This window comes from Xylophilus sp. Leaf220 (assembly GCF_001421705.1).
Taxonomy (GTDB): Bacteria; Pseudomonadota; Gammaproteobacteria; order Burkholderiales; family Burkholderiaceae_C; genus Xylophilus.
Map to the genome: position 1 here is coordinate 1 of NZ_LMKO01000006.1, position 56,472 is coordinate 56,472.

Below are 56,472 nucleotides of genomic sequence, written 5' to 3' on the forward strand. Positions count from 1 at the left end.
CTCCGCGCCGATGATAGTGCGGGTTCCCGTGTGAAAGTAGGTCATCGTCAGGCTCCTACAGCCCGTAAAGCCCCCGCATCCCTAAGATGCGGGGGCTTTACCTTTTGCGGGCGCAAAACGCTTCATATCCGATAGCTGATAGCTGATAGCTGATAGCGGATGGCGCAAATATCCGCTTCGAATCTCTCGAAAGAGGACAACGGCAGTAGTGCCGCCACCGCTCTAACGCCGATCCGCCGCGCGCGCATGCAGCGCGCCATCGACGAACACTTTCAATTCGCCTTGTCCGAAGGCCGTCCACTCTTCGTTGCTCGTCAACGGTGCGGTCACGATCATCGCCACCCGGTCCTGCGGGGTGGTGCACGAGGCGAAATCGATGCTGAGTTCGTCGTCCTCCAGCTCGGCGGGCATGAACGGATGCCGGCGTTCCAGGTAGTACAGGTTCGTCGAGGCGTGCGCCCACAGCGCTTGGCCGTTCGACAGCAGGAAATTGAAAGTGCCGTGCGACGAGAGTTGCGGCACCAGTTCGCCCAGCGTCAGCGTAAGCTCGTCGACGCTGGGAAGCATCGCATGCGACTTGGCCAGCTCCTGCATCAACCAGCAGAAAGCGGCTTCGCTGTCGGTCGCACCGACTGGCCGGAAGTTGCCGTGCAGCCGCGGTACGAACTGCTTCAGGTCGCCGTTGTGCGCAAAGACCCAGTAACGTCCCCATAGCTCGCGCACGAACGGGTGGCAGTTCTGCAGGTTCACCGCGCCCTGGGTCGCCTTGCGGATGTGGGCGATGACGTTGCGGCTCTTGATCGGATATTTTCGGATCAGGTCGGCGATCGGCGAGTCGATCGCCGGCAGGTGGTCGACGAAATGGCGCAGCCCCAGTTCCTCCTCGAAGAACGCGATGCCCCAGCCGTCCGCATGGTCGCCGGTGCGGCCGCTGCGCTGCGAGAACCCCGAAAAGCTGAAAGCGATGTCGGTGGGGGTATTGCAGTTCATGCCCAGTAGTTGGCACATCGCTTATCGGTTCTCCGGGGCAGGCGTGGAAAGAGGTGCGACCGCGGCCGGCTTGCGCATGCGCAACTGCGACGCGGCCGCCAGTGCCAACAGGCACATCAGCGCCAGCATGACGAACGTCTCGTTGAAGGCGGCCAATCGCGCGGGACTGGTGACGGGATTGGTCAGCGAATCGCCGTGCGCGGCCAGCCGCCATTCCAGCACGATGCCGCAGAGGCTGATGCCCGCAGCTCCGCCTAGCATGCGCACGAAGTTGATCACGCTGGCCCCTTGCGAGATGAGCGCCGGCGCTAGTGGTTGCAGCGACCCGAGGTTGAGCGAGGGCAGGATGAATCCGAGCCCGATGCGCCCGAGGATCGCGAAGGCCACCAGCACCCACAGCGCCGTCTGCAACCCGACCACCACCATCAGCCCGAACGAAGCCGCCAGCAGCGCCAATCCGATCGACACCAGGATGTAGGTCGGGTGCCGATCCGCCAGCCGCCCGACGCCGGCGATGGTGATCGCCAGCACGATGCCCGCCGGCAGCAGGATGGTGCCCACCAGCGAAGCCGACAGTTGCAGCCCCAGCTGCATGTAGACCGGCAGCAGGTAGGTCGAGCCGAACAGCGCGGTGCCGTAGATGAACGACACCACGCTGCCCATCGCGAACTGCCGGTAGCCGAACAGCGCCAGGTTCATCAAAGGTTGCGCGCCGCGCGCCGCGATCCGGCGCTCCCACCAGATGAAGGCGACGAGTGCCGCGACCGCACCGGTCAGCAGCAGGGCCGCCTGGACGGCGCCGTCGCCGTGCAGCGAGACCAGCCCGTTGAGCAGGCACAGCGTGCCCGCCGCGGCCAGCACTAGACCGCGCCAGTCGATGCCCGCGCCCGCGCTGCGCTGGGCCGCGACACCGCCCGGCGCGTTGGTCGGCACGAAGATGCGCGCCAGCCAGAGCGACGCCAGGCAGAACGGCACCACCATGAAGAAGATGGAGCGCCAGCCGAACAGGTCGACCAGCAGCCCGCCGATGCTCGGCCCGATGGCCGGGGCCAGCACCACGCCCATGCCGAAGATGCCGCTGGCACGCCCCTGCTCGTGCGGCGCGAAGGCGCGCAGGATGATGATGGCCGGGATCGGCTGCACCACCCCGGCCGCCAGCCCCTCGGCCACCCGGGCGCCCAGCACCAGGGAGAAGGCGTCGGCGAAACCGCCGACCACGCCGCCGGCCAGCAGCAGCACCATCGCGCCCATGTAGGTGCGGCGGTAGCCGTAGCGGTCGAGCAGCCAGGGCGTGGCCAGCATCGACACCGTCATCGCGACCATGAAGCCCGACGACACCCACTGCGCCCGTTCCTGTCCCAGCGCGAAGTAATGGCTCAGGCCCGGGATCGCCACGTTGACGATGGTCGACGACATGATCGACGCCATCGTGCCGACCATGACGCTGAGCAGCAGCAGCCAGCGGTAGCGCGGGCCGTGCCGCTCCCGCAGCGCGGTGTGGGAGGTGTCGGCGGTGGCGGCCATCGGGGGCGGAAGGTGCGTGCGGGCGGTGCGGCGCGTCAGTCGCGCGGTTCGGACCAGAGCTTGCCGCCGGTGGCCCAGTTGTGGCGCTGGATGTCGGTGATGATCACGTCGACCGAATCGGGCGAGCCGCCCAGGATCTCGACCGACACGCGGGTGATCTCGGCGACCAGCTTCTGTTTCTGCTCGACCGTGCGGCCTTCCATCATTTCGACGTGGTACGTGGGCATCGCGGTATGTTCCTTGGGAGTGGTTAAGGGGAAATCGACGGGCCGATGATAGAAGCCGCGACGGCACACCGCGCGCAAAGGCAGGCACGGCCCCGCAGCGCCGTCGGGATGGCGGCGAGCGCGGCCCGATCGACCGCGCCGGGCGCCATGCACCAGCAGGCGGCGGCATCCGCAGCCTGGCCGCTGGCCGCCATGGCGCAGCCGTTCGGGCCGCCGCAGGCGATGCAGCGCGCGGCGTCGATGTCGGCGGGCCGATCGTTCGCCTGCGCGGTGGAAGAGGGCAGGGTCGCCATGCAGGAAAGTCTAGGTGGGGTGAGGACGACGGTGGGTGGGAATTGGTAACCGTATCGATGCCGGGCCGGCGCCGTTCAAGGGCTGCCAGCTATCGATTGAATAGCAGACAGGCCGACGGTCAGAACCGCCGTTCCAGCTCCACCCCCGCATATACCGCCCGGCGCAGCGCCGGCTCGAAGAAGCGGCCGTTGCCTTCGTTGACAATCACCGAACCGGCATAGCGGCGGTCGGCCAAGTTGTCGATCCGCACGAACTGGCGCAACTTCCAGGCGCCGAATTCCTGCTGGAACCGGGCACCCAGGTTGAAGACGGTGGCCGACGCGGCGAAGTCGGTGTTGCGGTCGTCCACCGACACCTTGCCGGTGTGCCGCATCTCCAGCGTGTAGATGCCGGGCAGGCGGCCCGGCTCCCAGGCCACCTGCGCATAGGCCTGGCGCTGCGGCAGGCCGGGCATGCGGTTGCCCGCCGCGACCGCCTGGCCGCCGGAGCCGAATCCGTCGGCATAGGTGGCGCGCATGAAGGTCAGCGCCGACGAGAGGGTGAAGCGGCCCAGCTGCGCATCCCCCGACAGTTCCAGCCCGCGGCGCTGCGTGGCACCCGCGTTCTGGAAAATCGACCGGCCGCCGGTGTTGGTGGCGACCACGATCTCGTCGCGGGTACGGGTGTCGAAGATCGCCGCCGTCCAGGCGCCCACGCCGTGCCGACCGCGCAGGCCGGCCTCGGCGCTGCGGCTGGTGCTGTCCGTCAGCGACGTGTTCAGGCCGCTCTGGCCCGCGCGGGGATAGGCCACCTCGTTCAGCGTCGGCGTCTCGAATCCGCGGCCGATGCTGGCGAACGCCTGCAGCGACGGCGCCAAGCGCCAGCGCACGCCGCCGACCGGCGAGGTGCCGCTGAAGCGGGTGGCGCCGCTGTCGTTCGGGTTGCCCGGCACGATGTAGCGGTCTTGCGATTCCAGCCGCACCCGCGAGTGGCGCAGGCCCGCGGTCCAGGTCCAGTCGGCGGTTTCCCATTCGGCCTGCACGTACGGATCGACCGTGGTGGCGCGGTTGACCTCGTTGCGGCGCAGCGCGCCCAGCACGCCCAGGGCGGTGGGCGCGGTGGCGCTGCCGGTGAAGTTCTGGAAGCCGCGGCGCAGCTCGCGCTGCGTGTCGGCCGCCAGGCCCGCGGTGACGGTGAAGCGGCGCGCATCGTCGCCGCTGCCGGTGTTGCGGTCGAAGCGCCAGCGGGCGTTCCAGCCGCCGTAGTCGCGGTCGAGGTCGATTACCCCGCCGGGGTGGCTGGCGGGCGCCTGCACCGTGGTCGGAATCGCCTGGAACTGGGTCAGCGCCCGCTGGCCGGCATAGGCGATGAACTCCACCTGGTGCCCACCGCCCAGCCCCTGCTGCCAGGCCAGGCCCAGCTGCGACTGCTCGACGTTCTTGCGGGTGTCGTAGAGCCGGGCGTTGGGCGTGGTGCGGCCCGGGTCGGCATCGAACTCGGCCCGGCTCAGGCCGAGCGGGTCCTGCGCGAAGCTGGTCTGGCGGCTGGCCAGCAGGGTGAGGCGGCCGGCCGTCTCGCCCTCGCCGTGGCGGCGCGACAGCTTCAGGTTGCCGCTCTGCCGGTCGGCGGCCGACTGGGCACGCGGCCCGTCGGTGGCGAAGCGGGAGGCGTCCAGCGCATAGCCCCATTCGCCGACCATGCCCTGCGCCTGGGTCGAGGCGCGCCAGAAGCCGTCGGAGCCGACCGCCAGCCCGCCGCGCACCGTGGTCGGTGCCCGTCCTTCGGCGGTGGTGAGCGCGATCACGCCGCCCGACGACGCGCCGTACAGTGCCGAATACGGCCCGCGGATCACCTCGATCCGCTCGGCATTGCCCAGCGGGAAGTTGGCGGTCTGGCCCTGGCCGTCGGGTGCGCTGGCCGGAATGCCGTCGACGAAGAGCCGCACGCCCCGCACGCCGAAGGTCGAGCGCGCGCCGAAGCCGCGGATCGACAGCTGCAGGTCCTGCGCATAGCTCTGCCGGTTCTGGATCACCAGCCCGGGCACCCGGCCCAGGCTCTCCGACAGGTTGACCTGCAACTGTCCGGCACGGATCTCCTCGCCGTCGATCACGTCGATCGAGGCGGGCGCCGTCCAGCGCTGCCGGTCGGGCGAGGCACCAGTGATCACCATCGGCTGCAGAGTCCCGACCGTGTCGGCGACAGGGCCCGCGGTCTGCGCGGCTGCCAGCAGGGGCGAGCCGCACAGCGCGCCGGCGCAGGCGAGGTGCAGCCGCAGGCGAGGGAAGGGCGGGGCGGAAAAGGTCGGTACAGGCATGGAGCGGTTCGGCAGAAGGGGCCGCCACAAGCAGGAGCCCCGACCGGGGAGTCTGGCACGCCGTATCCGCCGCGGTGTATCGAGTCTTCTTCGCCCTCGCGTCCCGGCCGGAGCGGGCCGCGCAGGTGCGGCCGCGCCATGGGAAACGGCGCCAGAAGGCGCCGCCGTATCGCGATATCCGCCCCCGAAAATTCAGAGGGAAAACATGCCGTAGCCGGTGTTCTGTGCCGGCTGTCTGCTATATAAAATGTAGCATAGGGTCAGATGCCGATCAGCTCGGCAGCAGCACCTTGTCCACGACGTGGATCACGCCGTTCGACTGGTACACGTTGGCGGTGGTGACCATGGCCATGCCGCCCTTCGAGTCGGTGATGATCACGTTCGGGCCGCGCATCATTGCGGTCAGCGTGCCGCCGCTCACGGTGCGCAGCGTGGCGCGTCCGCCGCCGGCAGCGATCTGCTGGGCCAGCGCCGCAGCGTCGATGCGGCCGGGCACCACGTGGTATGTCAGCACCTTGGTCAGCATCGGCTTGTTAGCGGGTTGCAGCAGCGTGTCGACCGTGCCGGCCGGCAGCGCGGCGAAGGCCGCGTTGGTCGGTGCGAACACGGTGAACGGGCCCGGGCCCTTCAGCGTCTCGACCAGGCCGGCGGCCTTCACGGCGGCGACCAGGGTCGTATGGTCCTTCGAGTTGACGGCGTTGTCGATGATGTCGCGCGAGGCGTACATCGGCGCGCCGCCGACCATCACCGGCGCCATGCCCGGTGCGGCCATCCCGGCACCGGCCATCGGAGCGGGTGGCGGAGGTGGTGGCATGCCGTTGACGGCCGGGCCGTTCGGCGTCATCGGGCCGGTGCCGCCGTTGGTGGTGGCGACATTGGTGCGGGCGTCGGAGCCCGACATGCCCGAGCCGGACATGCCGCCTGCACAGGCGGTGAGGAGGGCGGCAACGCCGGCGGCGACGAGGATCTTTTTCATGGGGTTCTCCGGATGTTTGGACAGAGGGGACGAATGGGCGCGGTACCCACCGCGGCCATTAAGCGCCATCGCTTGTTCTGTTTACGCGCCGTGCGGCAGTTCGGTTTCGTAGGACGAGACGCCGAACTGTCCCTGCGCATCCGACCGCTGAATCGGTATGTGCATCCCCAAAGAAAAAGCCGCCCGGAGGACGGGCGGCTTTGTCGCTGCGAGCCAGCAGATGCGCCGGTCAACCCGCCGCCTTCACCTTCAGCCGCCATGCGTGCAGCAGCGGCTCGGTGTACCCGCTCGGCTGCTCGATGCCCTTGAACACCAAGTCTTGCGCGGCCTGGTAGGCGGCGCTGGTGGTGAAGTTGCCGGCCATCTTGCGGTAGAGCGGATCGCCGGCGTTCTGGGTGTCGACCACCGCGGCCATGCGCTCGAAGGTGGCAGTGACCTGCGCTTTGGTCACCACGCCGTGCAGCAGCCAGTTGGCGATGTGCTGGCTGCTGATGCGCAGGGTGGCGCGGTCTTCCATCAGGCCGACGTCGTGGATGTCGGGCACCTTGGAGCAGCCGACGCCCTGGTCGATCCAGCGGACCACGTAGCCCAGGATGCCCTGCACGTTGTTGTCGAGTTCTTTCTGCTTGTCGGCGTCGCTCCAGACGGGGTCGGGCGATACCGGCACCTGCAGCAGGTCGGCCAGGATCGTGTCGCGCACGCTGGCGGCGTCGGTCTGCTCCAGTTCCTTCTGCACCGCGGCCACGTCCACCTGGTGGTAGTGCAGCGCATGCAGGGTGGCGGCGGTGGGCGAGGGCACCCAGGCGGTGTTGGCGCCGGCCTTGGGGTGGGCGATCTTCTGCTCGAGCATCGCGGCCATCAGGTCGGGCATCGCCCACATGCCCTTGCCGATCTGGGCCTTGCCGCGCAGTCCGGCCGACAGGCCCACCAGCACGTTGTTCTTCTCGTAGGCGGCGATCCACTTGGTGGTCTTCATCTCGCCCTTGCGCAGCATCGCGCCGGCCTGCATCGCGGTGTGCATCTCGTCGCCGGTGCGGTCCAGGAAGCCGGTGTTGATGAAGGCGACGCGCGAGGCCGCCTCGGCGATGCAGGCGGCCAGGTTGACGCTGGTGCGGCGCTCCTCGTCCATGATGCCCAGCTTGACGGTGTTGGCGGGCAGGCCCAGCAGCTGCTCGACGCGGCCGAACAGCGCGCTGGCGAAGGCCACTTCGGCCGGCCCGTGCATCTTGGGCTTGACGATGTAGACGCTGCCGGCGCGCGAGTTGACGATGCCGTCCTTCTCCACGCTGCGCTTCAGGTCGTGCAGCGCGATGGTGGTGGTGACCACCGCGTCCAGGATGCCCTCGGGGATCTCCCGGCCGCCGTCCCAGAGGATGGCGGGGTTGGTCATCAGGTGGCCCACGTTGCGCAGGAACATGAGCGAGCGGCCGTGCAGCCGCACCTCGCCGCCGGCGGCGCCGGTGTAGATGCGGTCGGCGCTCAGGCTGCGGGTGATCGTCTTGCCGCCCTTCTCCAGCGACTCGGTCAGCGTGCCCTGCAGGATGCCCAGCCAGTTGGAGTACGCGAGTACCTTGTCGGCCGCATCCACCACCGCCACCGAATCTTCCAGGTCGAGGATGGTGGAGAGCGCGGCCTCCAGCACCACGTCCGACACGCCGGCCGCATCGGTCTTGCCGATGGCGGTGGCGCGGTCGATCTGGATGTCGATGTGCAGGCCGTTGTGCACCAGCAGCACCGCGGTGGGCGCGGCCGCATCGCCCTGGTAGCCCAGGAACTGGGCAGGGTGCTTCAGGCCGGTGGTGCCGGACGCGGTGGCCACGGCCAGCGCGCCGTCCGCGACGGTGTAGCCGGTGGCGTCCGCATGCGAGCCGCTCGCCAGCGGCGCGGCATCGTCCAGGAAGCGGCGGGCGAAGGCGATGACCTTCTCGCCGCGCTTCGGGTTGTAGCCCCGGCCCTTCTCGGCGCCGTCGGCCTCGGGAATCGCGTCGGTGCCGTAGAGCGCGTCGTACAGAGAGCCCCAGCGCGCATTGGCGGCGTTGAGCGCATAGCGGGCGTTCAGGATCGGCACCACCAGCTGCGGGCCGGCCTGCAGCGCCAGCTCGGCATCGACGTTGGCGGTGGTGGCCCGGGTCCGGGCGGGCGCGGGCTGCAGGTAGCCGATCGACTCCAGGAAGGCGCGGTAGGCCGGCATGTCCTGGATCGGGCCGGGGTGGGCCTTGTGCCAGCCGTCCAGTTCCGTCTGCAGCCGGTCGCGCTCGGCCAGCAGGGCGGCGTTCTTCGGCGCCAGGTCGTGCACGATGGCGTCGAAACCCTGCCAGAAGACGCTGGCGGCCACGCCGGTGCCCGGCAGGACCTTGTCCTCGATGAAGCGGTGCAGTTCGGTGGCCACCTGCAGGCGGTGGACGGTGGTGCGGTCGGTCATGGTCGTGGCTCCTGGAATCGAACGAAGAGGGCGTCTGGCGAATGCCATCACCCAACTGTATTCGAGACCGGTGCAGCGATTAATCGCCCCGCGGGGCTTTGAATCATGACAAATCCGCACGAATGGCGGCTACCGGGCTAGCCGTAGTGCAGCACCCATTCGATACCCTGCTTGTGCGCCGCCTCGATGGCGGTGTCCTCCGTCAGGTGCACGCCGCGCTCCACCGCGATCTCGCGCGGGCGGCTGGGCCAGACCAGCTTCGAGATGGTCAGGGCGGGTGCGAACTTGCCGCTCTCCACCGGCTTGGCAGTGCAGATCAGGTCGTAGTCTTGGTGTCGGAACGTCTTCGTGGCGGCCATGATGTCCCTCGTGCGCCGAAAAACCCAGTATGCCCTGTTGGCATGCTTCCATAGAGCCTTCCGGCAGGTCTGCGGCCCAGGTGTTGGCGCCAAGCATCGCCCGACCGGAGAGGGCCCATGGGCGGGTACAAGCAAAGGCCGTACCGGGACCATTTGTACGGTCCGCGGGGCGACATCTACACCCGGCCAATAATCGACATCGCATGGACAAGTTCAAGCAGATCGAATCCTTCGTCGCCGTGGCCCAGCGCGGCAGCCTCACCGCGGCCGCGCTGGCCGAGGGCGTGGCGCCGGCGATCATGGGCCGGCGGCTCGATGCGCTGGAGGCGCGGCTCGGCGTCAAGCTGATGGTGCGCACCACCCGGCGGCTCGCGCTGACGCACGAGGGCACCGCCTTCCTGGAGGACGCGCAGCGGCTGCTGGCCGACTGGGCCGACGCCGAATCCAGCGTCAGCGCCGGCGGGGTGCGGGCCAGCGGCCACCTGCGGATCACCGCGCCGGCGGGCTTCGGCCGGCGGCACGTGGCGCCGCTGCTGCCGCGGTTCCGCAGCGCGCATGCCGACGTCACCCTGTCGCTCAACCTCAGCGACCGGGTGATCGACCTGACCGGCGAAGGCTTCGACTGCGCGGTCCGGGTCGGCGACATGCCCGATTCGTCCCTGGTCAGCCTGCGCCTGGCCGACAACCGGCGGCTCTGCGTGGCCACGCCCGGCTACCTGGCGCGGCACGGCCGGCCGCAGCATCCGTCGGAGCTGGCGCGCTTCGACTGCCTGACCCTGTCGAGCGACGCGTCGCAGACCCGCGGCTGGGCCTTCCGGCCGCACGGCGCCGCGGGCGGGCAGGAGCTGGTGCACCTGAAGCCGGGCGGGCCGCTCGACTGCTCCGACGGCCAGGTGCTGCACGACTGGTGCCTGGCCGGCTACGGCATCGCCTGGCGCAGCACCTGGGAGGTGGAGGACGATATCGCCGCCGGCCGGCTGGAGGCGGTGCTCCAGGACTTCGCCGCGCCGCCCAACGGCATCTACGCGGTGCTGCCGCAGCGCAAGCACCTGCCGCTGCGGGTACGGCTGTGGGTCGATTTCCTGAAGCTTCAATTCGCCCGGGCCGATTTCTGGCAATCGCAGAATCGCTCCTGAATCGATAGCGTGTAGTCGGCGCCCGGAGCCGGCTGCAGCCCTTATTTTCTTGAAAATGCCTCCGACCGCGCAGGCAACAAGACGTAAGTAACCGGCGGCGCTGCATCCGCCGGAGCCTCTCGTGCCTAGAGACTGCGTGCCGCTGCGGAATTTGCCCCGTGCAATTTCCGTCGGCATGCCATTCATCCACCAAGAACGAGGACCGACATGCAGACCACACCGAAGACCCGCTGGGCGCTCGCCCTGATCGCCACCGCCGCCCTGGCAGCCTGCGGTGGAGGCGACGGCGATGGCGGCGGCAGCACCACGCCGGTACCCGGCGCGCAGCTGGGCGACACGATCGCGATCACCGCCGCCGGCCGGGTGGTGTCGTTCAACCGCACCACGCCCGCCGCGCTGGCCACCAGCCTGCCGATCACCGGCCTGGCCGCCAACGAGACGCTGCTGGGCATCGACGTGCGCCCGGCCGACGGCGCCGTCTACACCGTCAGCTCGCTCGGCCGCATCTACACGCTGAACCCCGCCACCGGCGCGGTGACCTTCAAGGCGGCGCTCTCTACCGCGCTGTCGGGCACCCAGTTCGGCTTCGACTTCAACCCGGTGGCCGACCGCCTGCGCCTGGTGAGCGATACCGGCCAGAACCTGCGCATCGACGTGACCTCCGGCACCGCCACGGCCGACGGCCTGATCAACGGCGTGGCCGGTGCGCGCGTCACCGCCTCGGCCTATACCAACTCCTTCGCCGGCACCACCACCACCCAGCTCTACAACCTGGACGCCGCCGGCACCCTGTACCTGCAGGACCCGCCCAACAACGGCACGCTGGCCAGCCCGGTCTCGCTGGGCGTCGCCTTCACCGGCACCAACGGCTTCGACATCGACGCCCGCAACAACCGCGGCTACGCGGCCCTGACCGTCGCCGGCAGCACCAGCCTCTACACCGTCGCCCTGTCGGGCACCGCCGGCGCCACGCTGGTCGGCCCGATCGGCTCGGGCGAGGCGATCGTCGGCCTGACGCTGACCCAGCCCACCGCACCGCGCGCCTACGTGCTGACCGACACCTCGCGCCTCGGCAGCTTCGCGCCGGCCACGCCCAACACGCTGTCGGCCACGGTCGCGGTCGGCGGCCTGGGCGCCAACGAGACGGTGCTGGGCATCGACTTCCGTCCGGCCAACGGCCTGCTGTACGCGCTGACCTCGCTCGGCCGGCTGGTGACGGTCGATCCCGATACCGGCGCGTCCACCTTCGTCTCGGCCCTCGCGGCCGACCCGACCGACACCACGCTGCCGTACGCTGGCCTTGCCGGCGCGCGCTTCTCGGTCGACTTCAACCCGGTGGCCGACCGCCTGCGGGTGATCAGCAACACCGGCCAGAGCCTGCGCATCAATGTCGACACCGGTGCCACCACCACCGACGGCGCGATCAACCGCACCGCGGCGGCCAGCGTGGTGGCCGCGGCCTACACCAACAGCTTCGCCGGCACCACCGCCACCGACCTGCTCGACCTGGACACCAACCAGAACGTGCTGGCCCGCCAGGCACCGCCGAACGACGGCACGCTGGTCAACATCGGCGCGCTCAACGTGGCGCTGAACGGCCAGGGCGCGTTCGACATCGCGGGCGGCGCCAACGGCCTGTCGCTGGCGGCCCTGCGCCCCACCGGCACCGGCCCGTTCAACCTCTACACCATCGCGCTCGCCACCGGCGCGGCCACGCTCTTCGGCAACACGTCCGGCAACGCCGCGCTGTCGCAGATCGGCGGCGCGGGCGGCCCGGTGGTGCGGGACATCGCGATCCGGTACTGATCGGGTTCGGTTCGGTGCGGCGGCTTCGCTTCTTGCGGCGATGCACCCCGCACCTGGGTCGCGCCGGTCACGCCAGCATGCGGTACGCCGCCACCCCCACGAGCAGCCACACCCCGAGGACCAGCAGCACGCCCACCCTGCTGCGCGGTTTCTCGCCGTGGTCGGACATCCAGCCCTCCGCCTGCACCCGGCTAGCCGCGAGGACGTCGGGCGGGAGCAGCCGGATGGTCAGCCAGATCAGGGCCGGCAGCAGGAGCACGTCGTCCAGGTAGCCCAGGACCGGAATGAAATCCGGGATGAGGTCGATGGGGCTGAGCGCATAGGCGACGACGAAGGCGCCGAGCGCCTTCGCATGCCACGGCGTCAGCGGGTTCCGCAGGGCGAACCAGAGGGTGACGCCGTCGCGCTTCAGCCGCCGGGCCCAGGTTTTCAGGCGGGTGCCGAGGGTCATGTCGGGACAGGGGATAGGTCGGACGCGCCGATTGTCGCGGGTGCCGGGGGCGCCTGCGGCGGTGGGCGGCCCCGGCTGCGCGTCCTGCGAAGCCCGCGTCTGCCGGGTCAGCGCCGCGGATGGCCGCTCAACAACCCTTCGACGCCCGGCAGCACGGTGCCGATGGCGATGCCTTCGTCGGTGATCTCGAACCGGCGCAGCTCGTGGCTGTGGGCGCTGTTGCGGACCTTCACCACCGCCAGCACCCGCTCGATCCGGCCGTCCAGCTCCACGTAGCGCTGGACGATGATCGCGTCGGTCAGGAAAGCGGCGCCGTACGGGCTGAAGCGCAGGTCGGTGTAGCGGTCTTCCAGCTCTGAGATCAGCAGCACCGCCACGCCCATGCCGGTGAGCACCGCCACCATCCGGTGCAGCGACTCCCGGAAGTCCTCGCGGAACATCGGTGCCAGCGACAGCTCGAAGCCCGAGAGTGAATCGATCACCACCCGCCGGGCGCCGGTGCGCTCGATCAGGTCGGTCAGCGCGTACAGCGTCTCGTCGGTCGACAGGTCGAGCGCCCGGGTGTCGACGATGCCCACGTCGCCGCTGGCGACGAGCCGGTCGAGCTGCACCTTGTGCGCGCGCCGCGGCGTCTTCTCGAAGGCCGCGATCACGCCGCGCTCGCCAGCCGCCACGCCCGCCGCCAGGAAGGCGACCGCCAGCTGCGACTTGCCCGAGCCCGACGGGCCGGCGACCAGCAGCGAATAGCCGGGCGGCAGGCCGCCGCCCATCATCTCGTCGAGGGCCGGCACGCCCATCGACAGCCGGGAGGCGACGGCCGGCCCGCCATCTGCGGCATCGGCCTGGTTGTCGAACCCGGTCGCGGTATCGGGCAGGATGCGCGGGAACACGCGGATGCCGTCGTCGCCGATGCGGAAGGTGTGCTGCCCCGGGATCGACGCATGGCCGCGCATCTTGGCGATCTGGATCTTGCGCACCATCGAATTGCCGAGCATGTTCTGCGTCATCCACAGGATGCCGTCGGCCACGGTGAAGATCGGGTTGGCCTCGGTCTCCAGCGCCAGGTATTCGCCGATCAGGAACGAGGTCGCCTGCCAGGTGGTCAGGTGCATCCCGAGGCGCTGCACGAAGAGCCTCAGGTCGGTGCCCGGGCCGCCGGCCTGCACCGCCTGCACCACCGAGCGGAACGAATCGACCATCACGAAGGCCGGGTTGCGCAGGCTCATCTCGCTCACGATCCGCGCGAGCACCTTGTCGAAGTCGCCGGTCATGGCCTCGTCGGCCAGGTTCACGAAGTGGATGCAGTCGCCCACCTTGGCGAGGTCGAAGAACTCGTACTGCTGCTGGTAGCGCAGCATCTTGATCGTCGGCTCGCCCAGGATGGTGAAGAACAGGGCCGGCCGCTCGGGCGTGGCCAGGGCGAACATGATCTGGTGCGCCAGGGTGGTCTTGCCGGATCCGGGCACGCCCGCGATCAGGTTGAACGAGAACTCGGCCAGGCCGCCTCCCAGCAGCTCGTCCAGTCCCGGGACGCCCGTTTTCAGCCGCCGTATCTCGACCTTGTTGGTCATTTCGCTTTCTCCTCGATAGGCGCCGTGCCCGCCGGGGGGAGATTCCAGGCAGAGCGCAGCAGGCGGTTTGTCAGTGGCTCGCCTATGAGCGACGTAAGCAAATCGGCAAAAGTGGTCAGCAGCGCGGCCGAGATCGCGCGCGCCTCGGCAAGGTCGAGCCGGCCGAGGTCTTCGCGCAGGCAGGCCAGCTGCTCGCTGCGTGGAGGCGCCACCGGTTGGTATCCTCGCCGCACAGGCCGCCGCCCGCACCGCCGGACCTGTCGCGGCTCCGCTCGCATGTCGCCGCTTCCCGCCCACGACGCCGCCCGAAAGCCGACCCTGGCGCCGTGCCGCCGTCGCCCGAATCGCCTGGAGTTCCATGACCCCCTCCGTCCCGCCGCCGTCCGCCCCGTCCACCGATGTCCTGATCAGCGAGGTCGGCCCGCGCGACGGCCTGCAATCGGTCGCGGCCACGATGCCCACCGCCGACAAGCTCCGCTGGATCGACGCCCTGGTCGCCGCCGGCGTGCGCGAGATCGAGGTCGCCTCCTTCGTCCCCGCCCGGCTGCTGCCGCAGATGGCCGATGCGGCGGCGGTGGTGCGGCATGCGGTGTCCCACCCCGGCGTCACCGTGATGGCGCTGGTGCCCAACCTGCGCGGCGCCGAGGCGGCGCTGGCGGCCGGCGTGCACAAGCTGACGATGCCGGTATCCGCCAGCGCCGCCCATTCGCTGGCCAACGTGAAAAAGACCCGCGAGGAGATGGTCGAAGAGCTGCGTGCCGTCGCCCGGCTGCGCGACGCGGTGGCGCCGGGCGTGCGCCTGGAGGCCGGCCTCTCCACCGCCTTCGGCTGCACCCTGCAGGGCGACGTGCCGGAGGACGAGGTGATCCGCCTGGCCGCGCAGTGCATCGCCGCCGGTGCCGAAGAGGCGGGCCTGTCGGACACGGTGGGCTACGCCAACCCGGCGCAGGTGCGGCGCCTGTTCCGCCGGCTGCGGGCCGAGATCGGCGCCCATGCCGGCGCCGCCCACATGCACAACACCCGCGGCCTGGGCCTGGCCAACTGCCTGGCCGCGTGGGAGGAGGGCGTGCGCACCTTCGACAGCTCGCTCGGCGGCCTGGGCGGCTGCCCCTACGCACCGGGCGCCTCGGGGAACGTGGTGACCGAGGACCTGGTCTTCATGTTCGAGGCGATGGGCGTGCGCACCGGAATCGACCTCGAAAAACTGTTCGCCGCCCGCGCGCCGCTGAGGGCCGGGCTGCCCGGCGAGCCGGTCTACGGCATGGCGCCGGAGGCGGGCCTGCCGCGCGGATTTATCGGCTCACCCCCAGGCTCCGAGCACTCCGTGTCGCTTCGCCAACCCCCTGCCGGGGGCACCACCGGCGGGCCGGCGGAGCCGGACCCGCGGTGGTCGCTCGACGTCGGTGCAAGTGCGTCCGGGGCCGATGCACCCGACAGCCGGCCACTCCCCTACGCCGGCATCCGCGTCGTCGAGTTCACCCACATGGTCATGGGCCCGACCTGCGGCATGCTGCTGGCCGACCTGGGGGCCGAGGTGATCAAGATCGAGCCGATCGGCGGCGACACCACCCGCACCCTGCTCGGCTCGGGCGCGGGCTTCTTCCCGATGTTCAACCGCAACAAGAAGAGCATCGCGCTCGACCTGAAGCAGTCCGAGGGCGTGGCGGCGGCGCTGCGGCTGATCGCGACGGCCGACGTCGTCAGCGAGAACTTCAAGCCCGGCGTGATGGACCGGCTGGGCCTGGGCTACGCGGCGCTGAAGGCGCGCGATCCGCGCATCGTCTACGTCAGCCACAAGGGCTTCCTGCCCGGCCCGTACGAGCACCGCACCGCGCTCGACGAGGTGGTGCAGATGATGGGCGGGCTGGCCTACATGACCGGACGCCCCGGCGATCCGCTGCGCGCCGGCACCAGCGTCAACGACATCATGGGCGGCATGTTCGGCGCCATCGGCGCGATGGCCGCGCTGGCCCAGCGCGAGAAGACCGGCGCCGGCTGCGAGGTGCAGGCGTCGCTCTTCGAGAACAACGTCTTCCTCGTCGGCCAGCACATGATGCAGTTCGCCGCCACCGGCAAGCCGGCAGCGCCGATGCCGAGCCGCATCTCGGCCTGGGCGATCTACGACGTCTTCACCGTGCGGGGCGGCGAGCAGATCTTCCTGGCGGTGGTGAGCGACCGGCAGTGGGCCGTCTTCTGCCGCGCCTTCGGCCTGACCGCGCTGCGGGACGATCCGCGCCTGTCCACCAACAACGACCGGGTGCAGGCCCGCGACTGGCTGATGCCCCAGCTGCGCGCCCACCTGGCCGACCGCGACGCGGCCGACCTGGCGGCGGTGTTCGAGGCCGAGGGCCTGCCGTTCGCGCCGATCACCCGGCCCGAGCAGCTGTTCGACGATCCGCACCTCGCCGCCACCGGCGGCCTGGCGCCGATCCGGATGAACGACGGGCGGATGTCCCGGGTGCCGCTGCTGCCCTTCACCCTCGACGGCGCCCAGCCGCAGATCCACGAGCAGCCGCCCCGGGTGGGCGAGCACACCGACGCGCTGCTGCGGGAGGCGGGCTACGGCGAGGCCGAGATCGCCGCGTTCCGGTCGCGCGCCATCGTGCAGTAGGCGCACCGGCGGCACGGCTGCCGCGGTGCGCCGCGGGAGGGTGTTTCGCAGGCTGTCGCGGCGCCCATTGTTGCGACGGCGGAAACGCTGGGTTGCCCCGCCGCATGCTGCGCCAGCGGGCACCGGCTTCGATAATTCCGAGGGTCCAACACCGAGGAAAAAACATGTCCAACACCGCCTCCGCTTCCGCTTCCGCCGCGCCGTCCCCATCGGCCACGCCCGACGCCGCCGACCTGCTCGACCGCCTGCACTGGCGCTACGCCACCAAGGCGATGGACCCGGCCCGCAAGGTCGCCCCGGAGAAGGTCGACCGGATCGTCGAGGCCGCGCGCCTCGCGCCCACCTCCAGCGGGCTGCAGCCGTTCGAGCTGCTGGTGGTGGCCGACGCCGCGGTCCGCGAGAAGATCAAGGCGATCGCCTGGAACCAGGCGCAGGTGACCGACAGCTCGCACCTGCTGGTCTTCGCGGCCTGGGACGACTACACCGCCGAGCGGATCAACGCGATGTTCGACCTGACCAACGAAGTGCGCGGCATCCGCAACGAGGGCTGGGAGAAATACCGCGCCCAGTTGCTCGCCACCTACCCGCAGCGCGGCGCCGAGGTCAACTACGCCCATGCGGCGCGGCAGGCCTACATCGCGCTCGGCGCCTCGCTGATCGCCGCCGCCTACGAGGAAGTCGACAGCACGCCGATGGAGGGCTTCGACCCCGACGCGCTCGACGCCATCCTGGGCCTGCGCGCCAAGGGCCTGCGCAGCGTCGCGATCCTGCCGCTGGGCTACCGCCTGGCCGACAAGGACTGGCTGGTGCACCTGGAGAAGGTACGCCGCCCGCGCGAACAGTTCGTCTCGCAGGTCTGACCGGGCCGGGCGCGCCGGGCGGGCGGTGCCGCACGGCGAAGGGTCTATTTTTCTCGGGGCCGATTACAGTCGGCCGGCGCAGGCCGCTTTGGCCGCACCCCACGAGAAAAGAACTCCATGGTCCTCGAATCCATCCTCGCCTACCTGCACCTGCTGGCCATCCTGACGATGGTGGTCTTCGTCGCGAGCGAGGCGGCGCTGTGCCGGGCCGACTGGCTCAACGCCAAGGTGGTGGCGCGGCTGGCGAAGATCGACCTGGTCTACGGCATCGCCGCGGTACTGGTGCTGGCGACCGGCGTGGCGCGCATCGTCTGGGGCGTCAAGGGCCCGGCCTACTACGGCGCCAACTGGCTGCTGCACGCCAAGGTGGGCCTGTTCGTGGCGATCGCGCTGGTCTCGATCAAGCCGACGCTCACCTTCCGCCGCTGGGCACGGGTGCAGAAGGCGGGCGGCGCATTGCCCGGTGCCACCGAGATCGCCGCCACCCGCCGGCTGGTGATGGTGCAGGCCCACCTGCTGCCGCTGATCCCGCTCGCCGCGACCTTCCTGGCACGGGGCTTCGGCGTCAAGTAGCGCCGGGCGCTGCGCCGCAAAACGAAACCCCGCACGGCCGGCAGGCGGTGCGGGGTTTCGTGCTTTCAAAATCGATAGCAGCGGGTCGGCGTCCAGCAAGCCCTTTGAGTGCTTTCGTTGTTGAAATGCTTGCTGTTCGCCGGCAATCAGCTATGAATTAGATAGCGTGCCGCACGCGTCGGGCGCTCAGGCGGCCGGCTTGTTCTTCAGGCACTCGCTCATGAAGCTCTTGCGGGCGTCGCCCTTCAGGGCCTGGGTCTTGGCGTCGGCGTTGCAGGTCTTCATCTTGTCCTGCTGGGTCACCTTGGCGGCGCCAAGGCATTCCTTCATGAAGGCCTTGCGCTCGTCGCCCTTCTTGCCGGTGGCCTCGGTGTTGCAGGTCGCCATCTTTTCCTGCTGGGCGGTCTTGGGCTTGGCGGAGGCGGTCGTGGCCGCCGGGGCCGCGGCCGCCGCAGGCGCGTCGGCGGCGTGCACCGCAGAAGCCAGGGAGAGCGCCAGGCCGGCGGCCAGGGTGAGCAGTGTCGTCTTGGTGGTTTTCATGGTTTTCCTGCAACGGTTGGGGGGTCTGCGGGCCTCGGCGAAGCCCGCTGCATAACGCCGTGCCCGCGCGCGGGGATGACGCCGCCGCCAGTGTCCCGCAAAGCCGTCCGCGGGGCGCGGGGGCCGCACCCTAAAATCGCCGGATGCTCTCCGTCAAACACGATCTGCTCGCGGCCCTGGCCGACGCGCTGGAACAACTGCTGCCCGGCGCCGGTGCCCGGGCCGTCTTCGAATCCCCCAAGGTGGCGGCGCACGGCGACCTCGCCACCACCGCGGCCATGCAGCTCGCCAAGCCGCTGGGCCAGAACCCGCGCCAGGTAGGCGAGGCGCTGCGCGCCGCGCTGCTGGCCACGCCCGCCTTCGCCCGCTGGACATCGGCCGTCGAGCTGGCCGGCCCCGGCTTCCTCAACATCCGCCTGACGCCGCAGGCCAAGCAGCAGACGGTGCGCGAGGTGCTCTCGGCCGGCGCCGGCTACGGCGCGCAGCCGGTGCGGCCCGAAGACCGGGTGCTGGTCGAGTTCGTCTCGGCCAACCCCACCGGCCCGCTCCACGTGGGCCACGGCCGCCAGGCGGCCCTCGGCGACGCGATCTGCAACCTGCTGACGACGCAGGGTCGCGCGGTCCACCGCGAGTACTACTACAACGACGCCGGCGTGCAGATCCAGACGCTCGCCCGCAGCACCCAGCTGCGCGCCAAGGGCTTCAAGCCGGGCGACGCCTGCTGGCCCACCGACCCGGCCGATCCGGCCAGCAAGGGCTTCTACAACGGCGAGTACATCCAGGACATCGCCGACGACTTCCTGGCCGGCAAGACGGTGCAGGCCAGCGACCGCGCCACCACCGCCAGCGGCGACGCGGACGACATCGACGCGATCCGCGACTTCGCCGTCGCCTACCTGCGCCACGAGCAGGACAAGGACCTGCAGGCCTTCAACCTGGCCTTCGACGAGTACTACCTGGAATCGAGCCTCTACACCAGCGGCCGGGTGCAGCGCACGGTCGACCGCCTGGTCGCCAACGGCAAGACGTTCGAGCAGGACGGCGCGCTCTGGCTGAAGAGCACCGACTACGGCGACGACAAGGACCGGGTCATGAAGAAGACCGACGGCTCCTTCACCTACTTCGTGCCCGACGTGGCCTACCACATCTCCAAATGGGAGCGCGGCTACCGCACGGTGGTCAACATCCAGGGCACCGACCACCACGGCACCATCGCCCGGGTGCGCGCCGGTCTGCAGGCGGCCGACGTCGGCATCCCGCAGGGCTATCCCGACTACGTGCTGCACACGATGGTGCGGGTGGTCAAGGGCGGCGAAGAGGTCAAGATCAGCAAGCGCGCCGGCAGCTACGTCACCCTGCGCGACCTGATCGAGTGGACCAGCACCGACGCGGTCCGCTTCTTTTTGCTCTCCCGCAAGCCCGATACCGAATACACCTTCGACATCGACCTGGCGGTGGCCCAGAACAACGAGAACCCGGTGTACTACGTGCAGTACGCCCACGCCCGCATCTCGTCGGTGCTCGCCGCCTGGGGCGGCGACCGCGGCTGGCTGCCGCACGCCGACCTGGCGCCGCTCGACACGCCGGCCGCCCAGGCGCTGATGCTGCAGCTGGCCAAGTACCCGGCGATGCTAACCGACGCGGCCACCCACTTCGCGCCGCACGACGTCACCTTCTACCTGCGCGACCTGGCCGCGGCCTACCACAGCTACTACGACGCCGAGCGCATCCTGGTCGACGACGAAGCCACCAAGAACGCCCGCCTGGCGCTGGTCGCCGCGGTGGCGCAGGTGCTGCACAATGGCTTGGCGATCCTCGGCGTGTCGGCGCCGCAGAAGATGTGAAACGGTTCCGACACCCCATGACAAGCAGAGGACAGGCAATGCGGAGCGCACACGGGCAGCGGGCGGAGCGGATGCGGCACCCACAGCGGGGCGGCACCTTCCTCGGCATCATCATCGGCGTCATGCTGGGCCTGGGCGCCGCCCTGGCGGTGGCCGTCTACGTGACCAAGGTGCCGGTGCCCTTCCTGAACCGCAACGCCAACCGCAGCGCCGACATGGACGCGGTCGAGGCGCAGAAGAACCGCGACTGGGACCCCAACTCGGCCCTGGCCAACAAGCGCGGCGTGCGGCCGCCGCCCGGCAGCACCGGCGTGGCCGGCACCGTGGGCGCCGCCGCCCAGGGCGTCACCCCGCCGCAGGCGCCCGGCACCACCGTGGCCCCGGTGGCCGTGCCCGAGCCGCCGCCCGGCCCGGCCGCGCGCGCCGCCGCCGCGGCCAAGCCGGCGTCCTCCGACCCGCTGGGCGACCTGGCCGCGGCCCGCGCCGCCCGCGCGCCGCAGGCCGGCACCGGCCAGGCCGTCGCCTCGGCCGCGCCCGCCGCCGCGGCCACCAGCGGCGCGGCCGCCACCGGTGCCGCCGCCCAGGCCACCGCCGAGCCGTTCGACTACTTCATCCAGGCCGGCGCCTTCCGCAGCAACGACGACGCCGACGCCCAGCGCGCACGCCTGGCGATCATGGGCTGGGAAGCGCGGGTCACCGAGCGCGAGCAGGCCGGCCGCACCGTCTACCGCGTGCGCGTCGGCCCCTTCACCCGCCGCGACGATGCCGACCGCCTGAAAGAGAAGCTCGACACCGCCGGCATGGATTCGACGCTGGTGCGCGTGCAGCGCTGAACTTTTTGCGCTTCCGCGCCCTCAGACCCGTTCAAGGAGAAACCCTGTCCATGTTGATGAATCGCCGCGACCTCACCCTGTCCTCCGCCGCCTCCCTGGCCGCCACCGCGCTGCCGCTCGGCTGGACGACATCCGCCCACGCCCAGGGCAAGCCGCCGCAGGCCGGCAAGGACTACCTCAAGCTCGAGAAGCCCGCCACCGTCGACACGGCACCGGGCAAGATCGAGGTGATCGAGTTCTTCTGGTACAGCTGCCCGCACTGCAACGCCTTCGAGCCGGCCTTCGAGCGCTGGGCCAAGGCCCAGCCCGCCGACGTGGTAGTGCGCCGGGTGCCGATCGCCTTCCGCGACGACTTCGCGCCGCAGCAGAAGCTCTACTACGCGCTCGAAGCCATGGGCAAGATTCCCGAGCTGCACGGCAAGGTCTTCAACGCGATCCACAACGAGCGCCAGAAGATCGCCACCGACGGCCCGATCGCCGACTGGGTCGCCAAGCAGGGCGTAGACAAGGCGAAGTTCGTCGAGACCTACAACTCGTTCTCTGTCGCGGCCAAGGCCAAGCGGGCGGTGCAGCTGCAGGACCAGTACAAGCTCGAAGGCGTGCCGGCCCTGGGTATCGCCGGCAAGTACTACACCGACGGCAGCATGGCCGGCAGCATGGAGCGCGCGCTGACCGTGGCAGACTACCTGATCGCCGACGCCCGCAAGACCCGCTGACGGGCCACCGCCCGCTGCCGCCGTGCCGGCGGCGGCCGGGCACACACCGACAGGCCCGCATCGCGCGGGCCTTCGCGTTTGCGATTCCCCCGTACGATAAACCTGCCCTCCGGGCGTAGGCGCGGGGCCTGCGCGGCATACAATGACTGCAAGATTCGTGCCCTTATGAAACAGCTTTTTGCATCCTTCGCCCTCGGTGTCCTGGCCCTCTGCGCTTCGGGCCTGGCCCAGGCCGAGAAAGCCGACCGCACCAAGCCCGCCAACATCGAGGCCGACGCCCTGCGGCACGACGACCTGAAGCAGACCAGCGTCTTCACCGGCAACGTGGTGATGACCAAGGGCACCATCATCATCCGCGGCGCCCGGCTGGAAGTGCGACAGGACGCCGAGGGCTACCAGTACGGCACCGTCTGGGCCGACGCCGGCAAGCGTGCCTACTTCAAGCAGAAGCGCGACACCGCGGCCGGTGCGCCCGACGAGTTCATCGAGGGCGAGGGCGAGACCATTGAATACGACGGCCGCGCGGACAACGTCAAGTTCATCCGCCGTGCCGAGATGCGGCGCCTGGCCGGCAACACCGTCAACGACGACGTGCGCGGCGACGTGATCGTCTACAACAACATCACCGACGTGTTCACCGTGGACGGCAACAAGCAGAACGACGCCAAGGCCTCGCCCGGCGGCCGGGTGCGCGCGGTACTCTCGCCGCGCGGCGACGGCCCCGGTGCCAAGCCCGCCGCCACGCCGCCCGCCGGCGCCGCGGCCCCCGCGCTGCGCCAGAGCACCACCCTGGACGGGGCCCCCCAATGATCGAGCCGACCCTGGACGCCGGGCCCCGCGCCCCCGGCGGGAGCGGCTCTGCTTCCGCACCGCAGAGCAAGCTGGAGGCGCTGCACCTGCGCAAGGCCTACGGCAGCCGCACGGTGGTCAAGGACGTGTCGCTGTCGGTGCAGAAGGGCGAGGTGGTCGGGCTGCTCGGCCCCAACGGCGCCGGCAAGACCACCTCGTTCTACATGATCGTGGGCCTGGTGCGCTCCGACGGCGGCGACATCCGGATCGACGGCCAGCCGATCGGCCGCCTGCCGATCCACCGCCGTTCGCGGCTCGGCCTGTCGTACCTGCCGCAGGAGGCGTCGATCTTCCGCAAGCTCTCGGTGCAGGACAACGTGCGCGCCGTGCTGGAGCTGCAGGAGGACGAGGACGGCCGCGCGCTGAAGAAGCCCGAGATCGAGCGCCGCCTGGACGCGCTGCTGGCCGACCTGCGGGTCGACCACCTGCGCGATTCGCCCGCGCTGGCCCTCTCGGGCGGCGAGCGCCGCCGGGTCGAGATCGCCCGTGCCCTGGCCACCCAGCCGCGCTTCATCCTGCTGGACGAGCCTTTCGCCGGCATCGACCCGATCGCGGTGATCGAGATCCAGCGGATCATCGGATTCCTGCGCGACCGCGGCATCGGCGTGCTGATCACCGACCACAACGTGCGCGAAACCCTGGGCATCTGCGACCACGCCTTCATCATCAGCGACGGCGAAGTGCTGGCCCAGGGCACGCCTGCCGAGATCGTGGAAAACGCCGACGTGCGCCGCGTCTACCTCGGCGAACACTTCAGGATGTGATGGCCGGCGTTTTTTCTTTCAGGGCCGCCGCGGAACCGGCTTCGCCGGGCCGCTGGCTGCGCCCCCCTGTGGGGGGTAGGCGTAGCACGGAGTGCGCAGCCTGGGGGGCGAAAGGCCTGTGAAACAAGGGCTTTCCCTCCGAGTGTCGCAGCACCTGGCGCTGACGCCGCAGCTGCAGCAGTCGATCCGGCTGCTGCAGCTGTCGACGCTGGAGCTGAGCCAGGAGGTCGAGCAGATGCTCGACGACAACCCGTTCCTGGAAGTCACGCAGGACGAGGCGCCGCGGGAAGAGTTCGGCGTGGCGCAGGCCGACACGCCGGCGCCCGACGAGGGGCCGGTGGCCGCCGAAGATGCTCCTTATTCGATAGCAGACAGTCGGGATTCCACCACGGCTACGGCCACGAATGACGATGCAGCCGCGTCCGACACCGAGCGCAGCATCGGCGAGGACGAGCCCAGCTGGGACGGCGACGGCGGCACCGACACCGCGCCCGACGACGGCGAATGGGGCGGCGATGCGCCGGCCCGCAAGAACAACCTGGGCGACGACGGCGAGGTCGATGCGACCGAGCTGGCGCGCAGCCAGGAATCGCTGCAGTCGCATCTGCACCGGCAGGCGCTGTCGCTGCGCCTGTCGCCGCTCGACAGCGCGGCGCTGCGCTTCCTGATCGAATCCTTGAACGACGACGGCTACCTGGAGGACTCGCTGCCCTCGCTGGCCCTGGGCCTGGCCGGGGCCGGCGAGGAGCATGCCGACGACGTGGACGAGCTGGTCCACCGCTTCACCGTCGCCCTGCGCCTGCTGCAGCACCTGGACCCGACCGGCGTCGGCGCGCGGGATCTGCGCGAATGCCTGACGCTGCAGCTGCAGGCCCTGAAAGACGCCGGCGACGACGACGCGAGCGATCCGGCGGTGCTCGACGCCGCCCTGCGCATCTGCGCCCAGCCGATGGAGCTGCTGGCCCGGCGCGACGTCAAGCGCCTGACCGCGCTCTGCGGCGCCAGCGACGAGACCACCCGTACCGCGATGGCGCTGATCGCCCGGCTGGAGCCCAAGCCCGGCCGCCGCTTCGTCGACGTGGAGCGCAACGTGGTCGTGCCCGACGTGCTGGTGCGCCGCATCGGCCGCGGCACCAACGTGCGCTTCCAGGTGCAGCTCAACGGCGATGTGATGCCCCGGCTGCGGGTGCACGACATCTACGCCAACGCGCTGCGCCAGCACAAGGGCCAGAACAGCCAGGCGCTGCAGCAGCGGCTGCAGGAAGCGCGCTGGTTCATCAAGAACATCCAGCAGCGCTTCGACACCATCCTGCGGGTCTCCAACGCCATCGTCGAGCGGCAGAAGGCCTTCTTCGTGCACGGCGAGCTGGCGATGCGCCCGCTGGTGCTGCGCGAGATCGCCGACGAGCTGGGCCTGCACGAGTCGACCATCAGCCGCGTCACCACCGCCAAGTACATGTCGACGCCCTACGGCACCTTCGAGCTGAAGTACTTCTTCGGCTCGGCGCTGGGCACCGAGACCGGCGGCAACGCGTCGAGCACCGCGGTGCGAGCGCTGATCAAGCAGTTCGTCTCGTCGGAAAGCCCGGCCAAGCCGCTGTCGGACAGCCAGATCTCCGAGATGCTCAAGGAGCAGGGCATCGAATGCGCCCGCCGCACCGTGGCCAAGTACCGCGAGGCGCTGCGCATCGCGCCGGCCAACCTGCGCAAGGCGCTCTAGGGCCCAGGCGGCAGCGGGCCACTCGCCGCCGTCCGCCGCACAGTGCCGCGGGTCAGAACGGGTAGTGCCGCTCGCCCATCTGCAGCGTGATCCAGCGCAGCTCGGTGAACGCCTCGATCCCCGCCTTGCCGCCGAAACGGCCCCAGCCCGAATCCTTCACCCCGCCGAAGGGCATCTGCGCCTCGTCGTGCACCGTGGGGCCGTTGACGTGGCAGATGCCCGACTCGATCCGGCGCGCCACCTGCCAGGCCCGGGCCACGTCGCGGCCGAACACCGCGGCCGACAGGCCGAACGGGTTGTCGTTGGCGCAGGCGATGGCGGCCTCGGTGCCGTCCACCCGCACGATGGGCTTGACCGGGCCGAAGGATTCCTCGTGGTAGATCTCCATCTCGCGGGTGACGTGGTCGAGCACGGTGGCGGGCATCAGCGTGCTGTCGGCCTTGCCGCCGCAGAGCAGGGTGGCGCCCTTGGCCAGCGCGTCGTCGACCATGCGGTTGCAGCGCTCGACCGTCGCCATGTCCACCACCGAGCCCAGCACCACCGGGCCCTGGCGCGGATCGCCCAGCGGCAGGGTGCGGGCCTTGGCGGCGAAGGCTTCGGCGAAGGCGTCGGCCACCTTCGCATCGACCACGATCCGCTCGGTCGACATGCAGATCTGGCCCGAGTTGGCGAAGGAGCCGAAGGCGGCGGCATCCACCGCGGCGGCGATGTCGGCGTCGTCCAGCACCACGAAGGGCGCCTTGCCGCCCAGCTCCAGCACCGCGGGCTTCAGGTACCGGGCGCAGGTCTGCGCGATCAGCCGGCCGACGTGGGTGGAGCCGGTGAAGTTGACCCGCCGCAGCGCGGGGTGGGCCACCATCGCCTCGACCACCGCGGCCGCGTCGGCCGGGGCGTTGGTGACGAAGTTGACCACGCCCGGCGGCAGGCCGGCCTCCTGCAGCGCCTCGACGATCAGGCCGTGGGTCTGCGGGCAGAGTTCGGAGCCCTTCAGCACCACCGTGTTGCCGCAGGCCAGCGGCGTGGCGATGGCGCGCACGCCCAGGATCACCGGTGCGTTCCAGGGCGCGATGCCCAGCACCACGCCTGCCGGCTGGCGCACCGCCAGCGACAGGCTGCCCGGCACGTCCGAAGGGATCTGCTCGCCGCCCACCTGGGTGGTGAGCGCCGCCGCTTCCAGCAGCATGCCCGCGGCCAGGTGCACGTTGAAGCCGGCCCACATGCCGGAGGCACCGGTCTCGGCGGCCATGGCGGCGGCGAACGCCTCGCCCTTGGCCTCCAGCGCGGCCGAGGCCTTGATCAGCAGCGCGCGCCGGGCGCCGGGGCCCAGCGCGGCCCAGGCGGGAAAGGCCTGCGCCGCCGCATCGACCGCGGCGCGGGCGTCGTCGGGCGTGGCCGCCGGGGCGGTGGTCGCCACCTGGCCGTCGAGCGGGTTCTTGCGGGTGAAGGTGGCGCCGTTGCCGGCAGGACGGGGCTGGCCGCCGACGAGCATGGAAATGGTGGACATGGGCCGTGTCTCCTGGGTGGACGGGATCGGGTTGGGGAGCCTCCCATGCTACGCAGCCGCGCCGCTGGCGGCTTGACTGGGAGCGCACGCCGGCATGTCCCACGGCGCAATCCGGCGGGAGGAAACCCGGGTGGCGCCCACGGTGCCGTCCGTGCCGGATCAGAATCCTTCCAGCACCACCTTGCCGCGCGCCGAGCCGCTCTCCAGCAGCGCATGCGCACGCTTCAGGTTGGCGGCGTCGATGGTGCCGAAGTGCTCGGCCAGCGTGGTGCGCACCCGGCCGGCATCGACCAGCGCCGCCACTTCGGCCAGCAGGCGGCCCTGTTCGGCGATGTCGGGCGTGTCGAAGATCGGCCGGGTGAACATCAGCTCCCAGTGCAGCGAGAGCGCCTTGCGCTTGAGCGCGGTGACGTCCAGCGCGTCCATGTCGTCGATCAGGCCCAGCTTGCCCTGCGGCTTCAGGGCCTCGACGATCTGGGCGTAGTGGTGCTGGGTGTGCGTCAGGCTGGCGACCAGGTCCACCGCGGGGATGCCGGCGGCGCGCAGTTCCTCTGCCAGTGGGCGGGTATGGTCGATCACCAGGTGGGCGCCCAGGTCCAGGCACCACTGGCGCGTCTCGGGCCGCGAGGCGGTCGCCACCACCCGCAGCTGCGTCAGGGTGCGGGCCAGCTGGACCAGGATCGAGCCGACGCCGCCCGCCCCGCCGACCACCAGCAGCGTCTGCCCGGCGCCGCCGCCCTTGGGCACGCCCAGACGGTCGAAGAGCAGTTCGTACGCGGTGATGGTCGTCAGCGGCAGTGCGGCGGCCTGCGCGTCGTCGAGCGTGGTGGGCGCCAGCGCGGCGATGCGGGCATCGACAGCGTGCAGCTCGCTGTTGCAGCCGGGCCGGACGATGGAGCCGGCGTAGTACACCCGGTCGCCGGCCTGGAAGCCCTGCACCTCGGCGCCGATGGCCTCGACGATGCCCACCGCGTCCCAGCCGAGCACCTTGGCCGCGCTGCCCTCGTCGGGCGCGGTGCTGCGCCGCACCTTGGTGTCGACCGGGTTGACCGACACCGCCCGCACCCGCACCAGCAGGTCGCGCGGGCCAGGTGTCGGGTCGGGGAGCTGCAGGTCCTCGAGGGCTGCGCGTTCGGTGATCGGGAGGGGATGGCGGTAGCCTACGGCTTTCATGGCGGGTCCTGTGAGGGGGTGATCGATGCAACCATTCTGCGATGCCAGAGCCCGGTTTGATAAGTCCCCCGGCAGCACTATCATTTTCAAATGAAGATTGAAAATCTATCCGACCTGCGGGTGCTGGTGCTCACCGCCCGCGGCGGCACCCTCACCGCCGCGGCCCAGGCCCTGCAGATCACGCCCGCCGCCGCCAGCGCCACACTGAAGCGGCTGGAGGCGCAGCTGGGCGTGCGGCTGTTCGAGCGCTCCACCCGCGTGATGCGGCTCACCCCGCAAGGCCAGGTGATGCTCGACTACGCCAACCGCGCCTTCGACCTGCTGGCCGAGGGCACGGCCCAGGTGGCCGACGACCGGGCCGCGCTGGTCGGCACGCTGCGGGTGGCGGCGCCGTCGGATCTGGCGCGCACCGTGCTGCAGCCGTGGATCGCCGAATTCCTGCAGGACCATCCCGGCGTGCGGCTGGACCTGCGGGTGGGCGACCGGCCGCTGGACGTGCTGCGCGACGAGGTGGACGTGGCGATCCGCTACGGCGCCCTGGCCGATTCGCGGCTGGTGGCGCGGCTGCTGGCGCACGCCAACCCGGTCCTCTGCGCAGCGCCCGCCTATCTGCAGCGCCATCCGGCGCCGGCGGTGCCGGCCGACCTCGCGTGCCACAACTGCATCACCTTCCGCCGCGCCGGTCGCCGCAACCGGGTCTGGCGCTTCGCCCGGGACGGCCACTGGACGGAGGTGCGGGTCGACGGCGACCGCAGCGTGGACGACGCCGGCCTGGCCCGCGAATGGGCCGTCGCCGGCCACGGCGTGGTGCTGAAATCGGCGATCGACGTGCAGGCCGACATCGCGGCCGGTCGCCTGGTGCCGCTGCTGCCCGACTGGCAGACCGAGGCCTACCCGCTGCACGCCCTGTTGCCCAGCGGCCGGTTCGTGCCTGCGCGGGTGCGGGCGCTGGTGGACTTCCTGGCGCGGCGCTTCGCCCCGGCCGACCCTGCCGGGCCCGGGGTTCGACCCCGGATGCAGCGGGCGGGCCGCTCCGCATAATGCACCGAGCCCCCGTCTGCCGCCAATGCCCGCGCCCCACCATTTCTCCACCGACCACGTTGCGCCGCGCGAGCGGGCGCCGCAGTGGTGCGAGTGGATCGGACGGCACTTCGGCGGCCTGCAGACCGACCTGTACGGCGACACCGACTTCGACGGCCGCCTGCAGGCCGCGCAGGCCGGCGAGGTGATCCTGACCCGGCTGGAGGCCGACCGCCACCGGGTGCTGCGCAGCGACGACCAGGCCCGGCGCAGCGAGGCCGGCTACCTGAAGATCATCGCCCCCTGGCAGGGCCGCGCCCAGGTCGAGCAGCACGGCCGCAGCGCCTGCGTGCAGGAAGGCGGCTGGGCGATCTACGACACCACCCGCCACTACGCGGTGGCCAACCCCGACCGCTCCGACCACCTGATCGTGATGCTGCCGCTGCACCGGTTCGCCGGCAGCGCCGCGCAGACGGCCGCGGCCCTGGCCCGCCACGTGGGCGGCGCCGCCGGCATCTCGCGCGTGGCGCTGCAGGCGATGCGCAGCACCTACCAGGAGCTGCCCCACATGGGCGCCGAGGCGGCGCACGGCGCGGGCGAACTGATCCTGCAGCTGGTCCAGCTCTCGCTGCAGGAGGCGGCCGGCCGGCCCGGCCCCGAGGCGCGGCGCGCCGCCCTGCAGGACCGCATCCGCCTGCTGGTGCGCCAGCAGCTGCGCGACCCGGCGCTCAGCCTCGCGCGCATCGCGGGTGCCCTGCAGTGCAGCAAGCGGCAGCTGCACCACGCCTTTTCGGCCGGCGACGACGGCACCCTGGCCGGCTACATCGTCCGCCAGCGCATCGAGGCCTGCATGCGCGACCTGCGGTCGCCCGCCCACGCCCACCGCACCGCCACCGAGATCGCGCTGGGCTGGGGCTTCAACAGCAGCGCCCATTTCAGCCGGGCCTTCCGCCAGCACACCGGCGAGGCGCCCTCGGCCTTCCGGCAGCGGCAGCCGGGCGGCTGACCGGCTCGCCGCATCGCACCGCGCCGTGCCCGGCGCGACTATCCTCGTTCCCTTTTGCCGCGACCGTACCCATGGGCGAATTCGACCTGATCCAGCGCTATTTCAAACGCCCCGCCCGGCGCTCGCCCCTCGGCGTGGGGGACGACTGCGCGCTGCTCGCGCCCTGTCCCGGCATGCAGCTGGCGGTGTCGTCGGACATGCTGGTCGAGGGCCGGCATTTCCTCCCGACGGTCGATCCGGTGCGGCTCGGCCACAAGGCGCTGGCGGTCAACCTGAGCGACCTGGCCGCCTGCGGCGCCGAGCCGCTCGCCTTCACCCTGGCGCTGTCGCTGCCGGCGGTGGACGAGGCCTGGCTGGCCGGCTTCTCGCAGGGCCTGCTGGCGCTGGCCGACGCCCACGGCTGCGACCTGGTCGGCGGCGACACCACCCGCGGCCCGCTCAACATCTGCATCACCGTCTTCGGCGAAGTGCCCGCCGGCCAGGCCCTGCTGCGCAGCGGCGCACGGGCGGGCGACGACCTGTGGGTCAGCGGCACCCTGGGCGACGCCCGGCTGGCGCTGGAAGTGTTTCGCGGCACGCTGGACGTTCCCGCCGAGACCTTCGCCGCCGCCCGCCTGCGGATGGAAGCGCCCACGCCCCGCGTCGCCCTGGGCACCGCGCTGCGCGGCATCGCCACCAGCGCGGTCGACATCAGCGACGGCCTGCTGGGCGACCTGGGCCACGTGCTGCGCGCCAGCGGCGTCGGCGCGACGATCGATACCTCGGTTGCTATTGATTTGATAGCTGGCGGCCGGCGCGGATCGCCGGCTGCAGGCCTTTTTTCTTCGGAAAAGCGGCTGGAGCTGGTGCTGGCGGGCGGTGACGACTACGAGCTGGCCTTCACCGCGCCGGCCGCTGCGGCCGACCGGGTGCGGGCCGCCGGCGCGGCCAGCGGAACGCCGGTCACCCGCATCGGATCGGTCGTGGCTGGCAGCGGCGTGCAGTTGCGGGACGGGGCGGGTGCCGCGGTGGACGGGCGCTTCGCGTCGTTCGACCATTTCGCCTGAGGCGGCGCGGCCGCGGGGCGTGCCGAGCCGCTAACACGGCACGATCGGCGGGTAGCCGCCGTCGCCGTCCGGCCACGGCGTCAGCACTTCGAAGCCGTCGGGCGTCACGGCCACCATGTGCTCCCACTGGGCGGACAGCGACCGGTCCTTCGTCACCACCGTCCAGCCGTCGGCCAGGGTCCTGGTCTCGCGCCGGCCGGCGTTGAGCATCGGCTCGATGGTGAAGACCATGCCCGGCTCCAGCCGCAGCCCCTCGCCGCGGCGGCCGTAGTGCAGCACCTGGGGCTCGTCGTGGTAGGTGGTGCCGATGCCGTGGCCGCAGAACTCGCGCACCACCGAGAAATGCTCCCGGTGCGCGACCGTCTGGATCGCGTGGCCCACGTCGCCCAGGGTGGCGCCGGGACGCACCTGGCGGATGCCGGCGGCCAGCGCCTCCCAGGTGGTGGCGACCAGCCGGCGCGCCAGGGTGCTGGGCTCGCCGACGAAGAACATCCGGCTGGTGTCGCCGAACCAGCCGTCGTGGACGAGCGCCACGTCGAGGTTGACGATGTCGCCCTTCTTCAGGACCTTGTCGGGCGACGGGATGCCGTGGCACACCACCTGGTTGACCGAGGCGAGGATCGTCTTGGGATAGCCCTGGTAGCCGATGTTGGCCGGCGTGGCGCCCAGCACGTCGACGATGTAGCGGTGGCAGATCGCGTCGAGCGCCTCGGTGCTGACGCCCGGCCGCACATGCGGCGCCACCATCGCCAGCACCCCGGCCGCCAGCCGGCCGGCAGCGCGGGCCTGGGCGATCTCGGCGGGCGTGCGGATCGGGACGCCGTGGCCCCTCATGCCGCGCGCTTCACCGCGGGGGCGATGGCCGGCACGGTGGGCGGCAGCAGGCCGTCCAGGTCGAACCCGCCCGCCTGCTCCGCCCGGATCAGCATTTGGCTGATGTCCCGGTGGTTCAGGTCGGGGTGGAGTTCCGACAGCATGCCGACCCGCATCCAGTGCTCGGCCTGCGCATTGATCGAGCGGCTCAGCGCGTTGCCCGCCACCCGCAGGTCGGCGTGCATGCGGTCGGAAATTTTGACGATACCCATGGGTCGGCATTATACGAAACGTATACGAATCGTAGTTTTTCGGGTTTCGCGATGGGCACCCGGCCCAGGGCGGCGTCGCGGGCTATGCCGCGTCGACGGTTCCCAGGAAGTCGCCCACCGCATCCAACACCCCCTCGGCCGCTTCCTTGTGCGGCACATGCCCGGCCCCGTCGAAGGTGCGTACCGTCACCACGCCGGCGGCATGCGCGGCGATCCGCCCGGCATGCGCGGCCGAGCCGAACGCGTCCTCGCTGCCGCGCAGCACCAGGGTCGGCTGCCGCAGGCGGCGCAGTTCGGCATCGAGGTTCCAGCCGGCGAATGCCGGCGCGAGCCAAGTCTCGGTCCAGGCGGCCAGTACCCAGGCCGCCTTGTCGCCGTGGTAGCGGGCCAGCCGCTCGACCTGGCCGGGTTCCGCGAACGAGGCCTGGGCCGCGCGCACGCCGTCCAGCGTCATCGCCTCGGCGAAGGCCTGGGCCGATTCGACGACCACCGCCCGGCACCGTGCGGGGTAGGCGGCGCCGATGCACAGCGCCATGCCGCCGCCCACGCTGTGCCCGAAGGCCACGAACCGGTCGATCCCGAAATGCGCCAGCACCGCCGCGAAGTCGCCCTGCGCCTCCTGCTGCACGAAGTCGAGCGCCAGCCGGCCCGGGTGCGGGTCGGACCGGCCGAAGCCGAGGCGGTCGTAGGCCACCACATCCCGCCCGCTGCGTTCTGCCAGCGCCTGCGGAAACGACCGCCACAGGTCGACGCTGCCGAGCGAGTCGTGCAGCAGCACGATCGGCGGCTGCGGGCGGCGGGCGCCGTGCGCGGGCCACCGGCAGGCGTGCAGCCGGCCGGCCGGGGTGGCGATGAAGGCTTCTTCCGCGGCGGGTTCGGCAGGGGTCATGGCGGGGGGTATCCAGGTGGGACGGCGCACGGCTGCGTTTCGGTGCCGGTCTCCACGTGCCACCACGGCGGCAGCAGCGCGCGCACCTTCTTCCGGGCGAACCGGTCGTCCATCAACCATACCGTGCCCCGGTCCTCGGCCGAGCGGATCACCCGGCCGGCGGCCTGGGTGACCTTCTGCAGGCCGGGGTAGAGGTAGGTGTAGTCGTAGCCCCGGCCCGCGCCGATGCGGGCGTCGAGCGCCTGGCGCAGCCGCTCGTTGACCGGGTTCACCTGCGGCAGCCCCAGCGTCGCGACGAAGGCGCCGATCAGCCGGTCGCCGGCCAAGTCGATGCCTTCGCCGAACACGCCGCCCAGCACCGCGAAGCCGACGCCGCGGCCGCCGGGGGCGAAGCGGGCCAGGAAGGCGTCGCGCTCCGGCTCGGCCATGCTGCGCGACTGTTCCCAGGTGGGGATCGCCGGGTGCCGCGCGTGCAGCCGGTCGGCGGCGCGGCGCAGGTAGTCGAAGCTGCTGAAGAAGGCCAGGTAGTTGCCCGGCGCCGCGGCGTACTGCGCCGCGACCAGGTCGCCCACCGCATCCAGGCTGGCCTCGCGGTGCTGCCAGCGGGTCGAGATGTGCGGCGCGACCCGCACCCGCAGCTGCCCCGCGGTGTAGGGCGAGGGGATGTCGACCGCCACCGTGTCCGCGGGCAGGCCGAGCATCTCGCGGTGGTAGTCGGCCGGCCGCAGCGTGGCGGAGAACAGGGTGGTGGCGTGCGCCGCCGCGAACCGCGGCGCGAGGAACCCGGCCGGCACCAGGTTGCGGATGTGCAGACGCAGGCCCTTGCCGTCGGACCGGCACACCGCGTCGAACATCGAGTGGCCGCCGGGGAAGCTGTCGGCCCGCTTGCCGAAGTCGAGCAGTTCGAACCAGAAGCGCTGCAGCGTGTCGCCGGGGCCGGTGGTGGGCTGCGCGACCAGCGTCTCGCCCACCGCGGCGGCGCAGTCCTGCAGGGCGCGCAGGAAGGCGGGTGGAATGCCATCCGGGAAATCGCGGCGGGCCTCCGGCGCCGGCACGGCGGGTGCCAGCGCCTTCCAGGCACGGCGCAGCCGCTCCAGCGGCGTCTTCAGCGACACGGGCGCCGCGCGCCGGGCCTCGGCGAACAGCAGCGGATCGAGCGCGGCCGAGTACATGCCGCGCGCCCGCTCGACCAGGTTGTGCGCCTCGTCGACCAGCACGCCGCTGCGCCAGCCGGCCTCGGTGGAGAGGGCGAACAGCATCGCGCTGCCGTCGAACCAGTGGTTGACGTCGCCCACCACCACGTCGCACCAGCGGGCCATCTCCTGGCCCAGGTAGTAGGGGCAGACATCGTGCGCCAGGGCGACGCTGCGCAGCGCGGTGCGGCCCAGCGGACCTGCGGCCTGCGCGGCCGCGGCACGCGCGGCCGGCAGCCGGTCGTAGAAGCCGCGGGCCAGCGGGCAGGATTCGCCGTTGCAGGCGCGGTCGGGGTACTCGCAGGCCTTGTCGCGCGCCACCAGTTCCAGCACCCGCAGCGGCAGCGGGGCGGCGGGTGCGGCAGCGGCGGCCAGCCGCGCCAGCGCATCGAGCGCCACCTGGCGGCCCGAGGTGCGCGCGGTCAGGAAGAACACCCGGTCGAGGCCCGGCCGGGCATCGCCCTGCGGCACGCAGGCCTTGAGCGCCGGGAACAGGGTCGCGACGGTCTTGCCGATGCCGGTGGGCGCCTGGGCCAGCAGGTGGCGCCCGCCGCGCTGGCTGCGGTAGACGGCTTCGGCCAGCGGGCGCTGGCCCGGCCGGAAGTCGGCGAACGGGAACGGCAGCGCCGCCAGCGCCGCGTCGCGGGCCGCGCGGTGGGCGATCTCCTGGCGCGCCCACGCGACGAAGGCGGCGCAGCGCGCCTCGAACCGCGCCCGCAGGGTGGCCGCATCGTGGTGCTGTGCCAGCACCGTCTCGGCGCCGGAGCCGATGTCGTAGTAGACGAGCGCCAGTTCGATCTCGGGCAGCCCGCGCGCCTCGCACAGCAGCCAGCCGTACACCTCGGCCTGCGCCCAGTGCAGCAGCCGCTGGTGGGCCGGCTGGCGCGCCAGGTCGCCGCGGTGGGTCTTGATCTCTTCGAGGCGGTTTGCGGCCGGGTCGTAGCCGTCGGCCCGGCCCCGCACCCGCAACGGCCCCCAGGTGCCCGCCAGCGACACCTCGCGCTCGTAGCCTGCCGGCCGCCGCGCGGTCACCGCCGTGTGGCCGGCGATGCCCTCCTGCGCAGAGGGCGACGGGTTGAACCGCTGGTCGAGGTCGCCGGCCCGGGCGGTGAAGTCGCAGAGCATGCGCACCGCCACGGCGAACGACGCGGGCGGTGCGGGGGTGTCGTCGGCGGCGTCCATCGGAGGGCATCGTAGCGGCGGGCGCGCGCCGGCACCGGCGTCCGGGCATTCGGCGGCACCGGCGTCCGGCCCCGTCGCGGCAGGGTCCGGCACCGCGGGTCTGCGCGCTTTCCCTGTCACCGAACCTACATGCGCCGTTCACACAATGGCGGCTCCACCCTCAGGAGACAAGCACCATGCCCGCTCGCACGCCGCCCCTGCGCCTTCTCGTCTCCGCCGCCGCCGCCGGCCTGCTGGCCACCGCCTGCGGGGGCGGCGACGGCGGATCGACCCTGCCCACCCTCGACGGCGCCATGCCGCTGGTGATCGGCCACCGCGGCCTGCCGGGCCTGTTCCCCGAGGAAACCCGGCTCGCCTACGAGGCCGCGGCCGATGCCGGCGCCGATTCGCTCGAGCTCGACCTGCACCTGACCCGCGACTGCGTGCTGGTGGCCCGCCACAACCCCTGGCTCTCTGACAACACCAACGTCGCCGACGTCGCCAAGACCAACGCATCGGTCGCGGCCCGCAAGCGCACCGTGCCCGGCCGGCTGGTCAACGTGCCCTACGACGCCAAGGTCTTCGGCGGCCCGGCCCAGTACCTGACCGACCTGACCAACCCGGCCGATCCGAAGTCGGTGCTGAAATCCCTGGTGGTCGACGGCGAGGACCATACCGGCGACTGGTCGATCACCGACTTCACCATGGCCGAGTTTCGCACCCTGATCGCCGGTACCACCTACGACGCCCGCACCGAGCGCCCCACCGAGCTCAACGGCAAGCTGCCGATCGTCAGCTTCCAGGAGGTGATCGATGTGGCCCGCGCCAGGAGCGCCGCCACCGGCCGCACGATCTCGGTCTACCCCGAGACCAAGAACCCGATCTGGAACAACGCGCAGGCGATCGCCAACGGCTGCGGCCGGGCCGGCAGCCGGCCGCTGGAAGACGCGCTGCTGAAGTCGCTCAACGACAACGGCCTCAACAACCGCGGCGCCGCGGTGTTCGTGCAGAGCTTCGACCCGGCCAGCCTGAAGTACCTGCGCAGCGCCGGCCTGCAGGCCAGGGCGGTGCAGCTGGTGGACGGCAACGCGGTCGACTACCGCACCGGCGCGCTCATCTACGAAGCCAGCAACTCCGACCACTTCGTCTCGGCCCGTCCCTACAGCTGGATGCTGGCCGGCGACACCCGGTATTTCGGCGCAATGCTCACCCCCGCGGGCCTGGCCGAGATCAAGACCTACGCCGACGGCATCGGCCCGTGGAAGCCGCAGGTCATGGCGTGGAAGGTCTCGCCCTTCAAGGACCGCAACGCCGACGGCACGCCCTACACCGGCGCGCTCGCCGACGTGAACAGCGTCACCCCCACCGCCCTGATCGGCGACGCCCACCGCGCCGGCCTGATCGTGCACACCTTCACCTTCCGCAACGAGCGCCGCTACCTGCCGGGCCTCTACAACGGCGACCCGGCGGCCGAGTACAAGGACTTCTTCCGCGCGGGCATCGACGGCGTGTTCAGCGACTTCGCCGGTACCGCGGTGGCGGCCCGGACGGACTGGCTGCGCGAAACCGGGCGCTGAGACGGCCGGGCGCCGGCAAAGCCGCCCGAGTGCGCCGCCGCGGCTCTTTCGACCCGTGCACCGCGGGCGAGGGCCGAGCCGGCAGAATCGGGGCGTGCGTGCGGCCCTTCGGCCGCCGCGTTTCCTGCGCCCCCGCGGCGTCGCCCATGTCGCTCACCGAATTCTCCGTTTCCGCGCCTGCGCCCGGCCCCGCCGCCGCCCCGGCGCCCGTCCGCCCGGTCAAGGCCAACGCCCGCTTCATGCGGGCCCATCCGGCGCACTGGATCGCGCTGGGGTTCGGCTCGGGGCTGAGCCCCGTCGCGCCGGGCACGGCGGGCACGCTCTGGGCCTGGGTGGCTTTCCTGGTGCTGCAGATCTGGTGCACGCCGGCCCAGATCGGCTGGCTGATCGCGGCGTCGCTGCCGGTGGGCTGGTGGGCCTGCACCGTGACCTCGCGCCATCTGGGCACGGCGGATTCGGGCAACATCGTCTGGGACGAGATCGTCGCGTTCTGGGCGGTGCTGTGGCTGGCGATGCCCATGGGGCTGGCGGGGCAGGCGATCGCCTTCGGGCTGTTCCGGTATTTCGACGCCGCCAAGCCCGGGCCGGTGGGCTGGGCCGACAAGGTGTTTCACGGCAGCGGCGCGCGGGGCGCCTTCGGCATCCTGTTCGACGACCTGGTGGCCGCGGGCTGCACCCTGCTGGTGATCACCGGCTGGCGGTACTACCAGTGGTGAGCGCCGCCACCCCTTCCGCCGGCTGGCCGGCAGTCGCCGCACGGCTGCAGGCCCGGGGCTGGATGCTGGCGACGGCCGAGAGCTGCACCGGCGGCCTGATCGCCGCGGCCTGCACCGAGCTGGCCGGCTCCAGCGCCTGGTTCGAGCGCGGCTTCGTCACCTATTCCAACGCCGCCAAGACCGAGTTGCTGGGCGTGCCCGCCGACCTGGTCACCACCCACGGCGCGGTCAGCGAGCCGGTGGCCCGCGCGATGGCCGCCGGTGCGCTGCGGCATGCCCGGGCCCAGCTGGCGGTCGCGGTGACCGGCGTGGCCGGGCCGGGCGGCGGCAGCGCCGAGAAGCCAGTCGGTACCGTGTGGTTCGGCTTCGCCCTGGCGGGCGGCGCGGTGCACGCCGAATGCCGGCGCTTCGACGGCGACCGCGCAGCGGTACGCGCCGCGACGGTCGTCCATGCGCAAGAGCGGCTGCTGGAACTGCTCGGCTGAAGGGATCGCCCCCGCGGTCCGCCGCATGCGGACGACCGTACACGTGTTCACAGAGAAAAGGGGCAGTCGCCGGCGTGATCCGCCGGCTGCTAGCTATCAGATTCATAGCAATACGCTGCCAGGCCGCGTGACGGCGGGCGGCGCATCGGAGACGGCTCGACCGCCGGCCCCGTTCAGACGTGCTTGCCCGTCGGCCCGTCCAGCACCATCCGCACCCGGCGGGCCAGGTCGGCCAGGCGGTAGGGTTTCTTGAGTATTTCGAACTCGACGCCCTCGTCGGTGTTCTTGCCGTCGGAGGAGCCGGCGTAGCCGGTGGTCAGCAGGATGCGGATCTGCGGTACCCGGCGCCGCAGCTCGCGGGCCAGGCCGAAGCCGTTCATGCCGCCGGGCATGATCAGGTCGGAGAAGAGCAGGTCGGGCGTCCATTCGTGCTGGTGGGCCTTGACCATCTCGAGCGCCTCGCGCGCGCTCGAGGCCATGTGGACGGTGTAGCCCAGGTCCTGCAGCATGTCGCGCGACAGGCTGGCCACCTCGATCCGGTCGTCCACTACCAGGATCGTCTCGTTGCCGCCGCGGTCCGCGGCGCGCGGGGTGAGCACGTTGCCGCCCCGCACGATGGTCTCGGACACAGGGAAATACATCCGCACCGTGGTGCCGACGCCGATCTCGGAATAGATGTCGACCGAGCCGCCCGACTGCTTGGCGAAGCCGTAGACCATCGACAGGCCGAGGCCGGTGCCCTTGCCCTCTTCCTTGGTGGTGAAGAACGGGTCCATCACCCGGGCGATGATCTCGGGCGGGATGCCGGTGCCGGTGTCGGTGATCGACAGGCTGACGTAGTGGCCGGGGCGCAGGCCGGCGAAGGCGCTGACGTCCTCCGCGTCGACCTGGATGTTCTTGGTCTTGAGGATGACGGTGCCGCCGTCGGGCATCGCGTCGCGGGCGTTGACCAGCACGTTGAGCACCGCCACCTCGAGCTGGGTCGGGTCGAGCTGGCAGTTGCCCAGGTCGGCCGCCAGTTCGGTCCTGACGGTCACGCCGTTGCCGAGGGTTTCCTTGACCAGTTCGGTGATGCCGCCGGCGATCTGGTTCAGGTTGACCGCCCGGCCCTCCAGCCGCTGCTTGCGCGAGAAGGCGAGCAGCTGCTGGGTGAGCGTCGAAGCCTTGGTGACCGCGCTGCGGATGCTCTCGACGGTGCGGCCGATCGACACGTCGTCGGCGCGGCCGGCCTTGCGGCGCGCGTCGAGCAGGTCCAGGTGGCCGGCCATGACCTGCAGCAGGTTGTTGAAATCGTGCGAGATGCCGCCGGTCAGCTGGCCCAGCGCCTCCATCTTCTGGGCCTGGCCCAGCGCCTCTTCCGCGTCGCGGCGCCGGCTCACGTCGAGCTGCGAGGCGAAGAAGTAGACCAGTTCCTTGTTCTGGTTGTAGACCGGCGAGACGTAGAGCGCATTCCAGAAACTGGTGCCGTCCTTGCGGTAGTTGAGGATCTCGGTGTTGATCTCGCGCCGGTCCTCGATCGCCTCGCGGATCGCGGCGACGGTGGCGGCGTCGGTGTCGGGTCCCTGCAGGAAGCGGCAGTTGTGGCCCACGATCTCCTCGCTGCTGTAGCCGCTCATCGAGATGAAGGCCCGGTTGGCGAAGACGATCGGATTGTCGTGCTGCCGCGGGTCGGTCACCAGCATCGGCATGCGGGTGGTCTCGATCGCGGCGAAGAAGATGTCGTCGCGGTGCTCGGCGATCGCGTTGGCGCCCGATTCCAGGACGCCCACTTCGGGGGGCAGCGAATTGCGGATCCGGGGCTTTTCTGACTGGGACATCGAGGGAAGCGACTGCTCCGGGCGCCGCGGCAAAAAGGGGTGGGGGAGGGACGGCCGCGTCGAACGGCGAAGGCGGATTGTAGTAAAGCAGTACGCGCATGCGGTGTGACCGGATGCAGCCGTGGCCGGCGGTGCCGCAGGGCTTGCGGGATGCGCGCGCCGCATGCGCGGGGGTCGGGCGAGGTCCGGGAGAACGCCCAAAATTCAAAAGAAAAAGTACCGCTGGCCCGCGTGGAAGGCCGGCCTCCAGCTATGGTTTCGATAGCGTACGTGCGCAGGCGTTTCGCCGGCCCGCTGCGGCGCGGCGGGCGTCAGGGCGCCGCGCCGCGAAAGCGCCTGGCCGCCTGTCGGGTCACCTCGGCCAGCAGCTGCTCCTGGTGCTGGCGCTCGCGCAGCCAGCGGGCGTCGTTCTGCCCGGCGCTCACGTCGCCGCGCAGCAGGTGCAGCGCGGCGGCGGCGCCCTGCGATTCGGCATGGCGCTGCACCTGGTGCATCGTCAGCAGGATGTGGTCGCGCAGCGGCATGTGGCTGCCTGTGGCGGCGTCGACGTAGTTGGCCTCCAGCCCGAAGCGGCAGGCCTGGAAGCGGTTGGTGGTGTAGGCGAGGTAGTCGTCCTCGTCGGGCATGAAGGGCTGCTCGGCCAGGAACCAGGCGGCGAGCGACTGCACGTAGCCGGCCAGCGCCGCGGCCCGCTCGACCGTCAGCGGCGTGTCGAACACCCGGATCTCCACCGTGCCGTACTCGGGCTTGGGCCGGATGTCCCAGTAGAAATCCTTCATGTTCTTGACCACGCCGGTGCGGGTCATCTTGGCGTAGTAGGCCTCGAACTCCGACCAGTCGAGGGTGAACGGCGCCCGGCCCGACAGCGGGAAGGCGAAGACCGAGTTGAGCCGCGCCGAGTCGAACTGCGTGTCCTGCCCCTGCACGTACGGGCTGGAGGCCGAAAGCGCGATGAAGTGCGGGATGTAGCGCGACATGCGGTGCAGCATCAGCAGGGCGCTGTCGGCGTCGGGGCAGCCGATGTGCACATGCTGGCCGAAGATGGTGAACTGCTTGGAGAGGTAGCCGTAGCGCTCCGACAGCTCCCGGAAGCGCGGCCGGTCGTAGATGCGCTGCTCGTGCCACTGCTGGAACGGGTGGGTGCCGCCGCCGACCACCGCGATGTTGAGCTTGTCGGCCGAGCGCACCAGCGCGTCGCGGATGGTGGAGAGCTGGCCCAGCACCTCCGAGGCCGAATGGCAGACGCCGGTCGACATCTCGATCATGCTCGAGGTCATCTCGGGCACCACCGCGCCCGGCAGCGGCAGGCCCTCCATCACCCGCAGCATGTCCTCGGCATAGGGCGCCAGGTCGTAGTCGTGGGTGTTGACGAGCTGCAGCTCCAGCTCGACGCCCAGCGACAGGGCGCGCGACGGCACGAAGGCCTCAAGCGTCATGCGCGCCTCCTTCGGCCTGCCGCCGCAGGGCACCGCGCCGGCCGCCGAACAGCGACGGCAGCCAGGGCCGCGACGCCTCGCCCGCCCGGTGCAGCGCCACGGTGGCGACCACCGCGCCCAGCAGCTCCATCACCAGGATCGCCGGCAGGGCGACCTGCGCCACCGCGCGGCCGGCGGACCCCTGCGACAGCGCGAACTGCGAGGCGATCAGCAGCGCGATGGAGGACATCGGCGACATCGCGCAGCCCACCCACAGCGCCTGCCGCCAGCTGGCGCCGCTGCCCGCATTGCCCAGCGCCACGCCCACGATCTTGGCCAGCGCCCGGGCGGCGATCAGGACCAGCACCAGGAGCGCGGTCCTGGTCGTCCAGCCGACCTGGGCGGCCACCACCGAGACCAGCACGAACATCATCATGGTGAGCAGCGAGGCCGCGGTGCCCAGCTGCCGCGGCCAGGCCCAGGGCCGCGGATGCAGCTGTTTCAGCAGCATGCCGCCCAGCAGCGCGGCGATCGGCGCCGAGCCGCCCAGGTGCGAGGCGATGCCGGTGGCCGCCACCACCAGGGCCAGCAGCAGCACCGAAGTGTTCTCGCTGGCCGGGCTCATCAGCTTGAGCGCCAGCCGCAGCGCCAGCGCCAGGGCGCCGCCCACCAGCACCGAGATGGCGGCCACCAGCGCCACCGGGTAGAGGCTGGCCAGCAGGTGCAGCTGCTGGCGCTGCTCCAGCTCCGCCTGCGCGGTGCCGAAGGAGAGGGCGTAGAGCGTGCTGAGCGTGGCCAGCACCATCGCCCGGTCGGTCACCGGGCCGGCGGCGCGCATGTCCAGCGCCACCCGGCCCAGCACCGCGGGCGATGCGGCCATCGCCACCAGCGCCAGCGCCTGGGCCACCCGCGCCGGCATCCCGAGCCACTGCAGCGCGTAGGCCACCGCGCAATAGGTCAGCGCCGATTCGGCGACGCTCTGCACCAGCACCATCGGGTTGTGGCGGAACCAGCGCAGCGGGATGCGGCCGCCGGCCTCGAACAGCACGGTGGCGATCGCCAGCTCCAGCAGGAACAGGCCGGTGCCCTGCAGCGGCCACACCGCGCCGCTGAAACCGGCGAAGCCCGCCATGCCGCCCACCAGCGAGTAGCCCACCACCTTGGGCAGGCCGGCGTGGCGGTGGAACAGGTAGCCGGCCAGCGCGGCCAGCGCCAGCAGCAGCGACCACTGCACGGTCGCGAGGCTGGCCGAAGGACGCAGCCAGTCGGCCCAGATCGTCACGATTTCGGTCATCGGTTCATGGTCTCCGAGTGCCGGCGCGGTCGCACCGGCCGGCAGAGGGGCCGGGGCCCGCGGTGGTCAGGTCCCCGCGTTCGACGTGGGCGATCCGCGCGGCACGAAGAACGAGAGCGGCGCATGCCGCAGGCGGGCCCAGATGGCCGAGCGGATGCGGGCGCGCTGGAGGCTGCCGACATTGTGCGCGCGCAGCGCCAGCCGGAACGCCATGGTGAAGCTGACGATCAGGTTGAGCGCGCCGATCACCGGAATCGCCGCCAGGCACCACCAGAACGCCGCCATGTGCAGCACCGCAGGGCCGTAGGCCGCGGCCGCGGCCGCGATCTGGCCGGTGGAGAGCGTGACGTGGCGCGCCTCCAGCCCGATGCCGACGAAGGCCATCAGCGGCGGGATCATGCCCAGCATGAAGCCCAGCGACACGTTGGAGGCGAAGCCCGAGACGTTCTGCCGCATGAAGTGCGCCAGCCGCGCCGCGCGCGGCGTGCCCAGCCAGCGGGTGATGCGCGGGTTGAAGCGCATCGCCGAATCCAGCCGGTGCAGCACGAACCAGTTCTCGGCCCAGCCCGCGACGATGCTGGCCGAGAACAGCAGCACCCCGGTGAAGGCGGCGAAGAAGGCGGTCGGCCCCAGCAGGGTGAGCGCTTCCAGCGTGTGCTGCGCCTCGCGCGGCGAGATCATCGGATGGCCCATGACCACCTGCAGCAGGGCGCCCGCGGCCAGCACCACCGGAAATGCGGTGAATACGTTGCCGAGCACCGCGGCCACCTGGGAGCGGACCAGGTGGGTCACCTCGTCGACGAAGGAATCCATCGACGCGCCGGGGCCCATCTCCTTCAGCTTGGCGGCCATGGCGGGCGCGGTCATCGCCGGCTGCTTGGTGGCCAGGGTGCAGTGCAGCAGCTGGATCAGCACGAAGCTGCCGGCGTACAGCAGGCTCGACCAGATGCCGGTCCAGAAGGCCGACAGGCCCACCGCGGTGATCGCGAACTTGCCGAGCACCGTGCCCGCGGTCAGCACGCCGCCGCCGGCCGCCTGGCGCAGCATGCGGCCGTAGGCGGCGCTGTCGCGGGTGATGTAGTGCTCGCCGGTCTCGGCGCTGCGCTCGGCCACCTTGGCGGCCAGCAGGGAGGAGTTGGCCGAGATGAGGGCGCGCACGCTGCGCCGCTCGTGGCCCAGCAGCACCAGCCGCGACAGCAGCCGGGCGGCGGCCGCCGGTGCGTCGGCCGAGAGCGCGCAGTCGAGCAGTTCGCGGATCCGCAGCAGCCGCTCGCGCAATTGCCGCAGCCGGAACACCAGGCCGACCGAGACGCCGTTCTCTTCCAGGTGGGTGTAGACGGTGGCGGCGGCGAAGCGGCAGGCGTCGAGCCGGGCGCGCAGCTGCCGGGCGGCCCGCTCGAGCGCGGCGTCGTCGCGCGGCAGGCGCTGCGCCTCGACCCGCAGCGCCTCGACGTCGCGGATCAGCGCATGGAACGGCTGGGCCTCGCGCGCGGCGGCGTTCATCCGCAGCCGCAGTTCGGGCGCGAATCCGGTGGAGAGCACCTGTCCGGCGCAGTACATGAGTGCGTCGAGCAGGGCCTGCTGCCAGGGGTCGGGCAGGGGCGCTTCGGTGGTGGCTGTGGCTGCGGGAGGGGCTATGGCTGCGGCAGGCGCGCCGAACAGGTCCGGCGTCCGGGCGGTGGCCGTGGCCTCACCGGGCGGGGCGGGCGCCACGGCGGCCGTGCCGTCCGCCGGCTGCGGCGTGTCGGGCGCGGCCAGCAGGTCGGCGATGCGGCGGCGCTGCCGGCCGTCGAGCAGCGAGATCCACTGCGCGTCGAAGCCGTGGGGCAGCGCCAGCAGGAACAGCTCGGAGGCATCGATCGTCTCGGGGCTGGCCGGCAGGATCTTGCGGCGGATCCGCTCCGACGCCTCGCTGACGAAGGCGCTGCGCGGCGCGAAGCCGAAGTCGGCCAGCAGAGTGGTGATGTCGACCGTGTGCAGCAGCCGCGACCACCAGGCGCGCAGCCGCAGCCGCACCTCGGGCCGCGACTCGACCGCGTCGAGCAGCAGCTGCACCCGGCTGACGGCGGCCTGCGGCGTCGCGCCCTTGCCGCGGATCCAGTCGGTCAGCTCGATCAGCCAGAGGTGGCGCACGGCCAGGGGCGCGGCCGGGTCCAGCCGCTCCAGGATGCCGTTGAGATCGCGCTTGCTGCGCATCAGTGCAGGACCCGGGGCGTGCCGTCTCCGGGCATGGGGCTGGCGTAGGCTTCGAGCACGAAGAGCGGGATCTCGGCGTCGAAGCGGGTGGCGTCCTCGCCCACGCAGAAATAGCTGCCCTGCATCGTGCCGTTGGGGGTGCGCAGCCGGCAGCCGCTGGTGTAGCGGAAGGATTCGCCGGGCTTGAGCAGCGGCTGCTGGCCCACCACGCCCAGGCCCTTGACCTCCTCCACATGGCCCCGCGCGTCGCGGATGATCCAGTGGCGGGCGATCAACTGCGCCGCGACGTCGCCGACGTTGACGACGGTGATCGTGTAGGAGAAGCCGTAGAGGTGCTGCTCGGGCTGCGACTGCGCGGGCAGGTACTGGGGCTCGACCGTGATCTGGAACTGGTGCTTCGGCATGGCGGCGATGTTACTAGGCCCCCTGCGGTCGCGCTGTCGGCTGAGGTGCCGCGACCGTACGGCGTCGCACGGGGCGGGGCGGTCCGGCCTGCGACAATTCCGCCATGAGCCCTGCCGCCCCCCGCCACCGCATCGCCCCCTCCATCCTTTCGGCCGACTTCGCCCGCCTGGGCGAGGAGGTGCGCGACGTCATCGCCGCCGGCGCCGACTGGATCCATTTCGACGTGATGGACAACCACTACGTCCCCAACCTGACCTTCGGCCCGATGGTCTGCCAGGCGCTGAAGCCCCATGCGAAGAAGGCCGACGGCAGCCCGGTGCCGGTGGATGTGCACCTGATGGTCCAGCCGGTCGATGCGCTGGCCGCCGCCTTCGCCGACGCCGGTGCCGACCTGATCAGCTTCCACCCCGAGGCGGCCGCCCATCCGCACCGCAGCATCCAGGCGATCCGGGCCAAGGGCCTGAAGGCCGGGCTGGTGTTCAACCCGGCCACCCCGCTCGACATCCTGGACTGGACGATCGACGACCTCGACCTGGTGCTGGTCATGAGCGTCAACCCCGGCTTCGGCGGCCAGAGCTTCATCGATTCGGCCCTGCGCAAGATCGAACAGGTGCGCAAGCGCATCGACGCCAGCGGCAAGGACATCCGGCTCGAGGTGGACGGCGGCATCAAGACCGACAACATCGCCCGCGTGGCCGCCGCCGGTGCCGACACCTTCGTGGCGGGCAGCGCGATCTTCGGCAAGCCCGACTACCGCGCGGTGATCGACGGCATGCGGGCCGCACTGGCCGGCTGAAAAAGCCCAGGGCGGTCGCCCCGCCGCCGGCGTAGGACCGTGCCGACATTTCCGCGGGGAATGTCCCACAGGTGCCGCTTGCATCCGGCTACGGACATTACGTATTCGCCCATTTACCCTGATGGTTATCCACCAAGCGCCGATGCAACCGGCGCCGTGGCGCAAACCAACCGTCAGAAGGAGCGGACCATGGAATGGCTTATCTGGTGCGTGGCAGGGGTGGCAGGTGCTTTCGCATTGACCGCGCTGGTCCGTGCGCTCGAGCGTTGCTACGACTACTGAGGGTTGTTTGCGCCCGGGCACGGCGACCGCACGCGGTGGCCGTGCCAGCATTCCCGCCCGGCCGTAGCGGCCGGCACCCCATAACGACAAGGTAGACCATCTCATGGCCAGTACCAGGACCGGCGCACGGGCCACCACCAAGGCCCGGGCGGCAGACGGCTCTGCGGACAAGCTGCAGCAGCTCCAGGCCTATACCGTCGACACGGCAGCGACCCTCACCACCAACCAGGCGCTGCAGATACCGGACAACCACAACTCGCTCAAGGCGGGCGCGCGCGGCCCGACGCTGATGGAGGACTTCATCCTCCGCGAGAAGCTCAGCCATTTCTCGCACGAGCGCATCCCGGAACGCGTCGTCTACGCCCGCGGAGCCGGTGCCCACGGCACCTTCCACGTCTACAAGGCGCTGTCGGAATACACCACCGCGCATTTCCTGAACGACACCGAGGCCCGCACGCCGGTCTTCGTGCGCTTCTCCACCGCCACCGGCTCGCGCGGTTCGGCAGACACGGTGCGCGACACGCGCGGCTTCGCCGTCAAGTTCTACACCCAGGAAGGCAACTACGACCTGGTCGGCAGCAACATGCCGGTGTACTACATCCAGGACGCGATCAAGTTCCCCGACCTGGTCCACGCGATGAAGCCCGAGCCGCACCACGAGATGCCGCAGGCGGCCAGTGCGCACGACACCTTCTGGGACTTCGCGTCGCTGATGCCCGAGACCACCCACATGCTGATGTGGGCCATGAGCGACCGCGCACTGCCGCGCAGCCTGCGCATGATGGAGGGCTTCGGCGTGCACACCTTCCGCATGGTCAACGGCCGCGGCGAGACGCACTTCGTCAAGTTCCACTGGAAGCCCCGCCTGGGCCTGCACGGCATGGCCTTCGACGAGGCGCAGAAGCTCGCCGGCAAGGACCCCGATTTCCACCGGCGCGACCTGTGGGAGGCGATCGACCAGGGCCATTTCCCCGAGTGGGAGCTGGGCCTGCAGGTGGTGTCGGAAGACAAGGCCGAGTCGCTCGGCGTGGACCTGCTCGACCCGACCAAGCTGATCCCCGAGGAACTGGTGCCGGTGCAGCTGGTGGGCCGTCTGGTGCTCAACCGCAATCCCGACAACTTCTTCGCCGAGACCGAGCAGGCGGCTTTCCACCCCGCGCACCTGGTGCCGGGCATCGACTTCAGCAACGACCCGTTGCTGCAGGGCCGGCTGTTCGCCTATACCGACAGCCAGCTGGCGCGCCTGGGCGGCCCCAACTTCCACGAACTGCCGATCAACCGCAGCGTGGTGCCTTTCCACAATTTCCAGCGCGACGGCCGGCACCGCCAGACGATCAACCGCAACGCGGTCGCCTACGAGCCCAACTCGCTCGGCAGCCCCACCGGTGCGGCGTTCCGGGTCGACGGCGCGTCGGCCGGCTTCAAGAGCTACGCCGACGACACGGTCGCGCCGCCCAAGCAGCGCCGCCGCAGCCCCACCTTCGACGACCACTACAGCCAGGCGACGCTGTTCTGGAACAGCATGGCGCCGGCCGAGAAGGAACACATCGTCGCGGCCTTCCGCTATGAGCTGGGCAAGGTCGGCGTGCCGGTGATCCGCCAGCGCATGGTCGATACGCTGGCGCATGTCGACCCGCGGCTGGCCAAGAAGGTGGCGGCGACGCTCGGCACCGATGCGCCCGATACCAAGGCCGCAGCGGGCCAAGCCGGCTTCCGCGAGGCCCGGACCGAGCTGCCGCTGGAAGAGGCGCCGTCGCTCAGCATGCAGGCGCGGCCCGACAAGGGCGGCATCCACACGCGGCGGGTCGCGGTGGTCGCGGCCGACGGGGTGGACGTGGTGTCGCTGCGCATCGTGCAGCATGCGCTGACCGATGCCGGGGCGGTCTGCACCGTCGTGGCGCCGCGCCTGGGCGCAGTGGCCACCGCCGGTGGACGCCGGCTCGACGTGGGCGGCACCTTCGCCGGCAGTCCGTCGGTGATGTTCGACGCGGTGCTGGTCGCCGGCGGCAAGGACAGCGCGGACACGCTCTCCCAGCTGGGCGAGGCGGTGCATTTCGTGCTGGAGGCCTACAAGCACTGCAAGCCGATCTGCGTGATGGGCGAGGGCATCGCCATGCTGCGTCTGCTGGGCGTCGAAGCCGGCACGCGTAGTGCCGACGCGTTGGCGGGCCATCCGGGTGTCGCGCTGGGCGTCGGCGATGCCGAGGCGCTGCAACTGACGGCGCAGGAGTTCATCAGGATGATCGCCGCCCACCGCTTCTGGGACCGACCGAACCTCGACGCGATTCCCGCATAAAGAAAAAGCCGCTTGAAGCGGCTTTTCTTATTTCGGGTTCCGGTTGTTCGGGTCGCCCGCCCCGGGCTTGACGCCCTCGCGGTAGACCTTGTCCATCACCGGACCCTTGTCGGTGTCCTGCTGGGGGCCGGTGGCATCGGCATGGGCCTGGTCGCCCATCTTCTTATTGGACGATTCCTGCAACTGCTGGTTGTCGGCCGATTCGTCGCGCTCGTGCGGCATGCGCGCCGAACCGGATTGCTTCGCATGTGTGTCGCCGCGCTCGTCGTCCGTCTTGCGGGTATCGGCCGGAACGCCATCGGGGTCTACCACCGGTTCGCGCTCCGACTTCGTGGTCATGGTGTCTTTCATGGCGGTCCTCGTCGTTCTTGTGATGATGGGCTTTCGCTGGACGGGCGAAGCACTTGAAGTGCCACCGCCCACTGGCGATCAGCGCTTGCCGTCGTAGTAGCCTTCCGACGGGTAGACACGCTCGGCGCGTTCCCATGCGGCCCGGGTGGCTGGCCGGGCCTCGTCCCAGGTCAGGCGCGAACCGCCGCGGCGGCTGTCCCAGGTGCTGGCCAGTTCGGCGTCGTAGTCGTCGAACGAGCCCTGGCGGGTGCTGCGCTCTTCGTAGCCCGCGCGATAGGCGGGGCTGTAGTCGTCGAAGCTGCGGTCTTCCGCGTAGTAGGGCTCGCGGGTGTAGGCATCGCGCCAGTAGGCGTCCTCCGCCGTGGGGTTGACGGCTTCGGCGGCGCCCTTGCCGGCCAGGCCACCCACCACCGCGCCGATCACCGTGCCGACCGCGATGCCGATCGGTCCGCCGGCGATGCCGAGGGCCGCGCCGGTCACCGCACCGCCGCTCGCGCCGATGCCGGTGCCGATCGGGTGGGCGCCCGGCTCGTCTGTGATCGGGTCGCGGTTCAGGTCGTTGTCTTGGTTCATGGTGGGCTCCTTTGCTGATGGGGAAAGGGTCGATGCCATGCATCTGCACCCGGTGAGAAAACATATTGGTCTTCAACCCCATCGAAACCCGGTAGGACGCCGGGGTTCGGAACTGTAGGAGCCCTGCCCTGACGCATGGCCCGCACCCGGCCGGAACGGCTACCTGGCGAACAGGGAGTCGAGGTTCGCGAAGGCCTTGATCTCCACCGCGTTGTTCGACGGGTCGCGGAAGAACATCGTCGCCTGCTCGCCGACCTCGCCCTTGAAGCGGATGTAGGGCTCGATCACGAAGGTGGTGCCCGCCGCGGTGAGCTTGTCGGCCAGCGCCTGCCACTGGTCCATCGACAGCACCGCGCCGAAATGGCGCACCGGCACGCCGTGGCCATCGACCGCGCTCACCTGGCTGAACCCGCATTCGGCCGGTGCGAGGTGGGCCACGATCTGGTGGCCGTAGAAGTTGAAGTCGATCCAGTCGGGCGAACTCCGTCCTTCGGGGCAGCCCAGCAGTCCGCCGTAGAAGCGCCGGGCGGCGGCCAGGTCGTGAACAGGGAAGGCCAGGTGGAACGGCGGCATCGTGGCGGGGGCGGTGGTGGTCATCGTGGTCGGGTCGAGTGCTGAGGAAAGGCGACAGTCTAGAAACCACGAGCCATCCTGAAAAGCGATCTTTTTTTGTATGCTTGATCGATTTTCTCGATGGACGGACGGCACCCGATGCTCAAGGAACTGCGCACCCTTCTTGCCGTGGGCCGGTACGGCAGCTTCTCCCGCGCCGGCACCGGAGTCGGGTTGACGCAGTCGGCCGTCAGCGCGCAGATCCAGCGCCTGGAGGAGAGCCTGGGCTTCGCGCTGTTTGACCGGATCGGCCGGCGCGCGCAGCTCAACGCCGCAGGCCAGGAGATGCTGGTGCGGGCGCAGGAACTGGTGGCGCTGTTCGACGGGCTGCACCGGCCGCTTCGAACCGCACTGCCGTCGGTACTGCGGGTGGGTGCCATCGCGTCGGTCCAGGCGCATCCGCTGCCCGACGCCCTGGTGGCGGTGCGCGCCGGCTATCCGCTGCTGCGGGCCAGGATCGTGCCGGGCGTCTCGCTGGGCTTCCTGGGCCAGGTCGATGCCGGCGAGCTGGATGCGGCGGTGATGGTGCGGCCTCACTTCGCGCTTCCGCCGGAACTGGTCTGGCGGCCGCTGTGGAGCGAACCCTTCGTGCTGGCGGTGCCGCGCCACGTCCGCGGCAGCGACTGGCGAGCGCTGCTCGGCCGCGAGCCCTTCCTGCGCTACGACCGCGGCTCCTTCGGCGGGCGCCGGGTGGCCCAGTTCCTCGAAGCCGAGGCCATCGCGGTGGACGACGCGGTCGAGATGGACGAGATCGCCGGCCTGATCCGGCTGGTCGCCTGCGGCGCCGGCGTGGCGCTGGTCCCCCGGTGCAAGGCCTACTTCCCGCTGCCCCGCGAGGTGCGGGCCATCGGCCTCCAGCGGAGCGGACTGGAGCGCGAGATCGGCCTTGTGGAGCGCAAGCGCCACGCCCGCATGCCGCAGATCGACGCGCTGCACAAGGCCTTGCGGGCGGCCCACCGCCAGGCAGGGGCGACGCGGTAGCGCGCGGCACGGTCTTCTGCGCGCCGCGCGACAGGCGGTTTGCGCGCTATTCTCGGCGCCGGTTCGCGTGCTCCACTTATCCAGGCCCTGCTGTGTCCTCTTCCATCCTTTCCTCCTCCCGGCCGCTGGCCATCGACGCCGCCATCGTCGACCTCGACGGCACCCTGGTGGACACGCTGGGCGATTTCGAGGCTGCGCTGGCCCGCATGCTCGGCGAGCGCGGACGTCCGCCGATCGGCCGTGCGGCGCTGTCGCTGATGGTGGGCAAGGGCTCCGAGCACCTGGTGCAGCTGGCCCTCGCCCATGCGGGCTTGCCGTCCACCGACGCATCCGATGCGCTGGCCCGCTACCTGCACCACTATGCGGACGTCAACGGCCGCCATTCCGCGCTGTTTCCCGGTGTGCGGGAAGGGCTGGAGGCTCTGCGGGCGCGGGGCCTGCCGCTGCTCTGCCTGACTAACAAGCCCGCCAGCTTTGCGCGCGACCTGCTGGAGACGCTGGACCTGGCCCGCTATTTCGGCACCGTCTTCGGCGGCGACAGCTTCGCGCGCAAGAAGCCCGATCCGCTGCCGGTGCTGGAGAGCTGCCGCGCGCTGGGCACCGCGCCCGGCCGCACCCTGATGCTGGGCGACTCCAGCAACGACGCGCAGGCCGCCCGTGCCGCCGGCTGCCCGGTGGTGCTGGTGACCTACGGCTACAACCACGGCGAACCGGTGCGGCAAGTCGACGCCGACGGTTTCGTCGATGCGCTGGAGGAGGTCGCGGCCCTGCTGGCACCCCGCGCCTGAGCCCCCAAAAACCGGGCCCGGCCGCCGCGAACCCGCTGCTACACTGGCGCGCATGTTCGTTCACCGCACTTTCCTTCTAGGTCTCAGCGACCGGGGAGCCTGGCCCTGGCGCAAGCCATCCACACTGCGCACCTGAACCGCGCGGCCCGCGTTCCCCACGCCGGCGCCGTGCCCCCGTGGCCCCGACGCGGGCCGATCGATTGAACGCGGCATCCCCCTGCTTTCCCAGTCTGCGGCGCACCGCGCGCACCGGATGTCCGCCTGCCGGAGAACCTTCCCCGTGATCACAGAACTCGAATTCAAGAGCCTGAGCGCCCAGGGCTACAACCGCATTCCGCTGATGGCCGAGGCCTTCGCCGACCTGGAAACGCCGCTGTCGCTCTACCTCAAGCTGGCCCATGCGAAAGACGGCGGCAAGTACAGCTTCCTGCTCGAATCCGTCGTGGGCGGCGAGCGCTTCGGGCGCTACAGCTTCATCGGCCTGCCGGCGCGCACCCTGCTGCGCGCCACCGGCTTCGGCGCGGACGCCAAGACCGAGGTGGTGCGCGACGGCGTGGTGGTGGAGACCGACCGCGGCAATCCGCTGGACTTCATCGCCGCCTACCAGCGCCGCTTCAAGGCCGCGATCCGGCCCGGCCTGCCGCGCTTCTGCGGCGGGCTGGCCGGCTACTTCGGCTACGACACGGTGCGCCACATCGAGAAGAAGCTCGAGGCCTCCTGCCCGCCCGACACGCTGGGCTGCCCCGACATCGTGCTGCTGCACTGCGAAGAGCTGGCGGTGATCGACAACCTCTCGGGCAAGCTCTACCTGATCGTGTACGCCGACCCGGCCCAGCCCGAGGCCTACGGCAACGCCAAGAAGCGGCTGCGCGAACTGAAGGAGCAGCTGAAGTATTCGGTGAGCGCCCCGGTGGTCAAGCCCACCCAGAGCCACCCGACCGAGCGCGAGTTCGCCAAGGCCGACTACATCGCCGCGGTGGAGCGCGCCAAGGAGCTGATCGCCGCCGGCGATTTCATGCAGGTGCAGGTGGGCCAGCGGATCAAGAAGCGCTATACCGAGGCTCCGCTGTCGCTGTACCGGGCCCTGCGGTCGCTCAACCCGTCGCCCTACATGTACTACTACAACTTCGGCGACGACATGCACGTGGTGGGCGCATCGCCCGAGATCCTGGTGCGCCAGGAGACGGCCGTCGACGGCCAGAAGATCACCATCCGCCCGCTGGCCGGCACCCGCCCGCGCGGCACCACGCCCGATGCCGACAAGGCCGCCGAGACCGAACTGGTCAACGACCCGAAGGAGCGTGCCGAGCATGTGATGCTGATCGACCTGGCCCGCAACGACATCGGCCGCATCGCCAAGACCGGCAGCGTGAAGGTGACCGAGGCCTTCGCGGTGGAGCGCTACAGCCACGTGATGCACATCGTGAGCAACGTCGAGGGCATCCTCAACGACGGCATGAGCGCGATCGACGTGCTGCGCGCCACCTTCCCCGCCGGCACCCTGACCGGCGCGCCCAAGGTCCATGCGATGGAGCTGATCGACCAGCTGGAGCCGAGCAAGCGCGGCCTCTACGGCGGCGCCTGCGGCTACATCAGCTATGCCGGCGACATGGACGTGGCCATCGCGATCCGCACCGGCCTGATCCAGGGCCAGACCCTCTACGTGCAGGCCGCCGCCGGCGTGGTTGCCGATTCGGTGCCCGAGCTGGAGTGGAAGGAAACCGAAGCCAAGGCACGGGCGGTACTGCGCGCCGCGGAGCTGGTCGAGGAAGGGCTGGAGTAGGGCGGGTTTTGGCCTTCGGACTGCTGTTTGCGGGTCGAAAGTGCCTGTGGCCGGCGGCGTATTCCGGCTTCTAGCTATTGAATTTGTAGCGGTGGGGCTGGGGCTGGGGCTGGGCGCTTGGTCCGGGCTCGCGCCGACGGCGTACTCTGCTCCGCGAATGTCCCCCGCGACGGGCTGCGCCCGCCGCTCCTCCTTTATTTCGCTGCGCAGAGCAACGATCCCTCGCGGATGCTTGATCGACGGTGGGGGGCGGTCGGCTGGATGCGCTCGGCGGCCTTCGCAGGCGTTGATACAGACACAGCGCCAGCACCTGCAACCTGTCGCCTGATCCGACCCGCACGACGCGACGCTTCCCGGGCCGGGAGTGTCGGGTGCCCCCCGCAGCGAAATAAAGGAGGAGGCCGCAGGCCGGGGGACATTCGCGGAGGGGGGCACCCGGCGATCCCGGCCCCCGCACCCGCCAAGCCCCGTCCAAGCCCCGTCCAAGCCCCGGCCGCTACAAATTAAATAGCAGTAAGCCGGCATCCATAGCCGGCCAAAGCCCCATTCCATTCAAAATCTTCACGTGAACGCACCGGGCGGAGGAAGAGAAGCCCCCAACCGCGCCGACACCTCCGCCGCACACGCCCGCAACCCCCGCGCCACCGGCCCGTCCCACGCCGCGTCGAACGTGCCCACCGCGCCGATCGAGGTGATCGCCAGCACCAGCTCGCCCGACGCATCGAAGACCGGGGCCGACATCGCGTTCACGCCGCGCACCACCTCGCCCTCAGAGCGGCTGATGCCGTGGCGGCGCACCTCGGCCAGCTGGCGCTCGAACTGCTCCCAGGTGGGCAGCGGGTCGCGCGGCGGGGTGCCGGGGCTGTCGACCGGCGGGCGCTCGGCCACCAGCCGGCGCTCGGCCTCCAGCGTGGCGCGGGCCAGCGACGGCTCCAGGTAGGCGCCGAAGAGACGGCCCGAGGCGGTGCCGGTAAGCGAGAAGACCGTGCCGTGCCGCATGCTCACGAACACCGTCTCGGCCGATTCCTCGACCCGCACGATGGTCGGGCCGCGGTTGCCCCAGACGGCGATCGCCACCGTCTGGCCGATGGCGCGCGACAGCGGCGCCAGCAGCGGCGTCGCCAGCGTCACCGGGCTCGACTGCTGCAGGCTGATCAGTCCCAGCTGCAGGGCCAGCGGCCCCAGCGCGTAGCGGCCGCTGGTCGGGTCCTGCTCCACCAGGCCCAGCCGACCGAAGCTCACCAGATAAGGATGCGCCTTGGCCGGCGACATGCCGGCGCCGCGGGCCAGGTCCTTCAGCGCCATCGGCGTGCCCTCGTGCGCCAGGGCGCGCAGCAGCTGGCCGCCCACCTCCACGCTCTGGATGCCGCGGCGGCCCCGCTCGCCGTCGTTGTCGTCGCTCTCGTCTTGCTGCATGCGCGTTTCCTCTTGCTGCGGATGGTAGCCGCGGAGGCGAATTCATTAGACATGGGCGAATCTTGGCGGTAGCATCGCAAAGTTCGTTCCCTGCGAACGATTTCGTCTAAAACTAATATGCCGGACCGCCGACGGCGCACGGAGACACACCCGATGAGCACCAAGACCTTCGCCAGCCATGCCGACCTCGAGGAAAAGAAGGTCAGCTTCGTCCAGCTGACCGAGAACGCCTGGGCCTACACCGCCGAGGGCGACCCCAACACCGGCGTCTTCATCGGCGACGACGCGGTGATGGTGGTCGACACCCAGGCCACGCCGGCCATGGCGCAGGACCTGATCCGCCGCATCCGCGAAGTGACCGACAAGCCGATCAAGTACGTGCTGCTGTCGCACTACCACGCGGTGCGGGTGCTGGGCGCATCCGCGTACTTCAAGGAAGGCGCGCAGCAGGTCATCGCCAGCCGCGATACCTACGATCTGATCGTCGAGCGCGGCGAGCAGGACAAGGCCAGCGAGATCGGCCGGTTCCCGCGGCTCTTCCGCGCAGTCGAGTCGGTGCCCGACGGCCTGACCTGGCCCACCATGACCTTCACCGGCCAGATGAGCGTCTGGCTCGGCAAGGTCGAGGTGAAGATCGCGCAGATCGGCCGCGGCCATACCAAGGGCGACACCATCGCCTGGATCGAGGACCAGAAGGTCTGCTTCGCCGGCGATCTGGTGGAATACGAAAGCACCGCCTACGCCGGCGACTGCTACTTCAAGGACTGGCCCGCCACGCTCGACCGGCTCTCGGCCTACCGCTTCGAGAAGCTGGTGCCCGGCCGCGGCGACGCGCTGCAGACGCCCGAGAAGGTGGCCGAGGCCATCGCCTACACCCGCGCTTTCGTCTCCGACGTCTACACCACCGTCAACAACGGCGTGGCCCGCGGGCTCGACCTGAAGAGCATCTACCGCGAGACCTACGACGCGTTGAAGCCCCGCTACGGCCACTGGGTGATCTTCGACCACTGCATGCCCTTCGACGTGACCCGTGCCTACGACGAGGCCACCGGCCATGCCGACCCGCGCATCTGGACCGCCGAGCGCGATACCGAGATGTGGAACACCCTGGAGGGGTAGGACAACCCCCGAGCGGGGATGCCCGAGGCCACTGCCGGAGGCAGCGACCGTTCGGGCCGTCCATGCCTGCACATGCAGGCATGGAGCCGCGGCCCTCACCCCCCCCTTCTCTCGCTGCGCGGGAAGGGGGGCGA

General features: G+C 70.9%; 50 protein-coding genes and 1 pseudogene. 24 read left to right on the forward strand and 27 right to left on the reverse strand.

Annotation, left to right across the window (positions count from 1 at the left end; translation table 11 throughout):
- Window positions 1-222 precede the first annotated feature (222 nt).
- The 8 genes from ASE76_RS07245 to ASE76_RS07280 all read right to left on the reverse strand — a co-directional run bounded on the left by ASE76_RS07245 (window position 223) and on the right by ASE76_RS07280 (window position 9,085).
- Entirely contained in the window at window positions 223-1,008 is a 786-nt protein-coding gene (locus ASE76_RS07245) for a class II glutamine amidotransferase (protein WP_055837019.1), read from the reverse strand.
- Between the two features lie 3 nt (window positions 1,009-1,011).
- Complete coding sequence (locus tag ASE76_RS07250; RefSeq protein WP_055837022.1) at window positions 1,012-2,514, reverse strand: DHA2 family efflux MFS transporter permease subunit; 1,503 nt, start codon at window positions 2,512-2,514, stop codon at window positions 1,012-1,014.
- Window positions 2,515-2,549: 35 nt separating this feature from the next.
- Window positions 2,550-2,741 (reverse strand): 4-oxalocrotonate tautomerase, encoded by a 192-nt coding sequence (locus tag ASE76_RS07255; RefSeq protein ID WP_055837025.1) that lies wholly within the window; start codon window positions 2,739-2,741, stop codon window positions 2,550-2,552.
- Window positions 2,742-2,764: 23 nt separating this feature from the next.
- Window positions 2,765-3,034, reverse strand: a complete 270-nt coding sequence (locus tag ASE76_RS19945; protein ID WP_082448145.1) for a cysteine-rich CWC family protein — start codon at window positions 3,032-3,034, stop codon at window positions 2,765-2,767.
- Between the two features lie 119 nt (window positions 3,035-3,153).
- Window positions 3,154-5,328: a TonB-dependent receptor gene (locus ASE76_RS07265; protein ID WP_082448151.1), complete on the reverse strand. Its 2,175-nt coding sequence runs from the start codon at window positions 5,326-5,328 to the stop codon at window positions 3,154-3,156.
- A 271-nt stretch (window positions 5,329-5,599) separates the two neighbouring features.
- On the reverse strand, window positions 5,600-6,115 hold the full coding sequence (locus ASE76_RS07270) for a fasciclin domain-containing protein (protein ID WP_236698375.1): 516 nt from the start codon (window positions 6,113-6,115) through the stop codon (window positions 5,600-5,602).
- Window positions 6,116-6,533: 418 nt separating this feature from the next.
- The gene (locus ASE76_RS07275) at window positions 6,534-8,726 is read right to left on the reverse strand and encodes a malate synthase G (protein ID WP_055837035.1); all 2,193 of its coding nucleotides are present in this window, start codon (window positions 8,724-8,726) and stop codon (window positions 6,534-6,536) included.
- A 137-nt stretch (window positions 8,727-8,863) separates the two neighbouring features.
- On the reverse strand, window positions 8,864-9,085 hold the full coding sequence (locus tag ASE76_RS07280; protein WP_055837038.1) for a hypothetical protein: 222 nt from the start codon (window positions 9,083-9,085) through the stop codon (window positions 8,864-8,866).
- 203 nt (window positions 9,086-9,288) lie between these two features.
- Between ASE76_RS07280 and ASE76_RS07285 the strand changes: the two genes are divergently transcribed.
- Both ASE76_RS07285 and ASE76_RS07290 read left to right on the forward strand, forming a co-directional pair.
- A complete protein-coding gene (locus ASE76_RS07285) occupies window positions 9,289-10,221 on the forward strand; it encodes a LysR family transcriptional regulator (RefSeq protein ID WP_055837042.1) in 933 nt (310 codons plus the stop codon).
- Between the two features lie 207 nt (window positions 10,222-10,428).
- On the forward strand, window positions 10,429-12,027 hold the full coding sequence (locus ASE76_RS07290; RefSeq protein WP_055837045.1) for a DUF4394 domain-containing protein: 1,599 nt from the start codon (window positions 10,429-10,431) through the stop codon (window positions 12,025-12,027).
- Between the two features lie 67 nt (window positions 12,028-12,094).
- Here the strand turns inward: ASE76_RS07290 and ASE76_RS07295 are convergent, their stop codons facing one another.
- From ASE76_RS07295 to ASE76_RS07305, 3 genes are all read right to left on the reverse strand, one after another.
- Window positions 12,095-12,478, reverse strand: a complete 384-nt coding sequence (locus tag ASE76_RS07295; RefSeq protein ID WP_055837048.1) for a YkvA family protein — start codon at window positions 12,476-12,478, stop codon at window positions 12,095-12,097.
- Between the two features lie 107 nt (window positions 12,479-12,585).
- Entirely contained in the window at window positions 12,586-14,049 is a 1,464-nt protein-coding gene (locus ASE76_RS07300) for an ATPase domain-containing protein (RefSeq protein ID WP_055837051.1), read from the reverse strand.
- Window positions 14,046-14,261 (reverse strand): hypothetical protein, encoded by a 216-nt coding sequence (locus tag ASE76_RS07305; RefSeq protein WP_055837053.1) that lies wholly within the window; start codon window positions 14,259-14,261, stop codon window positions 14,046-14,048. The genes ASE76_RS07300 and ASE76_RS07305 overlap by 4 nt, the downstream gene beginning before the upstream one ends.
- A 242-nt stretch (window positions 14,262-14,503) precedes the next feature.
- Between ASE76_RS07305 and ASE76_RS21140 the strand changes: the two are divergent.
- The 4 genes and pseudogenes from ASE76_RS21140 to ASE76_RS07320 all read left to right on the forward strand — a co-directional run.
- Window positions 14,504-15,211: pseudogene (locus ASE76_RS21140) on the forward strand (hydroxymethylglutaryl-CoA lyase); the annotation flags it as partial.
- Between the two features lie 297 nt (window positions 15,212-15,508).
- Complete coding sequence (locus ASE76_RS21145) at window positions 15,509-16,660, forward strand: CaiB/BaiF CoA-transferase family protein (protein WP_255357271.1); 1,152 nt, start codon at window positions 15,509-15,511, stop codon at window positions 16,658-16,660.
- A 164-nt stretch (window positions 16,661-16,824) separates the two neighbouring features.
- The gene (locus ASE76_RS07315; RefSeq protein ID WP_082448155.1) at window positions 16,825-17,520 is read left to right on the forward strand and encodes an NAD(P)H-dependent oxidoreductase; all 696 of its coding nucleotides are present in this window, start codon (window positions 16,825-16,827) and stop codon (window positions 17,518-17,520) included.
- 117 nt (window positions 17,521-17,637) lie between these two features.
- Window positions 17,638-18,093, forward strand: coding sequence for a DUF2214 family protein (locus ASE76_RS07320; protein WP_055837055.1), 456 nt, complete (start codon window positions 17,638-17,640; stop codon window positions 18,091-18,093).
- A gap of 186 nt (window positions 18,094-18,279) precedes the next feature.
- Here ASE76_RS07320 and ASE76_RS07325 read toward each other — a convergent pair whose 3' ends face one another.
- Window positions 18,280-18,633 (reverse strand): PsiF family protein, encoded by a 354-nt coding sequence (locus tag ASE76_RS07325; protein ID WP_055837058.1) that lies wholly within the window; start codon window positions 18,631-18,633, stop codon window positions 18,280-18,282.
- Between the two features lie 143 nt (window positions 18,634-18,776).
- Here ASE76_RS07325 and argS point away from each other — a divergent pair, with 143 nt between their 5' ends.
- From argS to ASE76_RS07355, 6 genes are all read left to right on the forward strand, one after another.
- Complete coding sequence (gene argS, locus ASE76_RS07330; RefSeq protein WP_055837061.1) at window positions 18,777-20,477, forward strand: arginine--tRNA ligase; 1,701 nt, start codon at window positions 18,777-18,779, stop codon at window positions 20,475-20,477.
- A gap of 38 nt (window positions 20,478-20,515) precedes the next feature.
- The gene (locus tag ASE76_RS07335) at window positions 20,516-21,310 is read left to right on the forward strand and encodes an SPOR domain-containing protein (RefSeq protein WP_236698373.1); all 795 of its coding nucleotides are present in this window, start codon (window positions 20,516-20,518) and stop codon (window positions 21,308-21,310) included.
- Window positions 21,311-21,366: 56 nt separating this feature from the next.
- Window positions 21,367-22,026, forward strand: a complete 660-nt coding sequence (locus ASE76_RS07340; RefSeq protein WP_055837067.1) for a thiol:disulfide interchange protein DsbA/DsbL — start codon at window positions 21,367-21,369, stop codon at window positions 22,024-22,026.
- Window positions 22,027-22,191: 165 nt separating this feature from the next.
- Complete coding sequence (lptA, locus tag ASE76_RS07345) at window positions 22,192-22,836, forward strand: lipopolysaccharide transport periplasmic protein LptA (protein WP_055837071.1); 645 nt, start codon at window positions 22,192-22,194, stop codon at window positions 22,834-22,836.
- Window positions 22,833-23,639, forward strand: a complete 807-nt coding sequence (gene lptB / locus ASE76_RS07350) for an LPS export ABC transporter ATP-binding protein (protein ID WP_082448157.1) — start codon at window positions 22,833-22,835, stop codon at window positions 23,637-23,639. Before lptA ends, lptB begins: the two co-directional genes overlap by 4 nt.
- Before the next feature lie 118 nt (window positions 23,640-23,757).
- Window positions 23,758-25,359, forward strand: coding sequence for an RNA polymerase factor sigma-54 (locus ASE76_RS07355; RefSeq protein ID WP_055837074.1), 1,602 nt, complete (start codon window positions 23,758-23,760; stop codon window positions 25,357-25,359).
- A 52-nt stretch (window positions 25,360-25,411) separates the two neighbouring features.
- On the opposite strand, the gene ASE76_RS07360 is transcribed toward ASE76_RS07355, so the two are convergent.
- Window positions 25,412-26,863 carry an aldehyde dehydrogenase family protein gene (locus tag ASE76_RS07360; RefSeq protein ID WP_055837077.1) on the reverse strand — a complete coding sequence of 484 codons (1,452 nt, stop codon included), beginning with the start codon at window positions 26,861-26,863 and terminating at the stop codon, window positions 25,412-25,414.
- Between the two features lie 159 nt (window positions 26,864-27,022).
- A complete protein-coding gene (locus ASE76_RS07365) occupies window positions 27,023-28,036 on the reverse strand; it encodes a zinc-binding alcohol dehydrogenase family protein (RefSeq protein ID WP_055837079.1) in 1,014 nt (337 codons plus the stop codon).
- Window positions 28,037-28,126: 90 nt separating this feature from the next.
- Between ASE76_RS07365 and ASE76_RS07370 the strand changes: the two genes are divergently transcribed.
- The 3 genes from ASE76_RS07370 (at window position 28,127) to thiL (ending at window position 31,108) form a co-directional block, all read left to right on the forward strand.
- Window positions 28,127-29,077 (forward strand): LysR family transcriptional regulator, encoded by a 951-nt coding sequence (locus tag ASE76_RS07370; protein ID WP_055837082.1) that lies wholly within the window; start codon window positions 28,127-28,129, stop codon window positions 29,075-29,077.
- Between the two features lie 25 nt (window positions 29,078-29,102).
- Complete coding sequence (locus tag ASE76_RS07375; protein WP_055837085.1) at window positions 29,103-30,062, forward strand: helix-turn-helix domain-containing protein; 960 nt, start codon at window positions 29,103-29,105, stop codon at window positions 30,060-30,062.
- Between the two features lie 71 nt (window positions 30,063-30,133).
- Window positions 30,134-31,108 carry a thiamine-phosphate kinase gene (thiL, locus tag ASE76_RS07380; protein ID WP_055837088.1) on the forward strand — a complete coding sequence of 325 codons (975 nt, stop codon included), beginning with the start codon at window positions 30,134-30,136 and terminating at the stop codon, window positions 31,106-31,108.
- Between the two features lie 30 nt (window positions 31,109-31,138).
- On the opposite strand, the gene map is transcribed toward thiL, so the two are convergent.
- From map to ASE76_RS07400, 4 genes are all read right to left on the reverse strand, one after another.
- Window positions 31,139-31,942: a type I methionyl aminopeptidase gene (map, locus tag ASE76_RS07385; RefSeq protein ID WP_055837091.1), complete on the reverse strand. Its 804-nt coding sequence runs from the start codon at window positions 31,940-31,942 to the stop codon at window positions 31,139-31,141.
- The gene (locus tag ASE76_RS07390; RefSeq protein ID WP_055837094.1) at window positions 31,939-32,193 is read right to left on the reverse strand and encodes a ParD-like family protein; all 255 of its coding nucleotides are present in this window, start codon (window positions 32,191-32,193) and stop codon (window positions 31,939-31,941) included. The genes map and ASE76_RS07390 overlap by 4 nt, the downstream gene beginning before the upstream one ends.
- Window positions 32,194-32,275: 82 nt before the next feature.
- Window positions 32,276-33,082, reverse strand: a complete 807-nt coding sequence (locus ASE76_RS07395) for an alpha/beta fold hydrolase (protein ID WP_055837097.1) — start codon at window positions 33,080-33,082, stop codon at window positions 32,276-32,278.
- A complete protein-coding gene (locus tag ASE76_RS07400) occupies window positions 33,079-35,457 on the reverse strand; it encodes an ATP-dependent DNA helicase (RefSeq protein ID WP_055837100.1) in 2,379 nt (792 codons plus the stop codon). Before ASE76_RS07400 ends, ASE76_RS07395 begins: the two co-directional genes overlap by 4 nt.
- A 176-nt stretch (window positions 35,458-35,633) precedes the next feature.
- Between ASE76_RS07400 and ASE76_RS07405 the strand changes: the two genes are divergently transcribed.
- The 3 genes from ASE76_RS07405 to ASE76_RS07415 all read left to right on the forward strand — a co-directional run bounded on the left by ASE76_RS07405 (window position 35,634) and on the right by ASE76_RS07415 (window position 38,214).
- Complete coding sequence (locus ASE76_RS07405) at window positions 35,634-37,013, forward strand: glycerophosphodiester phosphodiesterase family protein (RefSeq protein ID WP_055837103.1); 1,380 nt, start codon at window positions 35,634-35,636, stop codon at window positions 37,011-37,013.
- A 146-nt stretch (window positions 37,014-37,159) separates the two neighbouring features.
- Window positions 37,160-37,729: a phosphatidylglycerophosphatase A gene (locus ASE76_RS07410; protein ID WP_055837105.1), complete on the forward strand. Its 570-nt coding sequence runs from the start codon at window positions 37,160-37,162 to the stop codon at window positions 37,727-37,729.
- Window positions 37,726-38,214, forward strand: a complete 489-nt coding sequence (locus ASE76_RS07415) for a CinA family protein (RefSeq protein ID WP_255357270.1) — start codon at window positions 37,726-37,728, stop codon at window positions 38,212-38,214. Before ASE76_RS07410 ends, ASE76_RS07415 begins: the two co-directional genes overlap by 4 nt.
- Window positions 38,215-38,387: 173 nt before the next feature.
- Here the strand turns inward: ASE76_RS07415 and ASE76_RS07420 are convergent, their stop codons facing one another.
- From ASE76_RS07420 to apaG, 5 genes are all read right to left on the reverse strand, one after another.
- Window positions 38,388-40,031 (reverse strand): hybrid sensor histidine kinase/response regulator, encoded by a 1,644-nt coding sequence (locus tag ASE76_RS07420; protein ID WP_055837108.1) that lies wholly within the window; start codon window positions 40,029-40,031, stop codon window positions 38,388-38,390.
- Window positions 40,032-40,342: 311 nt separating this feature from the next.
- Window positions 40,343-41,467 (reverse strand): YbdK family carboxylate-amine ligase, encoded by a 1,125-nt coding sequence (locus ASE76_RS07425; RefSeq protein ID WP_055837197.1) that lies wholly within the window; start codon window positions 41,465-41,467, stop codon window positions 40,343-40,345.
- A complete protein-coding gene (locus ASE76_RS07430) occupies window positions 41,457-42,740 on the reverse strand; it encodes a cation:proton antiporter (protein WP_055837111.1) in 1,284 nt (427 codons plus the stop codon). Before ASE76_RS07430 ends, ASE76_RS07425 begins: the two co-directional genes overlap by 11 nt.
- Before the next feature lie 66 nt (window positions 42,741-42,806).
- A complete protein-coding gene (locus tag ASE76_RS07435; protein ID WP_055837114.1) occupies window positions 42,807-44,936 on the reverse strand; it encodes a site-specific recombinase in 2,130 nt (709 codons plus the stop codon).
- Window positions 44,936-45,340 carry a Co2+/Mg2+ efflux protein ApaG gene (gene apaG / locus ASE76_RS07440; protein WP_055837116.1) on the reverse strand — a complete coding sequence of 135 codons (405 nt, stop codon included), beginning with the start codon at window positions 45,338-45,340 and terminating at the stop codon, window positions 44,936-44,938. The genes ASE76_RS07435 and apaG overlap by 1 nt, the downstream gene beginning before the upstream one ends.
- Window positions 45,341-45,444: 104 nt before the next feature.
- Between apaG and rpe the strand changes: the two genes are divergently transcribed.
- Complete coding sequence (rpe, locus tag ASE76_RS07445) at window positions 45,445-46,137, forward strand: ribulose-phosphate 3-epimerase (RefSeq protein ID WP_055837119.1); 693 nt, start codon at window positions 45,445-45,447, stop codon at window positions 46,135-46,137.
- Between the two features lie 385 nt (window positions 46,138-46,522).
- Complete coding sequence (locus tag ASE76_RS07450) at window positions 46,523-48,715, forward strand: catalase (protein ID WP_055837122.1); 2,193 nt, start codon at window positions 46,523-46,525, stop codon at window positions 48,713-48,715.
- Between the two features lie 27 nt (window positions 48,716-48,742).
- Here ASE76_RS07450 and ASE76_RS07455 read toward each other — a convergent pair whose 3' ends face one another.
- The 3 genes from ASE76_RS07455 to ASE76_RS07465 all read right to left on the reverse strand — a co-directional run bounded on the left by ASE76_RS07455 (window position 48,743) and on the right by ASE76_RS07465 (window position 50,236).
- Complete coding sequence (locus ASE76_RS07455) at window positions 48,743-49,066, reverse strand: hypothetical protein (RefSeq protein WP_055837123.1); 324 nt, start codon at window positions 49,064-49,066, stop codon at window positions 48,743-48,745.
- A 78-nt stretch (window positions 49,067-49,144) separates the two neighbouring features.
- Entirely contained in the window at window positions 49,145-49,639 is a 495-nt protein-coding gene (locus ASE76_RS07460) for a hypothetical protein (protein WP_055837124.1), read from the reverse strand.
- Between the two features lie 159 nt (window positions 49,640-49,798).
- Entirely contained in the window at window positions 49,799-50,236 is a 438-nt protein-coding gene (locus ASE76_RS07465; protein WP_055837125.1) for a VOC family protein, read from the reverse strand.
- Window positions 50,237-50,350: 114 nt separating this feature from the next.
- On the opposite strand from ASE76_RS07465, the gene ASE76_RS07470 reads away from it, so the two are divergent.
- The 3 genes from ASE76_RS07470 to trpE all read left to right on the forward strand — a co-directional run bounded on the left by ASE76_RS07470 (window position 50,351) and on the right by trpE (window position 53,803).
- On the forward strand, window positions 50,351-51,232 hold the full coding sequence (locus ASE76_RS07470) for a LysR family transcriptional regulator (RefSeq protein ID WP_055837131.1): 882 nt from the start codon (window positions 50,351-50,353) through the stop codon (window positions 51,230-51,232).
- 92 nt (window positions 51,233-51,324) lie between these two features.
- Window positions 51,325-52,020: a phosphoglycolate phosphatase gene (gene gph / locus ASE76_RS07475; RefSeq protein ID WP_236698374.1), complete on the forward strand. Its 696-nt coding sequence runs from the start codon at window positions 51,325-51,327 to the stop codon at window positions 52,018-52,020.
- 280 nt (window positions 52,021-52,300) lie between these two features.
- On the forward strand, window positions 52,301-53,803 hold the full coding sequence (trpE, locus tag ASE76_RS07480; RefSeq protein ID WP_055837133.1) for an anthranilate synthase component I: 1,503 nt from the start codon (window positions 52,301-52,303) through the stop codon (window positions 53,801-53,803).
- 561 nt (window positions 53,804-54,364) lie between these two features.
- On the opposite strand, the gene ASE76_RS07485 is transcribed toward trpE, so the two are convergent.
- On the reverse strand, window positions 54,365-55,219 hold the full coding sequence (locus ASE76_RS07485; protein WP_055837134.1) for an IclR family transcriptional regulator: 855 nt from the start codon (window positions 55,217-55,219) through the stop codon (window positions 54,365-54,367).
- 153 nt (window positions 55,220-55,372) lie between these two features.
- Between ASE76_RS07485 and ASE76_RS07490 the strand changes: the two genes are divergently transcribed.
- Window positions 55,373-56,338, forward strand: coding sequence for an MBL fold metallo-hydrolase (locus tag ASE76_RS07490; RefSeq protein WP_055837136.1), 966 nt, complete (start codon window positions 55,373-55,375; stop codon window positions 56,336-56,338).
- Window positions 56,339-56,472: the final 134 nt, after the last annotated feature.

Coding starts and splice junctions, on each gene's coding strand:
- ASE76_RS07245 (WP_055837019.1), bottom strand. CDS start 1,008: ATGTGCCAACTACTGGGCATGAACTGCAATACCCCCACCGACATCGCT.
- ASE76_RS07250 (WP_055837022.1), bottom strand. CDS start 2,514: ATGGCCGCCACCGCCGACACCTCCCACACCGCGCTGCGGGAGCGGCAC.
- ASE76_RS07255 (WP_055837025.1), bottom strand. CDS start 2,741: ATGCCCACGTACCACGTCGAAATGATGGAAGGCCGCACGGTCGAGCAG.
- ASE76_RS19945 (WP_082448145.1), bottom strand. CDS start 3,034: ATGGCGACCCTGCCCTCTTCCACCGCGCAGGCGAACGATCGGCCCGCC.
- ASE76_RS07265 (WP_082448151.1), bottom strand. CDS start 5,328: ATGCCTGTACCGACCTTTTCCGCCCCGCCCTTCCCTCGCCTGCGGCTG.
- ASE76_RS07270 (WP_236698375.1), bottom strand. CDS start 6,115: ATGGCCGGTGCCGGGATGGCCGCACCGGGCATGGCGCCGGTGATGGTC.
- ASE76_RS07275 (WP_055837035.1), bottom strand. CDS start 8,726: ATGACCGACCGCACCACCGTCCACCGCCTGCAGGTGGCCACCGAACTG.
- ASE76_RS07280 (WP_055837038.1), bottom strand. CDS start 9,085: ATGGCCGCCACGAAGACGTTCCGACACCAAGACTACGACCTGATCTGC.
- ASE76_RS07285 (WP_055837042.1), top strand. CDS start 9,289: ATGGACAAGTTCAAGCAGATCGAATCCTTCGTCGCCGTGGCCCAGCGC.
- ASE76_RS07290 (WP_055837045.1), top strand. CDS start 10,429: ATGCAGACCACACCGAAGACCCGCTGGGCGCTCGCCCTGATCGCCACC.
- ASE76_RS07295 (WP_055837048.1), bottom strand. CDS start 12,478: ATGACCCTCGGCACCCGCCTGAAAACCTGGGCCCGGCGGCTGAAGCGC.
- ASE76_RS07300 (WP_055837051.1), bottom strand. CDS start 14,049: ATGACCAACAAGGTCGAGATACGGCGGCTGAAAACGGGCGTCCCGGGA.
- ASE76_RS07315 (WP_082448155.1), top strand. CDS start 16,825: ATGTCCAACACCGCCTCCGCTTCCGCTTCCGCCGCGCCGTCCCCATCG.
- ASE76_RS07320 (WP_055837055.1), top strand. CDS start 17,638: ATGGTCCTCGAATCCATCCTCGCCTACCTGCACCTGCTGGCCATCCTG.
- ASE76_RS07325 (WP_055837058.1), bottom strand. CDS start 18,633: ATGAAAACCACCAAGACGACACTGCTCACCCTGGCCGCCGGCCTGGCG.
- argS (WP_055837061.1), top strand. CDS start 18,777: ATGCTCTCCGTCAAACACGATCTGCTCGCGGCCCTGGCCGACGCGCTG.
- ASE76_RS07335 (WP_236698373.1), top strand. CDS start 20,516: ATGCGGAGCGCACACGGGCAGCGGGCGGAGCGGATGCGGCACCCACAG.
- ASE76_RS07340 (WP_055837067.1), top strand. CDS start 21,367: ATGAATCGCCGCGACCTCACCCTGTCCTCCGCCGCCTCCCTGGCCGCC.
- lptA (WP_055837071.1), top strand. CDS start 22,192: ATGAAACAGCTTTTTGCATCCTTCGCCCTCGGTGTCCTGGCCCTCTGC.
- lptB (WP_082448157.1), top strand. CDS start 22,833: ATGATCGAGCCGACCCTGGACGCCGGGCCCCGCGCCCCCGGCGGGAGC.
- ASE76_RS07360 (WP_055837077.1), bottom strand. CDS start 26,863: ATGTCCACCATTTCCATGCTCGTCGGCGGCCAGCCCCGTCCTGCCGGC.
- ASE76_RS07365 (WP_055837079.1), bottom strand. CDS start 28,036: ATGAAAGCCGTAGGCTACCGCCATCCCCTCCCGATCACCGAACGCGCA.
- ASE76_RS07370 (WP_055837082.1), top strand. CDS start 28,127: ATGAAGATTGAAAATCTATCCGACCTGCGGGTGCTGGTGCTCACCGCC.
- ASE76_RS07375 (WP_055837085.1), top strand. CDS start 29,103: ATGCCCGCGCCCCACCATTTCTCCACCGACCACGTTGCGCCGCGCGAG.
- thiL (WP_055837088.1), top strand. CDS start 30,134: ATGGGCGAATTCGACCTGATCCAGCGCTATTTCAAACGCCCCGCCCGG.
- map (WP_055837091.1), bottom strand. CDS start 31,942: ATGAGGGGCCACGGCGTCCCGATCCGCACGCCCGCCGAGATCGCCCAG.
- ASE76_RS07390 (WP_055837094.1), bottom strand. CDS start 32,193: ATGGGTATCGTCAAAATTTCCGACCGCATGCACGCCGACCTGCGGGTG.
- ASE76_RS07395 (WP_055837097.1), bottom strand. CDS start 33,082: ATGACCCCTGCCGAACCCGCCGCGGAAGAAGCCTTCATCGCCACCCCG.
- ASE76_RS07400 (WP_055837100.1), bottom strand. CDS start 35,457: ATGGACGCCGCCGACGACACCCCCGCACCGCCCGCGTCGTTCGCCGTG.
- ASE76_RS07405 (WP_055837103.1), top strand. CDS start 35,634: ATGCCCGCTCGCACGCCGCCCCTGCGCCTTCTCGTCTCCGCCGCCGCC.
- ASE76_RS07410 (WP_055837105.1), top strand. CDS start 37,160: ATGTCGCTCACCGAATTCTCCGTTTCCGCGCCTGCGCCCGGCCCCGCC.
- ASE76_RS07420 (WP_055837108.1), bottom strand. CDS start 40,031: ATGTCCCAGTCAGAAAAGCCCCGGATCCGCAATTCGCTGCCCCCCGAA.
- ASE76_RS07425 (WP_055837197.1), bottom strand. CDS start 41,467: ATGACGCTTGAGGCCTTCGTGCCGTCGCGCGCCCTGTCGCTGGGCGTC.
- ASE76_RS07430 (WP_055837111.1), bottom strand. CDS start 42,740: ATGACCGAAATCGTGACGATCTGGGCCGACTGGCTGCGTCCTTCGGCC.
- ASE76_RS07435 (WP_055837114.1), bottom strand. CDS start 44,936: ATGCGCAGCAAGCGCGATCTCAACGGCATCCTGGAGCGGCTGGACCCG.
- apaG (WP_055837116.1), bottom strand. CDS start 45,340: ATGCCGAAGCACCAGTTCCAGATCACGGTCGAGCCCCAGTACCTGCCC.
- rpe (WP_055837119.1), top strand. CDS start 45,445: ATGAGCCCTGCCGCCCCCCGCCACCGCATCGCCCCCTCCATCCTTTCG.
- ASE76_RS07450 (WP_055837122.1), top strand. CDS start 46,523: ATGGCCAGTACCAGGACCGGCGCACGGGCCACCACCAAGGCCCGGGCG.
- ASE76_RS07455 (WP_055837123.1), bottom strand. CDS start 49,066: ATGAAAGACACCATGACCACGAAGTCGGAGCGCGAACCGGTGGTAGAC.
- ASE76_RS07460 (WP_055837124.1), bottom strand. CDS start 49,639: ATGAACCAAGACAACGACCTGAACCGCGACCCGATCACAGACGAGCCG.
- ASE76_RS07465 (WP_055837125.1), bottom strand. CDS start 50,236: ATGACCACCACCGCCCCCGCCACGATGCCGCCGTTCCACCTGGCCTTC.
- ASE76_RS07470 (WP_055837131.1), top strand. CDS start 50,351: ATGCTCAAGGAACTGCGCACCCTTCTTGCCGTGGGCCGGTACGGCAGC.
- ASE76_RS07485 (WP_055837134.1), bottom strand. CDS start 55,219: ATGCAGCAAGACGAGAGCGACGACAACGACGGCGAGCGGGGCCGCCGC.
- ASE76_RS07490 (WP_055837136.1), top strand. CDS start 55,373: ATGAGCACCAAGACCTTCGCCAGCCATGCCGACCTCGAGGAAAAGAAG.